The 55,782-nt window shown below is 69.6% G+C and carries 56 protein-coding genes (1 of these 56 only partly in view); 30 read left to right on the top strand and 26 right to left on the bottom strand.

The annotated features are described in order from the left end of the window. The 4 genes in view from ACWDU4_RS14945 to ACWDU4_RS14930 are tightly spaced (at most 46 nt apart) and all read left to right on the top strand, a layout consistent with a single transcriptional unit that may run on beyond the window. Positions 1-548 carry the 3' portion of an ABC transporter substrate-binding protein gene (locus ACWDU4_RS14945; RefSeq protein WP_450114681.1) on the top strand. It extends 670 nt beyond the left edge of the window, so 548 of the gene's 1,218 nt are visible here — the last part of the coding sequence; its start codon lies beyond the left edge, outside the window; the stop codon is at positions 546-548. 46 nt (positions 549-594) lie between these two features. Then, positions 595-1,452 (top strand): branched-chain amino acid ABC transporter permease, encoded by an 858-nt coding sequence (locus tag ACWDU4_RS14940; protein WP_450114680.1) that lies wholly within the window; start codon positions 595-597, stop codon positions 1,450-1,452. A gap of 2 nt (positions 1,453-1,454) precedes the next feature. Further along, positions 1,455-3,278 (top strand): branched-chain amino acid ABC transporter ATP-binding protein/permease, encoded by a 1,824-nt coding sequence (locus ACWDU4_RS14935; protein ID WP_450114679.1) that lies wholly within the window; start codon positions 1,455-1,457, stop codon positions 3,276-3,278. After that, positions 3,278-3,997, top strand: a complete 720-nt coding sequence (locus ACWDU4_RS14930; RefSeq protein ID WP_450114678.1) for an ABC transporter ATP-binding protein — start codon at positions 3,278-3,280, stop codon at positions 3,995-3,997. The genes ACWDU4_RS14935 and ACWDU4_RS14930 overlap by 1 nt, the downstream gene beginning before the upstream one ends. A 70-nt stretch (positions 3,998-4,067) precedes the next feature. Here ACWDU4_RS14930 and yczR read toward each other — a convergent pair whose 3' ends face one another. Continuing rightward, the gene (yczR, locus tag ACWDU4_RS14925; protein WP_450114677.1) at positions 4,068-5,546 is read right to left on the bottom strand and encodes a MocR-like transcription factor YczR; all 1,479 of its coding nucleotides are present in this window, start codon (positions 5,544-5,546) and stop codon (positions 4,068-4,070) included. 85 nt (positions 5,547-5,631) lie between these two features. Here yczR and ACWDU4_RS14920 point away from each other — a divergent pair, with 85 nt between their 5' ends. Together ACWDU4_RS14920 and ACWDU4_RS14915 are read left to right on the top strand one after the other, a co-directional pair. Then, a complete protein-coding gene (locus tag ACWDU4_RS14920) occupies positions 5,632-5,859 on the top strand; it encodes a hypothetical protein (protein ID WP_450114676.1) in 228 nt (75 codons plus the stop codon). Positions 5,860-5,914: 55 nt separating this feature from the next. Beyond that, positions 5,915-6,448, top strand: a complete 534-nt coding sequence (locus ACWDU4_RS14915; protein WP_450114675.1) for a methylated-DNA--[protein]-cysteine S-methyltransferase — start codon at positions 5,915-5,917, stop codon at positions 6,446-6,448. A gap of 21 nt (positions 6,449-6,469) precedes the next feature. On the opposite strand, the gene ACWDU4_RS14910 is transcribed toward ACWDU4_RS14915, so the two are convergent. Next, positions 6,470-7,111: a TetR/AcrR family transcriptional regulator gene (locus tag ACWDU4_RS14910; RefSeq protein ID WP_450114674.1), complete on the bottom strand. Its 642-nt coding sequence runs from the start codon at positions 7,109-7,111 to the stop codon at positions 6,470-6,472. A gap of 44 nt (positions 7,112-7,155) precedes the next feature. On the opposite strand from ACWDU4_RS14910, the gene ACWDU4_RS14905 reads away from it, so the two are divergent. From ACWDU4_RS14905 to ACWDU4_RS14895, 3 genes are read left to right on the top strand one after another with little or no spacing between them, the layout of a single operon-like run. Beyond that, positions 7,156-8,934 (top strand): alpha/beta fold hydrolase, encoded by a 1,779-nt coding sequence (locus tag ACWDU4_RS14905; RefSeq protein ID WP_450114673.1) that lies wholly within the window; start codon positions 7,156-7,158, stop codon positions 8,932-8,934. A gap of 20 nt (positions 8,935-8,954) precedes the next feature. Further along, on the top strand, positions 8,955-10,481 hold the full coding sequence (locus tag ACWDU4_RS14900; RefSeq protein WP_450114672.1) for an LVIVD repeat-containing protein: 1,527 nt from the start codon (positions 8,955-8,957) through the stop codon (positions 10,479-10,481). A gap of 38 nt (positions 10,482-10,519) precedes the next feature. Next, positions 10,520-11,062 (top strand): DUF305 domain-containing protein, encoded by a 543-nt coding sequence (locus ACWDU4_RS14895; RefSeq protein WP_450114671.1) that lies wholly within the window; start codon positions 10,520-10,522, stop codon positions 11,060-11,062. Positions 11,063-11,095: 33 nt separating this feature from the next. Here the strand turns inward: ACWDU4_RS14895 and ACWDU4_RS14890 are convergent, their stop codons facing one another. From ACWDU4_RS14890 to ACWDU4_RS14880, 3 genes are all read right to left on the bottom strand, one after another. After that, on the bottom strand, positions 11,096-12,385 hold the full coding sequence (locus ACWDU4_RS14890; RefSeq protein WP_450114670.1) for an adenylosuccinate synthase: 1,290 nt from the start codon (positions 12,383-12,385) through the stop codon (positions 11,096-11,098). A 120-nt stretch (positions 12,386-12,505) separates the two neighbouring features. Then, the gene (locus ACWDU4_RS14885) at positions 12,506-12,817 is read right to left on the bottom strand and encodes a hypothetical protein (protein WP_450114669.1); all 312 of its coding nucleotides are present in this window, start codon (positions 12,815-12,817) and stop codon (positions 12,506-12,508) included. Between the two features lie 94 nt (positions 12,818-12,911). Further along, positions 12,912-13,412 carry a hypothetical protein gene (locus ACWDU4_RS14880; RefSeq protein WP_450114668.1) on the bottom strand — a complete coding sequence of 167 codons (501 nt, stop codon included), beginning with the start codon at positions 13,410-13,412 and terminating at the stop codon, positions 12,912-12,914. 126 nt (positions 13,413-13,538) lie between these two features. On the opposite strand from ACWDU4_RS14880, the gene ACWDU4_RS14875 reads away from it, so the two are divergent. Both ACWDU4_RS14875 and ACWDU4_RS14870 read left to right on the top strand, forming a co-directional pair. Further along, a complete protein-coding gene (locus tag ACWDU4_RS14875; RefSeq protein WP_450114667.1) occupies positions 13,539-14,267 on the top strand; it encodes a hypothetical protein in 729 nt (242 codons plus the stop codon). A gap of 115 nt (positions 14,268-14,382) precedes the next feature. Then, positions 14,383-15,156, top strand: a complete 774-nt coding sequence (locus ACWDU4_RS14870; protein WP_450114666.1) for a site-2 protease family protein — start codon at positions 14,383-14,385, stop codon at positions 15,154-15,156. Between the two features lie 9 nt (positions 15,157-15,165). On the opposite strand, the gene ACWDU4_RS14865 is transcribed toward ACWDU4_RS14870, so the two are convergent. Both ACWDU4_RS14865 and ACWDU4_RS14860 read right to left on the bottom strand, forming a co-directional pair. Further along, entirely contained in the window at positions 15,166-16,041 is an 876-nt protein-coding gene (locus tag ACWDU4_RS14865) for an alpha/beta fold hydrolase (RefSeq protein WP_450114665.1), read from the bottom strand. A 131-nt stretch (positions 16,042-16,172) separates the two neighbouring features. After that, a complete protein-coding gene (locus tag ACWDU4_RS14860; protein ID WP_450114664.1) occupies positions 16,173-17,084 on the bottom strand; it encodes an aminotransferase class IV in 912 nt (303 codons plus the stop codon). A 98-nt stretch (positions 17,085-17,182) separates the two neighbouring features. On the opposite strand from ACWDU4_RS14860, the gene ACWDU4_RS14855 reads away from it, so the two are divergent. Beyond that, positions 17,183-18,145, top strand: a complete 963-nt coding sequence (locus ACWDU4_RS14855) for a DUF389 domain-containing protein (protein ID WP_450114663.1) — start codon at positions 17,183-17,185, stop codon at positions 18,143-18,145. A 4-nt stretch (positions 18,146-18,149) separates the two neighbouring features. On the opposite strand, the gene ACWDU4_RS14850 is transcribed toward ACWDU4_RS14855, so the two are convergent. Further along, entirely contained in the window at positions 18,150-19,106 is a 957-nt protein-coding gene (locus ACWDU4_RS14850) for a helix-turn-helix transcriptional regulator (RefSeq protein WP_450114662.1), read from the bottom strand. A gap of 63 nt (positions 19,107-19,169) precedes the next feature. On the opposite strand from ACWDU4_RS14850, the gene ACWDU4_RS14845 reads away from it, so the two are divergent. Then, on the top strand, positions 19,170-19,634 hold the full coding sequence (locus ACWDU4_RS14845) for a pyridoxamine 5'-phosphate oxidase family protein (protein ID WP_450114661.1): 465 nt from the start codon (positions 19,170-19,172) through the stop codon (positions 19,632-19,634). A 93-nt stretch (positions 19,635-19,727) separates the two neighbouring features. Here the strand turns inward: ACWDU4_RS14845 and ACWDU4_RS14840 are convergent, their stop codons facing one another. Further along, positions 19,728-19,877, bottom strand: a complete 150-nt coding sequence (locus ACWDU4_RS14840) for a hypothetical protein (protein ID WP_450114660.1) — start codon at positions 19,875-19,877, stop codon at positions 19,728-19,730. A gap of 53 nt (positions 19,878-19,930) precedes the next feature. Here ACWDU4_RS14840 and ACWDU4_RS14835 point away from each other — a divergent pair, with 53 nt between their 5' ends. From ACWDU4_RS14835 to ACWDU4_RS14800, 8 genes are all read left to right on the top strand, one after another. Beyond that, positions 19,931-20,188: an enoyl-CoA hydratase-related protein gene (locus tag ACWDU4_RS14835; RefSeq protein ID WP_450114659.1), complete on the top strand. Its 258-nt coding sequence runs from the start codon at positions 19,931-19,933 to the stop codon at positions 20,186-20,188. Then, positions 20,094-20,444 carry an enoyl-CoA hydratase-related protein gene (locus ACWDU4_RS14830; protein WP_450114658.1) on the top strand — a complete coding sequence of 117 codons (351 nt, stop codon included), beginning with the start codon at positions 20,094-20,096 and terminating at the stop codon, positions 20,442-20,444. The genes ACWDU4_RS14835 and ACWDU4_RS14830 overlap by 95 nt, the downstream gene beginning before the upstream one ends. Positions 20,445-21,130: 686 nt before the next feature. Beyond that, complete coding sequence (locus tag ACWDU4_RS14825) at positions 21,131-23,050, top strand: hydantoinase/oxoprolinase family protein (protein WP_450114657.1); 1,920 nt, start codon at positions 21,131-21,133, stop codon at positions 23,048-23,050. A 46-nt stretch (positions 23,051-23,096) separates the two neighbouring features. Next, complete coding sequence (locus ACWDU4_RS14820; protein ID WP_450114656.1) at positions 23,097-23,516, top strand: acetone carboxylase subunit gamma; 420 nt, start codon at positions 23,097-23,099, stop codon at positions 23,514-23,516. 30 nt (positions 23,517-23,546) lie between these two features. Next, the gene (locus ACWDU4_RS14815; protein WP_450114655.1) at positions 23,547-25,673 is read left to right on the top strand and encodes a hydantoinase/oxoprolinase family protein; all 2,127 of its coding nucleotides are present in this window, start codon (positions 23,547-23,549) and stop codon (positions 25,671-25,673) included. 25 nt (positions 25,674-25,698) lie between these two features. Beyond that, complete coding sequence (locus ACWDU4_RS14810) at positions 25,699-28,020, top strand: hydantoinase B/oxoprolinase family protein (RefSeq protein WP_450114654.1); 2,322 nt, start codon at positions 25,699-25,701, stop codon at positions 28,018-28,020. A 75-nt stretch (positions 28,021-28,095) separates the two neighbouring features. Further along, entirely contained in the window at positions 28,096-28,908 is an 813-nt protein-coding gene (locus ACWDU4_RS14805; protein ID WP_450114653.1) for a hypothetical protein, read from the top strand. A gap of 79 nt (positions 28,909-28,987) precedes the next feature. Continuing rightward, positions 28,988-30,805 (top strand): sigma-54-dependent Fis family transcriptional regulator, encoded by a 1,818-nt coding sequence (locus tag ACWDU4_RS14800; RefSeq protein WP_450114652.1) that lies wholly within the window; start codon positions 28,988-28,990, stop codon positions 30,803-30,805. 146 nt (positions 30,806-30,951) lie between these two features. On the opposite strand, the gene ACWDU4_RS14795 is transcribed toward ACWDU4_RS14800, so the two are convergent. The 3 genes from ACWDU4_RS14795 to ACWDU4_RS14785 all read right to left on the bottom strand — a co-directional run bounded on the left by ACWDU4_RS14795 (position 30,952) and on the right by ACWDU4_RS14785 (position 33,511). After that, positions 30,952-31,881, bottom strand: coding sequence for a cation diffusion facilitator family transporter (locus ACWDU4_RS14795; RefSeq protein ID WP_450114651.1), 930 nt, complete (start codon positions 31,879-31,881; stop codon positions 30,952-30,954). 84 nt (positions 31,882-31,965) lie between these two features. Continuing rightward, positions 31,966-33,057 carry an FUSC family protein gene (locus tag ACWDU4_RS14790; RefSeq protein WP_450114728.1) on the bottom strand — a complete coding sequence of 364 codons (1,092 nt, stop codon included), beginning with the start codon at positions 33,055-33,057 and terminating at the stop codon, positions 31,966-31,968. Positions 33,058-33,094: 37 nt separating this feature from the next. Continuing rightward, positions 33,095-33,511 (bottom strand): DUF3151 domain-containing protein, encoded by a 417-nt coding sequence (locus tag ACWDU4_RS14785; protein WP_450114650.1) that lies wholly within the window; start codon positions 33,509-33,511, stop codon positions 33,095-33,097. Positions 33,512-33,659: 148 nt separating this feature from the next. Here ACWDU4_RS14785 and ACWDU4_RS14780 point away from each other — a divergent pair, with 148 nt between their 5' ends. Beyond that, positions 33,660-34,274, top strand: a complete 615-nt coding sequence (locus tag ACWDU4_RS14780) for an Rv0361 family membrane protein (RefSeq protein ID WP_450114649.1) — start codon at positions 33,660-33,662, stop codon at positions 34,272-34,274. A gap of 12 nt (positions 34,275-34,286) precedes the next feature. Here ACWDU4_RS14780 and ACWDU4_RS14775 read toward each other — a convergent pair whose 3' ends face one another. Continuing rightward, positions 34,287-35,129, bottom strand: a complete 843-nt coding sequence (locus ACWDU4_RS14775; protein WP_450114648.1) for an NAD(P)H-binding protein — start codon at positions 35,127-35,129, stop codon at positions 34,287-34,289. 93 nt (positions 35,130-35,222) lie between these two features. Next, a complete protein-coding gene (fbaA, locus tag ACWDU4_RS14770; protein ID WP_450114647.1) occupies positions 35,223-36,260 on the bottom strand; it encodes a class II fructose-bisphosphate aldolase in 1,038 nt (345 codons plus the stop codon). A gap of 154 nt (positions 36,261-36,414) precedes the next feature. Between fbaA and ACWDU4_RS14765 the strand changes: the two genes are divergently transcribed. Then, the gene (locus ACWDU4_RS14765; protein WP_450114646.1) at positions 36,415-37,164 is read left to right on the top strand and encodes a VTT domain-containing protein; all 750 of its coding nucleotides are present in this window, start codon (positions 36,415-36,417) and stop codon (positions 37,162-37,164) included. Between the two features lie 3 nt (positions 37,165-37,167). Beyond that, positions 37,168-37,818 carry a DedA family protein gene (locus ACWDU4_RS14760; RefSeq protein WP_450114645.1) on the top strand — a complete coding sequence of 217 codons (651 nt, stop codon included), beginning with the start codon at positions 37,168-37,170 and terminating at the stop codon, positions 37,816-37,818. Here the strand turns inward: ACWDU4_RS14760 and ACWDU4_RS14755 are convergent. After that, entirely contained in the window at positions 37,803-38,546 is a 744-nt protein-coding gene (locus tag ACWDU4_RS14755) for a MerR family transcriptional regulator (protein WP_450114644.1), read from the bottom strand. The genes ACWDU4_RS14760 and ACWDU4_RS14755 overlap by 16 nt on opposite strands. Then, entirely contained in the window at positions 38,539-39,024 is a 486-nt protein-coding gene (locus tag ACWDU4_RS14750) for a DUF6194 family protein (protein ID WP_450114643.1), read from the bottom strand. Before ACWDU4_RS14750 ends, ACWDU4_RS14755 begins: the two co-directional genes overlap by 8 nt. Positions 39,025-39,183: 159 nt before the next feature. Between ACWDU4_RS14750 and ACWDU4_RS14745 the strand changes: the two genes are divergently transcribed. Then, positions 39,184-41,043, top strand: a complete 1,860-nt coding sequence (locus tag ACWDU4_RS14745; protein ID WP_450114642.1) for a glycoside hydrolase family 15 protein — start codon at positions 39,184-39,186, stop codon at positions 41,041-41,043. 15 nt (positions 41,044-41,058) lie between these two features. Here ACWDU4_RS14745 and ACWDU4_RS14740 read toward each other — a convergent pair whose 3' ends face one another. From ACWDU4_RS14740 to ACWDU4_RS14720, 5 genes are all read right to left on the bottom strand, one after another. Further along, positions 41,059-42,216 carry a glycoside hydrolase family 76 protein gene (locus ACWDU4_RS14740; RefSeq protein ID WP_450114641.1) on the bottom strand — a complete coding sequence of 386 codons (1,158 nt, stop codon included), beginning with the start codon at positions 42,214-42,216 and terminating at the stop codon, positions 41,059-41,061. A 34-nt stretch (positions 42,217-42,250) separates the two neighbouring features. Then, on the bottom strand, positions 42,251-42,955 hold the full coding sequence (locus tag ACWDU4_RS14735) for a TrmH family RNA methyltransferase (RefSeq protein ID WP_450114640.1): 705 nt from the start codon (positions 42,953-42,955) through the stop codon (positions 42,251-42,253). 126 nt (positions 42,956-43,081) lie between these two features. Then, on the bottom strand, positions 43,082-43,219 hold the full coding sequence (locus ACWDU4_RS14730) for a hypothetical protein (RefSeq protein ID WP_450114639.1): 138 nt from the start codon (positions 43,217-43,219) through the stop codon (positions 43,082-43,084). Positions 43,220-43,354: 135 nt separating this feature from the next. Further along, positions 43,355-43,936, bottom strand: a complete 582-nt coding sequence (locus ACWDU4_RS14725) for a DUF6636 domain-containing protein (RefSeq protein WP_450114638.1) — start codon at positions 43,934-43,936, stop codon at positions 43,355-43,357. A gap of 68 nt (positions 43,937-44,004) precedes the next feature. Continuing rightward, a complete protein-coding gene (locus ACWDU4_RS14720) occupies positions 44,005-44,793 on the bottom strand; it encodes an SDR family oxidoreductase (protein WP_450114637.1) in 789 nt (262 codons plus the stop codon). A 45-nt stretch (positions 44,794-44,838) separates the two neighbouring features. Here ACWDU4_RS14720 and ACWDU4_RS14715 point away from each other — a divergent pair, with 45 nt between their 5' ends. After that, positions 44,839-45,285, top strand: coding sequence for a hypothetical protein (locus ACWDU4_RS14715; RefSeq protein ID WP_450114636.1), 447 nt, complete (start codon positions 44,839-44,841; stop codon positions 45,283-45,285). Here the strand turns inward: ACWDU4_RS14715 and ACWDU4_RS14710 are convergent. After that, positions 45,282-45,962 carry a lysoplasmalogenase gene (locus ACWDU4_RS14710; RefSeq protein WP_450114727.1) on the bottom strand — a complete coding sequence of 227 codons (681 nt, stop codon included), beginning with the start codon at positions 45,960-45,962 and terminating at the stop codon, positions 45,282-45,284. The two genes, ACWDU4_RS14715 and ACWDU4_RS14710, sit on opposite strands and share 4 nt — an antisense overlap. 65 nt (positions 45,963-46,027) lie before the next feature. Here ACWDU4_RS14710 and ACWDU4_RS14705 point away from each other — a divergent pair, with 65 nt between their 5' ends. The 4 genes from ACWDU4_RS14705 to ACWDU4_RS14690 all read left to right on the top strand — a co-directional run bounded on the left by ACWDU4_RS14705 (position 46,028) and on the right by ACWDU4_RS14690 (position 49,169). Beyond that, positions 46,028-46,627, top strand: coding sequence for a phosphoribosylanthranilate isomerase (locus ACWDU4_RS14705; protein WP_450114635.1), 600 nt, complete (start codon positions 46,028-46,030; stop codon positions 46,625-46,627). Positions 46,628-46,700: 73 nt separating this feature from the next. Further along, entirely contained in the window at positions 46,701-47,174 is a 474-nt protein-coding gene (locus tag ACWDU4_RS14700; protein ID WP_450114634.1) for a MarR family winged helix-turn-helix transcriptional regulator, read from the top strand. Positions 47,175-47,202: 28 nt separating this feature from the next. After that, entirely contained in the window at positions 47,203-48,459 is a 1,257-nt protein-coding gene (locus tag ACWDU4_RS14695; RefSeq protein WP_450114633.1) for an MFS transporter, read from the top strand. A gap of 197 nt (positions 48,460-48,656) precedes the next feature. Further along, complete coding sequence (locus ACWDU4_RS14690) at positions 48,657-49,169, top strand: hypothetical protein (RefSeq protein ID WP_450114632.1); 513 nt, start codon at positions 48,657-48,659, stop codon at positions 49,167-49,169. 47 nt (positions 49,170-49,216) lie between these two features. Here ACWDU4_RS14690 and ACWDU4_RS14685 read toward each other — a convergent pair whose 3' ends face one another. Genes ACWDU4_RS14685 through galT form a run of 4 tightly spaced genes read right to left on the bottom strand, consistent with a single transcriptional unit; the run spans position 49,217 to position 55,715 of the window. Beyond that, complete coding sequence (locus ACWDU4_RS14685) at positions 49,217-52,009, bottom strand: DUF2804 family protein (RefSeq protein WP_450114631.1); 2,793 nt, start codon at positions 52,007-52,009, stop codon at positions 49,217-49,219. After that, complete coding sequence (locus tag ACWDU4_RS14680) at positions 52,006-53,319, bottom strand: MFS transporter (protein WP_450114630.1); 1,314 nt, start codon at positions 53,317-53,319, stop codon at positions 52,006-52,008. The genes ACWDU4_RS14685 and ACWDU4_RS14680 overlap by 4 nt, the downstream gene beginning before the upstream one ends. Before the next feature lie 57 nt (positions 53,320-53,376). Then, positions 53,377-54,564: a galactokinase gene (gene galK, locus ACWDU4_RS14675; RefSeq protein ID WP_450114629.1), complete on the bottom strand. Its 1,188-nt coding sequence runs from the start codon at positions 54,562-54,564 to the stop codon at positions 53,377-53,379. Beyond that, the gene (gene galT / locus ACWDU4_RS14670) at positions 54,561-55,715 is read right to left on the bottom strand and encodes a galactose-1-phosphate uridylyltransferase (protein WP_450114726.1); all 1,155 of its coding nucleotides are present in this window, start codon (positions 55,713-55,715) and stop codon (positions 54,561-54,563) included. The genes galK and galT overlap by 4 nt, the downstream gene beginning before the upstream one ends. Positions 55,716-55,782 lie beyond the last annotated feature (67 nt).

Genomic DNA, 55,782 nt, shown 5'->3' with positions numbered 1-55,782 from the left:
AGTCGCTCAAGAACGCCGGCGCCAAGGCCATCGCGCTCGACGCGTACGGCGCACCGCTGGGCTACGTCCTGCAGAGCATGCAGCGACTGGGCTGGGACGTCCCGCTGATCGGCAACACCTCGGTCTCAAGCACCAGCCTCGTCGCCAACGAGCCGCCCAACGGCGTCCTCGGCACGCCGGAGGTGAAGAACCTTGTCTCGCAGGTCTTCACGAGCACCGTCTACGACCCGGACAACGCGGCCGTGAACCAGATGGTCGACACGATGGCCTCGCTCGGCACGATCTCGTCGACCCTGATCATCGCCGACAACTACGACGCGTTCCCGCTCGTCGCCGCCGCAGCCGAGAAGGCGGGCACCACGACCGACGCCGAGAAGCTCGCCGAGGCACTCGAGACCGAAGAGGTCCAGGAGAGCGCCAAGACCGCCTTCCTGTCGCGCTACAACTTCACCGCCGACAACCACGGCCCGAACCCGGCGCAGGACGAGATGAAGTTCATCGCGCCCACCAAGGTGGTCAACGGTCAGTTCGGAAACCCGCAGGCATGAGTTCGAGGATCGTCGTTCCCCGTTCGACGCGGAAGAGGTACTCGCGGTGACGATTCTGTGGTCGGGGCTCGCCCTCGGCGCTGTCTACGTGCTCGTCGCGATCGGGTACAACATCGTGTTCGTCTCGTCGAACACGTTCAACTTCGCTCAGGCGCAGTTGATGATGGTCGGCACGTTCGTCGCATACACGGGTCTGGTGACGCTGAAACTGCCCGTCCTGGTGGTCGCCGTCATGGCCACCGTGACCGTCATGATCCTCGCGGCGATCGAGGAAGTGGTGGCGATCAGACCGGTCGCGGACCATCAGAACCAACTCGTCACGACACTGGGTGTGGCGACGCTGCTCAACGGTGCGACGCAGTTGATCTGGGGCAGTGAACCGTTGACGGTTCCGTTCTTCGGCTCCAACGACCCCATCACTCTCCTCGGTGGGCGCACCTACCCGGTCGAGATCGCCCTGCTGGTGCTGTCGATCGTGCTGGTGATCGTGCTGGGTCAGCTGAGCAAGCGGACCATGACGGGACTGGCTCTGATGGGCGTCTCGGAGGACCGCGAGGCCGCGATGCTTCGCGGTGTGAACGTGCGCCGCATCGCGATGGGCGCGTTCGCTTTCTCCGGCGCGCTCGCCGGTGTGCTGGGACTGTTCGTGGGCCCCAAGACCTTTGCGGTTGCGACGCTGGGTGCCGCGCTGGCGCTGAAGGGGTTCGTGGCACTCGCGATCGGCGGGTTCGGGTCACTGCCGGGTGCGCTGATCGGCGGCCTGACCGTGGGCCTGGTCGAGTCGTTCACGGCGCTGTGGGCGGGTAGCCAGTACAGCAACATCGCGGTGTTCCTGGTGCTGATCGTCATCCTGATGGTGAAACCGGCCGGCTTGTTCGGCACGGTGAAAGAACGGGTGGTGTAGCCATGCAGATCTGGCGGACTCTCCGCGCAATCCCCAGTTGGATCTTCGCGCTCGTCTTCGGCGCCGTGGTGTTCCTCGCGCCGATCCTCGGTTTGGACGCGACCAACACGCGTCAGCTCCAGCTCGCGTGCATCCTGGCCCTGGTGGTCAGTGGCCTCAACCTGAGCCTCGGGTACGCGGGTGAACTCGCGCTCGGTCAGGCCGCGATGTACGCGGCCGGTGCGTACACGGCCGGTCTGATGTCGCAGGCCGGGCACACCGAGATCCTGCTGCAACTGGTGGCCGCGGGTGCGGTTGCACTGGTGGTGGGCATCGTGACCGGCGTTCCCGGTCTGCGACTGGGCAGTTGGTCGCTCGCGATGACGTCGTTCTTCCTGATCCTGCTGGTGCCCGACATCCTCGCGATCTTCGGCGGCAAGACCGGCGGCCGTAACGGCCTGTCCGGCATGGAGCCTCCGACGCTGTTCGGGCAGGACGTCGACAAGGACTTCTACTACGTCGTCGTCGCGGTCACGATCCTGTGGTTCGTGGTGATGCGGAATCTCGTGGTCTCCCGCCACGGCATCGCGTTCCGCACGCTCAAGCAGTCGCCGGTCCTCGCCCAGTCGCAGGGCGTGTCGGTGTACCGGATGAAGCTGCTCGGATATGCGATCGGCGCCCTGCCCGCCGGACTCGCGGGTGCGTTGTTCGCGAACACCGACCTGTTCATCTCCCCCGAGGCGTTCGGGTTCACGTTCGCGACCGCGGTGCTGGCGGCGTCGATCCTCGGTGGGTCGGCGAGTGTCTACGGCGCGGTGATCGGCGCGGCCGTCATGCAGTTCGGCCCCAACCAGTCGACCGCGTTCCAGGAATACTCGCTGATCTTCTACGGCGGCTTCCTCATCCTCGGTGGCGTGCTGCTCTCGGGCGGCCTCACCAAGGTGTTCCGGAATCTGGCGGCCAGGCTCGACCGCAAGGCCGGCATCGGGGTGGCGGAGCGGGGGGCACCGCGGGATCCGAACGAGGTGCCCGTCGTGGCGCCGATCGCCGGATCCACGCTCGAGGTCGACGGCATCTCGAAGGCGTTCGGCGGCAACCAGGCCCTCGAGTCGGCGACGCTTCGCGCCGAAGCAGGCCAGGTCACCGCGCTGATCGGCCCCAACGGTTCCGGCAAGACGACGATGCTGAACATGATCTGCGGCTTCTACACCGCGGACGCGGGTCGCATCGTCATCGGAGACACCGAGGTCCAGACGTTCGCTCCGCACAAGGTCGCCCGTGAGGGCGTGGCGCGCACGTTCCAGACCCCGAACATCCCCGAGAACGTCACTGTCCTCGAGGCGGTCGCGTCGGGCCGGTACATGACCGACCGCGCCTCGATGCTCTCGGCCGTGCTGAGACTGCCGAGCTTCCGGAAGGTTTCGAAGGCGGACGTCGACGAGGCCGAGCGGGTCCTCGAACTCGTCGGGATGTCGCACCTGAAGGGCGAGGTCGCGACTTCACTGCCCCTCGGTATGCGGCGCATGCTCGAGGTCGCGCGTGCCGTGATCGCGGAGCCCCGGGTGCTGCTGCTCGACGAGATCGCCTCCGGCATGGACGAGGACGAGCTCGTCCGGCTCGCTGTCCTCATCCGGGCGCTGCGCGACGCCGGCGCCACCGTCCTGTTGGTGGAACACAACTTCCGCCTGGTGCTCTCGCTCGCCGACACCATCGTCGTGCTGGCGCAGGGTCAGGTCATCGCGTCCGGTCCGCCCGAGGAGATCGAGCATCACCCGCGAGTGCTCAGCGAGTACCTCGGCATCGACCCCGACGGCGGAGCCGCGGTGGAGCTGGAGAAGGTGAAGTGATGGAACCGGTTCTGAGCGTACGGAATCTGCAGTCCGGCTACGGGGACCTGCGGGTGGTGTGGGACGTCTCGTTCGACGTCTTCCCGGGCCAGGTCACCGCACTGCTCGGACGCAACGGTGCAGGCAAGACGAGCACCCTGCGCGCCATCTCCGGCCTGAACAAGATCCACTCCGGCAGCATCGAGATGGACGGCCAGGACATCTCCGGAGTGTCCGCCCACCAGCGGGTGCGTCGCGGCATGGCCTACGTGCAGGAGGGCAAGCGGGTCTTCCACAAGCAGACCATCGAGCAGAACCTGCTGCTCGGCGGCTACACCCGCAAGAAGCGTCGCAGCGCCCTCCGGGCCGACGTGGACCGTATCTACGAGATGTTCCCGATCCTCGGAGAGAAGCGGAACCTGTTGGCGGGCTCCATGTCCGGCGGCCAGCAGCAGATGCTGGCGATCGGCGCGGCCCTGATGGCCAACCCGACGCTGCTGCTTCTCGACGAACCGTCCGGAGGTCTGGCCCCGGTCATCGTCAACGAGGTCATGGAACGCGTCCAGCTGCTCAAGGAGACCGGCCTGGCCGTCCTCCTCGTCGAGCAGGCGGTCGAGGCGGCGATGAGCGTCGCCGATCACGTCACCGTCCTCGACATCGGCAAGGTCGTCATGGACGCACCGGCATCGGACATCGACGACATCGCGGTCCTCAAGGACGCGTACTTCGGTCGCGTCTGACCGACAACACCGGCGGGGAGCTCACGGGTCGTCACGCATTCGATGGCGACCCGTGAGCCCGCGCGCCCCGTCACACGACGACGGGGACCGCGGCGGCGACTCGGGCCCCGCCGCTGAGCGCGTGGTAGGCCGCGGCGACACCTCGAACCGCGACCCGCAGTTCGCCTTCGTCCAGGGCGTACGGCAACCGGAGGTACCGCTCGAAGGCGCCCTCCACACCGAACCGCGGCCCCGCGGCCAGCTGCACGCCGTGCGCGGGCGCGGTCGCGGCGACCGCCGTGGACAGCGGTTGCGGCATCTGCACCCACAGCGCCATCCCGCCCGGGCCGGGATCGCAGCGCCAGTCGGGCAGCTCGGCGGCCAGCGCGTCGAGCAGCGCCGCCCGCTGCCCGTACAGCCGGTGTCGTCGCGCCGGCAGCACCCGGTCCGGCTCGGAGAGCAGTTCCGCGGCGGCGAGCTGCTCGAGCACCGCGGTCCCCAGGTCGAGGGCGGCACGGACGGCGAGCAGCCCGTTGATCGTCGACGCGTCCGCCCGGATCCAGCCGATCCGCAGCCCGGGCCAGAACGCCTTGGACATCGATCCGATGGTGACGACGTCGGCGCGAGCCCCGATCGCGAACCGCGCCACCGGCGTCGGCGTCGGGGCGTCCAGGCCGAGATCGGTCATCGTCTCGTCGATCACGAGCGTCATCCGGGTGTCACCCGCGATCCGCACCAGCTCGGCGCGGCCCGCGTCGTCCAGGCAGAACCCGGTGGGATTGTGGAAGTCCGGGACGAGATACGCGAGTTTCGCCGCGGTCTGACGGGCCGCGGTGCGCAGACCGTCGAGGTCCCAGCCCCGAGCCTCGAGCAGCAGAGGCACCGGAACCGGTCGCGCCCCGCGCCGGACGATCGCTTCGATGGCGTTGGTGTAGGTCGGATGGTCGATCAGTACCCGCTCCCCCGGCCCGGTGAGCAGCCCCAGGAGCAGCACCAACGCCTGCTGGGCACCCGTGGTGATCATGATCTGCTCGGGATCGGTGGGGACGCCGCGGTCCCGGTAGCGCTGCGCGACCGCCTCCCGCAACGAGGGCAGCCCGTGTGGTTCGAGGCCGTGGGTGCCGAGCTGTCCGGGGAGCCGGTCGAGGGCCGCGGCGTAGGCGTCGCGGATCGCGTCTGCGGGCGCGGACATCGCGGCGCAGGTCAGGTCGAGGACCCGGCCCGGCGCCGGGCCGCCCCGCGGCGGTGCGACCCGGCCGGTGCGCGGCGAGGCCGCGCCGTCCGGCATCGCAACGGTGCTGCGCGAGCCCTGCCTGCTCGCCAGGTAGCCGTCCTCGCGCAGCACCGCGTATGCGGAGGTGATCGTGGTGCGGCTGAGGGCGAGGGCGGCGGACAGGTCCCGCTCGCTGGGCAGCGCGACCCCCAGCGGGATCCGGCCGTCGGCGACCAGCAGCCGGATCGCGTCGGCGAGGGCGCGGTAGGCGGGGCGGCGCCCGGTCCGGCCCACCGTCTCGTCGGACTGCCACCGGCCGAGGTCGCGGGCCAGGGAGCTCGCGCCGATCACCCGCATGGGAAACCTCCGTGTCGCGTCATGAGAGCCAGTATTCGCAAACTGGACCTGTCTTTCAAGACCAGTTGCGGCGCAGAGTGGACGCATGTTGCCCGCACTCACCTTCGTCGCAGTCCTGACCCTCCTCGCCTGCGGGTGCCAGATCGCGCGCCGCCGCGGCCGCAACGTCTTCCGGATCGACCAGTTCGCACCGGCCGCTCCGCTGGTGGGACGGATTCCGGAGGACCGAGACGCGGACCGCGCCGTCCGCGACCTCGACGCCGCCCGCTCGCACCGGGAGGCACCCGCCTCCCGTGTCGCTGCCCGACACTGAACCAGTCCAGTTGTCGACAACTGGACCTGTCGGACCCGAGCCGCATACTGGACCGGTGACCCGCTATGCGCTCTTCGACAGCGCCCTGGGCCGCTGCGCCGTGGTGTGGCGCGAGACCGGTGTGGTCGGGGTACAGCTGCCGGAGGGTTCCGACACGGCCACCGTCGCCCGCCTCTGCGACTGCTTCCCCGACGCGACTCCGGACGAACCCGACGCTCCCGCCCGCCGGGCCGTCACCGGCATCACCGCGCTCCTCGCCGGCGAGCCGGACCCGCTCGCAGACGTCGACGTCGACCTGGCCGCCGTCCCCGACTTCGACCGCCGGGTCTACGCCGTCACCCGCACCATCGGCCCCGGCCGCACCATGACCTACGGGGAGGTCGCGGCCGCGATCGGCAGCCCCGGCGCCGCGCAGGCCGTCGGGCAGGCGTTGGGACGCAACCCGATTCCGATCCTGGTGCCGTGCCACCGGGTGCTCGCCGCGCACGGGGCGGTGGGCGGGTTCTCCGCGGCCGGCGGCACGATCACCAAACGCGCCCTGCTCGCCGCCGAGCACACCCCCGGCTTCGACGACCCCACCCTGTTCTGATCCGCGGTCGAACCGGAGCGGTCAGGTCATCGCGCCCGTGACGAGTGGCGCAATGACCCGCCGCGCCAGATCCCGGGCGGCCGCGTCGTCGTCGAGGTCCAGGTGGGTGCTCGGTACCAGCAGATAGCCCAACGTCACCCGGATGACCGCCTCGGCACGCAGGTTGGCGTCGCCGCCGGGCAGCCGGCCTTCCTGCTGGGCCGCGACGATGCGGGCCGCGATGAATCGATGTCCGATCTCGAGCGCGGACGGGGTTCCGGTCGACAGCATCGCCAGCAACTCCCCGCCACGGTCGACCCCACGCACCACGAAGCGCCGCCGCAACCGCAGACAGGCCAGGAATGCCTCCGCGATCCGCTCCGTCGGGTCGGTGACTGACGTGAACGTGTCGGTGATCCGGTCGAGGAAGGCCCGCAACGCGTGGGCCACGGCCGCCTCGAACAGCGAATCCTTGCCACCGAATCGGCGGAACAGGGTGGCGCGGCTGATTCCGGACCGCGCGGCGACATCGTCCATCGTGGCCGCCCGCGTGCCCTGCTCGGCGAGTACTCCGAGCGCGGCGTCGTACACGGCGACGTCCTCCAACTCCGACGGTTCCGGCGATCCCGCATGCCCGATCGCACGCTCGAACAGACGGGGAAGCGAGGCACCGGGACGAGTCACGCGACCAGTATCGACCATGCGACTATTATGCTATCAATAGTCGCATGACAGCAGGATCGGCCGCCACTGACCGTGAGATCCCGAGCGACACAGCACCACTCGGCCCCGATTCGGTCGCCTGGTCGGTGTTCGGCGACCTGACCTTCGTCCTCGGTGCGACCCACCGACTGCTCGTCGACGTCGCCCACCCGACCGTCGCGACCGGTGTCCGCGAGTTCTCGGTGTTCGCGACCGACCCCTACGGACGTGCGCAGCGCACCCTCGACATGATCATGGGGGTCGTCTACGGCCGCGAGGATGCGCTGGCCGCGGCGCGGGCGCTCAGGGAACGGCACCGCGACATCAAAGGCCGCGGTCCCGACGGCAGACGATGGAGTTCGCTCGACGCCGAGGCGTTCCACTGGGTGCATGCCAGCCTGGTCCACGGCGTTCACGTCCAGCAGCGGGTGCTGGGCCGTGGCTGGCGACCGGGCGAGGCCGAGCAGTTCTACCTCGAGATGCGTCGGGTCGGCCGGATGTACGGGATCCGCGAACGGGACATGCCCGCCGACTGGCCGAGCTTCCTGGCCTGGTTCGGCGAGATGACCGCGTCCCGCCTCGAACGCTCCGACGTCACCGATCAGGTGCTCGCCGTGGCCGGCTCGCCGTCACCACCCCCGATTCCGGTGCTGCGGCTGCCGGTCCTGTGGAACCACACCGTCCGTCCGATCGCGGGGGCGGTCCTCACCCTGGTCACCGCCGGGCTGCTGACACCCGAACTCCGGGAGCTGTTCGGGCTTCGGTGGACCCGCGGACACCACCTGGCGTTCACGGCCGTCGCCGCCGTCTCCCGCACCGTGCTCCCGCGGCTGCCACGAACACTGCGCCTGGTGCCGCAGGCGCGCAAAGCCGTGACAGCGGCACGCTCGGCCGACCTTCCCCACACCGGCGCGACTCCGTACGAGGTGCTGTCGATCCGTAGCGCCGACGGAACCCGCCTGCACACCGAGATCCACGGCAACGACACCGGACCGACCGTCGTCCTGGCCCACGGCGTCCTGTGCTCGACCGAGTTCTGGCACAACCAGATTCGCGACCTGGCCGACGACTTCCGGGTGGTCGCCTACGACCACCGCGGCCACGGACGCAGCGAGGCGCCGAAGCACGGACACTACAGCCTGGACCATCTGGCCGCCGACCTGCACGCGGTGCTCGCAGCCACCGTTCCCGACGGCGAGACCGCCATCGTCGCAGGGCATTCCATGGGCGGCATCGCCGTCATGCACTGGGCGGCGCGCTATCCGGAGGACGTCTCCGCGAAGACCCACGCAGTCGCCCTGGTCAACACCACGCCCGGCGAGATCCTCGACCACGTGCGGTTCCTTCGAGGCCCGCATGTGTTGAGCGGCACCCGCCGCCGGGTCGCACACGTGGCCGCACCCCTTGCCGGCCTTCCCCTGCCCGAACGGATTCCGCTCCGCCGACAGCTGGTGGCCCGTGTCTCCGTCGCCGCGGGTGCGGACGCCACCGTCGGGCGCCGGCTCGACCGCGTCATCGGAGCTACTCCCGCCCGTGGCCGACGCGGCTACGGGACGATGCTGGTCGACCTGGTCGACAGCCTCGACCCAGCGGCAGTCACGGTGCCGACGGTCGTGATCGCCGGGCGGCACGACCGGATCGCCCCACTCCCCCGGTCCCGGTACATCGCCGAACGGCTGCCCGCCCTACTCGAACTGCACGAGGTCGACAGCGGGCACTGCGCACCGCTCGAACGGCCGGACGTGGTGACAGCCGCCCTCCGCGACCTCGCCACGCCCGCATCGGTCGCCGAGGCAGCCCGATGATCCGAACCAGGAGGCACACCATGTTCCGGGCGACCCGTATCGTGTCCGCGATGGCGTTGGCGATCGCCGTCCTGGGGGCGACGCCGGTACACGCGGCACCGCCGGAAGGATTCGACGACTTCACCGGTGTGTGGCCGACAGCGGTCGACCCCGCGACCTGCCGCCCCGGGGACCCTGTCGAGACCGGCATCCAGGGCGAGGTTCCGCTCGCCGACCGGGTATCCGGCCGCAGCCGCGAAGGCTACGGCTGCAACATCGACCTCGTCGGGCAGTACCAGGGCGTTGGCGCCGGGCCGGTCAGCCCCAGCTACCGGCACTGCTCGTACATCGCGTCGACGTTCCCGACCAATCTGCTCGGCCCCGACGCGGGCGTGCACGTCGTCGACGTGAGCGATCCGACCGCTCCACGCCGCACGGCCGTGCTCACGGAACCCGCGATGCTCGGCGGCACGTGGGAATCGCTCAAAGTGCACGAAGGACGCGGGCTGCTGGTGGGCACCGGTGTCGGGTTGATCGAAGGCGGGGGATTCATCTCCGTGTACGACATCTCCCAGGACTGCGCCCACCCGAGGCTGCTGAACACCACGACCGGGTCGCTGCCGAACATGCCGATCGCGATCACCACCCATGAGGGGGCGTTCTCGCCGGACGGCAACACCTACTGGGCGTCCGGCATCGCACCGGGGTGGGTCAGCGCCGTCGATCTGACCGACCCCGCACAGCCCATGGTCGTATGGGGCGGGCTCACCGGGGTCGCCGCGCACGGGATGGGGTTCACACCGGACGGCAACACGATGTTCCTGTCGAACCTGGCGGGCCTGTCCGTGATCGACGTCTCCGCGGTGCAGAACCGCGCACCCCGGACCGTGATCGGCCATCCGCTCCCCCATCTCGGGCAGAAGTTCTGGACCGACGGGCAGATCAGTCAGCACAGCATCCACGTCACCTACGACGGCCGGCCGCACCTGTTCGCCGTCGACGAGGGAGGATCCGGCGGGGTCAAGCTGTTCGACATCGCGGACCCGGCCACCCCGAGGTGGCGCACCAGTGCCAAACTCGCGATCAATCTTCCTGAGCATCAGGATCGTTGGGCGGCGAGCGCCGCGGGCAACGGCCTGTTCGGATACGACGCCCACTACTGTTCGGTGGACCGGGTCGACGATCCGACCACGTTGGCGTGCAGCTGGATCCAGTCGGGCATCCGAGTGTTCGACGTGCGCGACCCGGACCGTTTCCGGGAGATCGCGTACTTCAACCCACCCGCCCAGACGGGGCGGCATCGTGAGCTGCCGAACTCGCTGCACGCGACGCTCGGCGCCATCCTCGGTCCGCCGATGATCGGCACCCTGGCGACGGCCCGGGCCGTCATCCAGGGCCAGACGGGTACCGACGGGATCGTCAACGACCAGAGCCGGTTGGTGGGTGCCGACCTGTCGGCCGACTGGTGTCTGTCCCCGCCCGAGTTCCACGGCAACCTGCTCTACGTCGCCTGCATGGACAACGGGTTCATGGCGTTGGAACTGGATCGCGCGGTCTACCCGCGATGAGTGCCCGGGCGATCGTCGCAGCAGTACTGTGCTCCGCAGTGGGATTCGCCGTCGGCGTCGCCGTCGGTGGCGACGAACCGGAGCCGACACCGCTGCCCGTGCTCGGCGAGGAGGACGCCGCGTTCGCCCAACAGATGTCGGCGCACCACCAGCAGGCGATCACGATGGTGCAGATGCTCGGCCCGGAGGCCGCACCCGACGTACGAGCACTCGCCGAACAGATCCGGTCTGCGCAGTGGCGCGAGATCGGAACCCTGACAGGCTGGCTGGAGCTGGCCGGAACACCGCAGTCTCCGGAGTCCGACGGCCACCGGCACGAGGGAACGGGCGGCATGGCCACCGGCGAGGAGCTGACCCGCCTCGCCGGCTCCGCCGGAGTCGAGCGCGACGTGCTGTTCCTACAACTGATGATCCGCCACCATCAGGGCGGAATCGAGATGGCGGCGGAGACTGCGCGGACCACGGACCTCCCCGCCGTACGTACCCGGGCGGTGGCGATGATCGAGGACCAGCGTCAGGAGCTCACCCTGATGACCGTGTCGTTGAACGCGCGCGCCGCGTCGGTGTTGCCGTACCCCTGACGGCCACACCGACGCGACGACCGGGTCGGTCGATCAGGCGAGCACGTCGTGCCGGACGATCGTCTCGTCACGACCGGGGCCGACACCGATGCAGGAGATGCGCGCACCGGAGAGCTCCTCGAGCCGCAGCACGTAGTTCTGCGCGTTGACCGGCAGCTCCTCGAAGGTGCGGCAGTGCGAGATGTCCTCCCACCAGCCCGGCATCTCCTCGTAGATCGGCTTGGCGTGGTGGATCTCGGTCTGCGACATCGGCATCTCGTCGTAGCGGACCCCGTCCACGTCGTAGGCGACGCAGATCGGCACCGTGTCCAGGGTGGAGAGCACGTCGAGCTTGGTGAGGAAGTAGTCGGTGATGCCGTTGACGCGGGTCGCGTAGCGGGCGATCACCGCGTCGAACCAGCCGGTGCGGCGGGCGCGGCCGGTGGTCACGCCGACCTCGCCGCCCTGCTTGGCCAGGTACTCGCCGTGGTTGTCGAACAGCTCGGTCGGGAACGGACCGGAGCCGACGCGGGTGGTGTACGCCTTGAGGATGCCGAGCACCGTGGTGATCCGCGTCGGGCCGATGCCGGAGCCGACGGCGGCGCCACCCGAGGTCGGGTTCGAGGAGGTCACGTACGGGTAGGTGCCGTGGTCGACGTCGAGCAGGGTGCCCTGCGATCCCTCCAGCAACACCGTCTCGCCACGCTCGAGGGCACGGTTCAGCTCGAGCCGGGTGTCGGTGATCCGGTGCTTGAAGCCCTCCGCCTGCGTCAGCACCTCCTCGACGACCTGCTGTGGGTCGAGGGCCTTCCGGTTGTAGATCTTCGCCAGCACCTGGTTCTTGAATTCCAGTGCGGCCTCGACCTTCTGGGTGAGGATCTTCTCGTCGAGCACGTCGGCGGCACGGACACCGACGCGGGCGATCTTGTCCTGGTAGCAGGGGCCGATTCCGCGGCCGGTGGTGCCGATCTTCCTGGCGCCGAGGTAGCGCTCGGTGACCTTGTCGATGGCCACGTGGTACGGCATGATCAGGTGCGCGTCGGCCGAGAGCAGCAGCTTCGAGGTGTCGACGCCCCGCTCCTCCAGACCTGCGAGTTCCTCGAGCAGCACTCCCGGGTCCACGACGACACCGTTGCCGATCACGTTCGTCACGCCCGGGGTGAGGATGCCGGACGGAATCAGGTGCAGCGCGAACTTGTCGCCGTTCGGCAGGACCACGGTGTGGCCGGCGTTGTTGCCACCCTGGTACCGCACGACCCACTGCAGGCTGCCGCCCAGTAGATCGGTAGCTTTGCCCTTACCCTCGTCGCCCCACTGGGCTCCGATGAGGACGATTGCCGGCATGACGTCTCCTAGAGTCGACAGACATCTGCGCATCTCAGCGCAGAGGCCAGCCGTCCGTGGACAGTGGCCGGGACGACAGTTTAGCCCAGCGGGTTCGGGACGCGCGCATCACATCCGGGTTCAGGCCGCGGAGTGTTCGTGCAGCCACGGCGCCGGACTGACCTGGACGGCCAACCCCGCCTCGTCGGTGGCGGACCGCACGACGCAGGTCGGCGGCGCCCACACCGCCCCGTCGGGCTGCACATAGATCGGGCGGTCCGGGTCACCGCCGAGCAGATAGCTGATACAGGCGTTCATCCGGAACCTGCCCGTCCCGTGCGCGGCGATCCGCGATGGGGCGCCTGGCACGTCGTCGGCCTGAGCCGATTCCTCCGGGTCGAGGACCAGTTCCTCGTTCGTCGTGTTGACCATGGTGACGCTGACGGCTGTCATCGGATCTCACCTCGGATGGGTCGTCCGGTTGGGTCACACACTGATTCTCACGATCTGGGGGCACCGAACGTTCGACCGCCCGGCGCGGACACGGTCACTCGGCGACCAACGCGAACCCGGGTCGTCCGTCGTTGTCGCCGGGCACGATGCCTGCGATCACCACCCCGGGACCCGAGCGGACGGCACCGTCCACCCGGTACGTCCCCTCCGGACCCGGCCGCGGTTCCACGGTTGCGGTCCCGCCGACCAGGGAGAGCATGTTGAACCACACCACCCGCACCGGCCCCGGCGGCGAGTCGGCGGGCAGGTCCGCGGTGACGTGCACCACGTCCGGTTCGACGGTGGACCGCTCGACGTCGGCATGCACGACGTGGGAGCCGATCGCCGGCTGAACCTGGAACGGGTGACTGAGAGCGGTGGTGGGCGTGGACATCTGCCCGATGCCCAGTTCGAGCAGATCCTCGGCGGCACGCAGGTCCGCCGAGGATTCGGCGGTGCCGCCTCTTCGCATCTCGCTCACCACCGAGGTGAGCCCGGATCGGCAGAACCGGGTGACACGGGTGGGAGAGCGGCGGGTCGCGTCGGTGGTCAGCATCGGATGCTCCGATTGTCGGCTGTTGCAGCCGGTCTGCCGCTGTGGCAAGGGGTCCGGCCGCACCTATCAGGATAGAACCGCCAGGTCTCGAACACACCGGCAATTCGGCAACCATCGGACCACCGGATGGAGACCGTCGCGGCGGCGTTCGTATCGTCGGGGGCGACCGACGCCGCGGACCGACCGGAGCTGACCTTGACCCTTCACGTACTCGCATGTGGTGATCCGGCGGTGCCCGCGCCCCTGGCGTCGCTGCCATTCACGGCCGCACCGGCCGTCCCCGCCAAGCCCGACTTCGACGCTCTGCTACCGGTTCTCGACGACGACCCGGATGCCCGGCTCGTCGTCGTCGGGAACGACGGCGCCCTCGCCGCGACGCTGACCCGGCTGATGCGCAGCGAGCGACTGCAGGTCGAGGTTGCGTACGTCGCCGCCGAGCGAACCCCCGGCACCCGGTTGTACGGGCTGCCCACCGGCGAGCGGGCGGCGCGCCTGGCGTTGGACGGCGCGGCGGCCGCGTTGCCGTTGATCCGCGACGACTCGGGCACCGCGCTCGTCGGCGAGGCGACGATCACCGGGCCCGACGGCGGCGCGCTCGTCGGCGAGGCGTACGCCGATTCGGAACGCGTGTTCTCCGGGGAGATCCCGGTGCTGCGCGTGACCCCGACCGTCGAACTGCCCGGGGTGCGGGCGAGCGCGGGCAAACGCCTGCTGCGGCAGCACTGGCTGCCCGCCCGGGCGGTGCAGCTCGGCGCGGTCGGCGCGGTCGTGACCCGGGACGGCGTCACCACCCCGCGCGCGCTCAAGCGGTGCAGCTTCTATCGGGACACCCGGGAGTGGCTGCTGGTCCGCTGACGGCGGTGCCGTCGATTGGTCCGCTGACGGCGGTGCCGTCGATCCGCAGCTGACGGCGGTGCCGTCGATCCACGGCTGACGGCGGTGCCGTCGGCGCCGCGGCGATACTGGGGTCATGACGTTTCCCGACACCCGCCGTGCGCGGGTCCGGCCCAGCCCGGTGTTCCTGGCGGTGCTGGCCGTCGCGGTCGCGGGCGGAGTGGTGGCGTGGCGCGCGGCACCGAAGTCGACGGCCGCGAGTGTCGGGGTGTTCCTGCTCGTCGTCGCAGGCTGGGTGGTCACCGTCTGCCTGCACGAGTTCGGCCATGCGTACACGGCGTGGCGGTACGGCGACCACGAGGTCGCGGCCCGCGGCTACCTGACGCTGAACCCGCTCAAGTACAGCCATCCGCTGCTCTCGATCGGTTTGCCGGTGCTGTTCATCGCGCTCGGCGGCATCGGCCTGCCCGGTGGGGCGGTGTACCTGCGCACCGACCTGCTGCCGCCCGGGGCGGCCCGCCGGATTTCGCTGGCGGGGCCGGCGGTGAATGCGCTCGCCGCGGTGCTGCTGCTGACCGTGATCAGGTTGTTCGCCGACACCGAGAGCCACCCGGTGTTCTGGTGGGGACTCAGCTTCCTCGCGTTCCTGCAGGTGATGGCGACGGTGCTGAACCTGGTCCCGATCCCGGGGCTGGACGGCTATGCCGCACTGGAGCCGTCACTGTCGCCGAAGACCCGCCACGCCCTCGAGCAGTACAAGGGCCTTGGCATGCTGGCGTTGATCGCGCTGCTGTTCGTGCCGTCGATCAACCGGGTCTTCTTCGACGCCGTCTACGGACTGTTCGAGCTGTCCGGGGTGCCGGGTGTGTGGGCCCAGTACGGCAACTACCTGATGCGCTTCTGGTTGTGACCGCACCTGTCAGGCGGATCGGCTCCAGGCGTCGAGGACGATCCGCGCGGCCGTGACCACCGCGACGGGCTGGTCGAACACCGGGTGGTGTCCGGCTGCGGGCAGCTCCACCACCAACGCGTCCGGCCCGAACATGGGGCGCATCTGGTCGAGCAGTTCGTGGGTGATGATGCCGTTCTCGCTGCGGAAGTAGGCGACACGGCATCCGGCGGTGGTTCCGTCGAGGCTGCTGCGTCCGCCCTTGCCGATCCGGCTGCCGTCGAACTTCCAGCTCCAGCCGCCGTCGACCTCCTTCAACGAGGTCCGGGCGATGTGGTCGAAGACGTACGGCTCGGCGGTGTCCTGCGGCGGCACCAACCGGAACCGGGCCACGGCGGCGTCGACGCTGGGGTAGACCTTCGTCTTCGCGGTCAGCCGCTGGCTGCGCATCTCCTGTTCCTCGGGTGTGAGATCGCGGATCGGGGAGTCGAGGATCATGACCCCGTCGAGTCGATCGCCGTAGCGGGTCGACGCGTGGTACGAGACGATCCCGCCCATGCTGTGGCCGATGAGTGTGGGGCGCCCGGTGATCCCGCCCGCGACTGCCACCGCGAGCACCTCTTCCGCCCAGAGGTCGAGGGTGTAGTCCTGCCGGTGGTCGCTGTCGCCGTGGCCGGACAGGTCCAGTGCGACGACGCGACGACCGACCGCGAGTTGCGGCGCGACGTGATCCCACCAGCGCGAATGTGCCATGCCGCCGTGCACCAGCACGATGCCGGGCCGGTTCTCCTCACCCCAGGCGCGGTAGGCGATCGACGCGCCTGCAACGGTGACGTGGCCGGTCTCGACCGGGGCGGCGAGGGCGTCGACGAACCATTTCGGGGCCGACTCGTTGACGATGCTCATCATCCGAAGTTACTTCGTCCACCCCGATCCGTCGCAGGCGGCTGCGCCACCTGTGCGCACTTCTGGTGGCTCCCACCACCAAAAGTGCGCACGGGCTGGGTGCACCTCCCGCTTGCGGGGGACGGAGCTGCCTACAGCTCGGTGACCCAGCCGTGCAGGGTGTCGGTGCGCAGGGCGGCGGCGTGCCGCTTGCGCAGCGCCTCGCCGATCGCGCCCGGCCGGCCGGTGCCGACGACGCGACCGTCGACCTCGAGGACGGGGGCGACGCCGGCGGAGGTGCCGGTGACGAACACCTCGTCGGCGATGTACAGCTCGGTGAGGTCGACGGTGCGCTCGACGACCGGGATGCCGTCCTCGGCGGCGAGGGTGAGCAGGGTACGCCGGTTGATGCCGTCGAGGATGTCGCAGGACGGGTCCGGGGTGATCAGGGTGCCGCCGCGGACCAGGAAGATGTTGGCGGCGCTGACCTCGCACACGTGCCCGTTGCCGTCGAGGAAGACCGCGTCGTCGTAGCCGGCGTCGATGGCGTCCTGCTTGGCGAGTACGGAGTTCACGTACGCGCCGTTGACCTTCGCGCGGGACGGGATCGCCGAATCCGGGATGCGGCGCCACTGACTGGTCTTCAGGCGCATGCCGTTCTGCGGCACGATCGGGACGGCGTCGTAGACGAACATGCTGACGGTGGTGTGGCAGCCCCGGACCCGCGTGCCGGGGATGGGCTCGTCGACGTGCACGCTCGCCCGCACGAACACGTCCCCGGTGGGTGCGTTCTCCGCGACGAGTTCGGTTGCCGCCGACACGAACCGGTCGTAGTCCCAGTCGGCGGCGAACCCGTCCATCCCGATGATCTTGCAGGACTCGACCATGCGCCGGAAGTGGTCGGGCAGCCGGAACGCGGTGCGCCGGTCCCCGTCCACGTGCACCGGGAAGACGGTGTACACGCTCAGGCCGTAGAGCAGCGCCGACGTCGCCACGCCCAGGGCCGCCTCCGAGGCGTCGACGATCCGGTCACCGAAGTACACGCGAGGATGTGGGGTAGCCATGGCGGGGAATGCTAGCGAGCGCACCCCCGCGCGGGAAGCGAATTCCGGCGCGGCGCCGCATCCCGCACCCGGGCCGCCCCGAGCGGCACACTGACCGCATGCTGCATCTGCGGATCCTGACTCCGTCCGATCTGACGGACGAGGCGGTACGGATACTCGAGGACGAACCCGGGGTCAGTGGACTCGCGGTGCTGCGCGGTGTGGCGGTGCGCCCGGTCGGCGACATCGTGCACGCGGATATCGCCCGCGAGGTCGCCAACGAGGTGATCGAGGCGCTGCGAGGCACCGGCCTGCACCACCGCGGCAGCATCGAGATCGAGCCGGTGCACGCGTGGCTGTCCCGCGACGGACTCGACGCCGAACTGCGCAGCCCGGGCAGCAGCGCCGACACCGTGGTGTGGGCGGAGGTGGCGCAACGTTCCTACGAGGACGTCGAGCTCAACTGGACGTACCTCAGCTTCATGACCCTCGCCACGCTGCTGGCCGGGATCGCGATCATCACCGACTCGCAGATCCTGGTGATCGGCGCGATGGTGCTCGGTCCGGAATTCGGTGCGATCGCGGCGCTCGGGGTCGCCCTGGTCAGGCGCCGGTACGTGCTGCTGGCGACGGCGGTGCGCACCCTGGCCGTCGGGTTCGTGGTCGCGATCGTGGCGACCGCGCTGGCGGCGCTGGCCGGTCGGGCGCTGGGCTGGGTCACGCTCGAGGACGTGACCGGCCCGCGCCCGGACACGGCGTTCATCTACACCCCGGACAAGTGGTCGTTCATCGTCGCGGTGATCGCCGCGGCGGCCGGTGTGCTGTCGCTCACGTCGTCGAAGCTGGGCGGGCTGTCCGGGGTGTTCATCTCGGTGACCACGGTGCCCGCGGCGGGCAACGTCGGTCTCGGGATCGCGTTCGGCGCCGGCCACGAGATCTGGGGCAGCACCCAGCAGTTGCTGCTGAACCTGACCGGGATGGCCCTGGCGGGGTGGGCGACCCTGGCGATCCAGCAGGCCGTGTGGTCTCGGGTGGCGGTGCGCCGCGCCTCCGCGCTGGACCGGCGACGCCGGATGTTGTGACGGCTCAGCGGTTGCGCCGGGCCAGCGCCTCGCCGATCGCGCGGAGTCCGGCGCGCAGCGCCGCGGGCGTCAGCACCTCGACACCGTCTCCGAGCGCGGTGAGCTGCTGCACGGCAACGTCTTCCGCCTCCAGTCGCAGGTCCACCTCCACCCAGCCGTCCGCGTCCGCGGGACCGGGTGTCACCCGGGCGGCCTCGGCCCCGACCACCGCGGGCAACGATCGCCACGCGGCCGGGGACAACCGCACCCGGCACGGGTAGCGCAGCAGGGAGCGGTCGAACTCGGCGGCCGACGACGCCCACCAGGCTGCCAGGTCGAAGCCGTCGGGGCGGTGCGCACGGCCGTCGAGAATCGTTGCGTCGGTGATCCGCTCGACCCGGAACGACAGGACCCTGCCTCGGTGGGCCGCGACCAGGTACCAGACGCCGGCCTTGGCGACCAGGCCGAGCGGGTCGAGGGTACGGGTGGTGGTGCGGGTTCCCTTGCGGTAGCCGATCCGCAGGCGCGTCCCGTCCAGCACGGCCCGGGCCACCACCGCGAGATTCGCTGTCCGATCGGGGGTCCCGAACCAGCCGGGTGCGTCGACGTGCAACCGGGACCGCCACAGCTGCGCCCCGGCGCGCAGCGGGAGCGGCATGGCCCCGAGCAACTTCGCCTCCGCGGACGCGGTCTGCTCCCCCAGCCCGAGGTCCGCGGCGAGCGCCGGGATGCCGAGCAGCATCAGCGCGGACGTCTCGGCTGCGGTCATCCCGCTGAGCTTGGACTGCCAGCCGTCGAGCAGTCTGATGCCCCCGCCGGGCCCGGTCTCGGTGTAGAGCGGCACCCCGGCGGCCTGCAGCGCGGCGACGTCGCGGTAGACGGTGCGCACCGAGACACCCAGTTGCTCGGCCAGCCGGTTGGCGGTGCTGCCGGGCCCACCCTGGAGGCGCAGCATCAGGTCGAGCAGTCTGCTGGATCGCACGGGCGGAGTCTACGAACAATTCATGACAGAAGATGTCAGGAATTGTCCCGCAGACTGGACGCCATGACGACCTGGCAGCAGTTCTCCGACGAGGCGCCCGACCTGGCCGACGCGATCCGGGCCCGCCTGACCGCACACAAACACCACGTACTGGCGACCCTGCGGGCCGACGGGTCGCCGCGGGTCAGCGGCACCGAGGTGGAGACATTCCTCGGGCTGCTCGTGCTCGGCTCGATGCCGAACGCCCGCAAGGTCTTGGACCTGCGGCGCGACCCGCGCTACGCGTTGCACTCGAACCCTGGCCACCACACGATGGAGGGCGGAGACGCCAAGATCTCGGGGCGTGCCCGCGAACTCGTCGGGGAGGAGAAGCAGGCGATCCGTGACTGCTACCCGGACGATCCGGGCGGCGATGCCCATTTCTTCGAACTCGACATCGACTCGGTGGTGTTGACCACCGTGTCGGACGACAAGTTGCACGTCGACCTGTGGCTGCCCGGCGCCGGCGTCACCAGGCGCAGCCGGTGAGCGCACCAGCCACCTCACGCTCCCCCTGCTGATCAGCAGGCCGGGCGGGCTGGTAGTCGAGATGACCGACGGCACCGCGGACTCCAACGTCGTCTACCGGCACCAGGTCGGCTTCTGGTACGACCTGGTCAAGGCCGCGGTGCAGCGGATGACCACGGCGCAGGAGTACGAACTGGCGCCGCGCGGGGGCTCGGCGGTCGCGGTGACGCCGGGTTGGCTGCGGTCGGAGACGATGCTGGACATCTTCCCGGTCCTTCGCAACCGGCGAAGACGGGCTGGCATACGAGGATCAATTCGTGCCGGTCCTCGAAACACTGGAGAGGGTACGAGTACCGACACTCGCGGTGATCGACGGCGCCTGCGCAGGATCGGGGCTATTGTTGGCGGCCGCGTGCGACGTCCGGATCCCGACGCCAGCCTCATCCTTCGGGCTGCCGACCGCACGAACTGGGCAATGCAATGTCCACATATCCTCTTGCCCTGCTCGCCGACCGAATCGGATCCTCGCGGCTCACGTCCATGGTGGCGCGAGCACGGATGCTCGGTGCCACTGAGGCGGCTGACATCGGCTTCGTCACAGAGGTGGCGGAGCGCGACAACGTCAACATCCTGGAAGAGCAGGCGGTGAGAGATCTCCTCGCAGCCGCACCCTTGACGATATCCGCTACCCGTGAAGTGCTCCGGCGGATCCGTAACACCGAGTTGCCTGAATCAGCCGACACCGTCCGTCACGTGTACGGCAGCAACGACTTCCGGGCCGGGGTATCTGCGTTCCCGAGAAAGGAGAGGGCACAGTGGTCAGGAAACTGAACTCGCCTCGAGGCGAAGGTTGGCTCGATGTCGGGTTCGAGCTTGTCGACAGCCGGACCGATCCCATGCTGGTTGATCAGGTCATGTACGAGTTCACCGGACTGGCGCTTGATTCGCAGGCTACTTGAGCACCCCTGCGGGCGGAAGGGTGGCCCGCCGGTCCACAGGAGTGCGGCTGCCGAGCCTTCGCCTTTCGCGAAGGGGCGAGAACGATGCAAGCGGGCGGGGTATTCAGGCATCCCCGCTGATTTGGAGCGTTGAGGGTCGAAGAGCATCGACGCCTCCACGTGCGGTGGCGGCGATCTAGCCGATGCGCTTCCCATGGTCGTCGGCAGCTACCAACCAAGCGCGGTGCTCGGCCGGCCAGTGTGACTCTCTTTGGCAGTTTGCAGCGGCGGGTTACGACCGCGCCCGCAGTGTCCCGAATCCGGACACATTCTCTCCGGCGGGGCGTCACCACCGCGTTGCCCGGGGCTCTTCCCTGCGGAAATGTCGTTCGCGCGGGCGGCGGCCGACACACCGCCGGCACAGGTCGCGCTCGCCCCTCGCGAGGTATCCGACATACCAAAACACCTGGTTGAGTCATCCATCACACCGGGTGTGCGCAAGTGACACACTTCACATCTCGCCGTTGGTCTCAGGATCTTCTTATCCGCATCGCTACACCGCATTGGACCGAGGACACCATGGACAGACTGATCAACATAGACAACGGCGGTACCCTCACCGACATCTGCGCGTGGGACGGCCACGATTTCAGCTTCACCAAGACGCTCACCACCCCGTTCGACCTGTCTCAGTGCCTGTTCGACGGCCTGACCAAGGTGTCGAGGGAGATCTACGGTACCGAGAAGCTGCCCGAGCTGCTGCACTCGACCGCGCACATCCGATACTCGACCACGCAGGGCACGAATGCACTCGTCGAGCGCAAGGGTCCCCGTGTCGGCATCATCACCGACTCACCCGACACTGCCGACGAGCTGCGCCGTAGCCCCGAGCAGCGCGCCCTCTTCGACGACCTCGTCGGCGCCAGGGTCGCGGTGATCGACACCGCCGCGGACGACCTCGACGGTGAGCTCGTGGTGAAGGTCAATCGGCTCATCACCGACGGCGCGGCCCGCATCGTCGTCGCGATCGGTGACACCAACGACGGCCGCGAACGGGAGGTCCGCAGGGTCCTGTTGCGCAGGTTTCCGCGGCACCTGCTCGGGTCGGTGCCGTTCCTGTACTCGTGGGACTTCACAACCGACCGCACCCGGGCCCGGCGCATCTGGTCGGCGGTGATCAACACGTTCCTGCATCCGACGATGGAGAGATTCCTGTACAACGCCGAGCACCGGCTGCGCGACTATCGCGTCCGCAATCCGCTGCTGATCTATCGCAACGACGGTGCCTCCTCACGAGTCGCGAAATCCGTTGCCCTCAAAACCTACTCGTCGGGACCGCGCGGCGGTCTCGAAGGCACCCGGGCGCTCGCCGAGATCTACGGACTCAAGCACGTCCTCATGATCGATGTCGGTGGCACCACCACCGACATCGGTACTGTCACCGGAGGGGAAATCCTCACCGATCGACGCGGATCCATCGCAGGGATCCCCATCTCGTTCCCGATGTCGAACGTCGAATCCGCCGGCATCGGAGGAAGTTCCGTCATCGCGGTCACCGACGGCGTCATCACTGTCGGCCCGGAGAGCGTCGGCGCGGCACCGGGTCCCGCCTGCTTCGGCTTCGGTGGCACCTCCGCCACGATCACCGACGTCAACCTGCTGCTCGGTGTCCTCGATCCGGCCACCTACCTCGACGGCGGCTTCTCCCTCGACGCGGACCGGGCCCGCGCGGTCGTCACTGCTACCGTCGCGGAACCGCTCGGTCTCACCCTCGACGAGGCGTTGCTGGCGATGGAACAGGCCTACTTCACGGCCATGGGTACCGCCGTCGCGCCCGCGGTCGGGGACAGCGACCAGACCACGATCGCGGCCTTCGGCGGCGCCGGTCCCATGAGCGCCTGCGGCGCGGCCCGCGTTGCAGGGGTGCGCAGCGTGCTGATCCCCAAGCTGGCCGCGGTGTTCTCGGCGTTCGGCATCGGCTTCTCGGACATCGGGCAGAGCTACGAAGCCGATCTCACGGACACCACCGACGCAACCCTCGGCGCCGCCGCGGCGGATTTGCTCGCCAAGGCGGAACGCGACATGTTCCAGGAGGGCCACGCCCTCGGCGAATGCGCGCTGTCGTGGACCGTCACCACAGAGGACGAGCGCGGGATCACCGTCGACGAGGCTGCTTACCGGCCCGGCGAGCCCGTGACAGTCGTCGCCGGCGCCTCCACCGCGCTGACCCTCGTCGTCACCCGCAGGATGAACCGGATCGCGCTGCCCAACGGCTCGTTCGCCGAAGCCCGCGAACCGGAGCAGACCGGCGCTCGCACCGTGCTCGGCGCCGCCGGACGCGCCGCGGTTCCGGTGTACACGCTCACCGATCAGCGGCCGGGTGCCACGGCCGCAGGCCCCGCCATCGTCGAAGGCCCCTTCTTCACCGCCCGGGTGCAGGACGGCTGGACCTTCCACGTCACCGCCGGCGGTGACCTGCTGCTCACCGACACCCACTGATCGGCAGGCGCGACGCCTGCTCCGACCGCTTCGAAGGATGCACGACATGCGAATTCCCATGACCGAATACCTGGTCATCGACCTCGAGACCGAACTGTGGGTGTGCCGGGTGTGCCGCCACGAACTCGGCAGCGCCCGCGGCAATTACAAGGAAGGAACCCTGGTTTACGACCGCGACCCGCGCGAGATCCATCAGCCGATCATCGACCCGGACCGGTACGAGTTCACCTTCTCCCCGGACCCGGACTACTGCCGGATTCTCGAGTACTACTGCCCGGGGTGCGGCACGCAGATGGAGACCGAGTACATCCCGCCGGGTCATCCGCCGACCGTCGACATGGAATGGGACATCGACGCCCTGCGCGCCCAGTGGCTCGAACGCGGCACCGACCCGGAACAGGTCATCACCTACGGCCCCGGGCAGGACGCAGAGGGCGAGTTCGAAGGCCGTCGCAACCACCACTGAATCACCTCGACCGCAAGGATTCCCGTCACCATGAAACGCATATCCGTCGACATCGGCGGCACCTTCACCGACTGCTTCTTCGCCTGGGACGACAAGTACGTCGAGGCCAAGGCCCTCACCACCCACCACAACCTTGCGCAGGGCTTCAACGAGGCACTCGACCTCGCCTGCCGGCGCGCCGATCTCGACCGTGATGATGTTCTTTCCCAAGTGGATTCGGTGCGCTACGCCACGACCCTCGGCACCAACGCGCTCATCGAACGCAAGGGACCGCGGGTCGGCGCCATCGTCACCCACGGCTTCGAGGACACCATCCCGCTCTCCCGCGGTCGCGGCTACGGAGAGGGCCTGGACCCGTCGATGCAGCAGAACCTGCCCGCCGCCGAACGACCCGAGCCGCTGGTGCACCGCAGCCTGATCCGTTCTGTGCAGGAGCGAGTCAACTCGGCCGGCACCATCGTCGTACCGCTCGTCGAACAGAACGTTCGCGAGATGGTGCGCGAACTCGTCGACGCCGGCGCTCAGGCGCTTGTGGTGTCGCTGGTCAACTCGACCGAGAACCCGGCGCACGAGCTGCGGATCATGGAGATCATCCAGGAGGAGTACCCCGAGCATCAGCTCGGCGCGATCCCGGTGTTGCTCGGCCACCAGGTGTCCGGCCGCAAAGGCGAGTACGTGCGGGCCACCTCCACCATCGTCGACGGTTTCCTGCACGACATCATGTTCCACGCGATGAGTCAGCTGGCGAACAACCTGCGCGATTCCGGCTACGACAAGCCGATGCTCATCATTCACAACTCCGGCGGCATGGCGCAGATGAACTCGACCGATGCGTTGCAGACCATCCATTCGGGTCCGGTCGCGGGGGTCAGTGCCGCCGAACACCTGTCGGAGTCGTCGGGCATCGGCAACATCATCACCACCGACATGGGCGGTACCTCCTTCGACATCGGTCTGGTGCCTGCCGGCGGTGTAAGGCATTACGACTTCCAACCCACCATCGACCGGTGGCTGGTGTCCGTGCCGATGATTCACCTCGAAACCCTCGGCGCCGGAGGAGGTTCCATTGCCAGCTACGACCGGATCCACCAGTCCGTGCGGCTCGGCCCCGAGTCTGCGGGATCGGACCCGGGCCCGGCGTGCTATGACCGCGGCGGTCTGCGCCCGACGGTGACCGACGCCGACCTGCTGCTCGGTTACCTCGACCCCGACAACTACGCGAACGGCTTCATCAAGCTAAACCGCAAGCGCGCGGCGTTTGCCGTCGAGGAGAACCTGTGTGACGAACTGGACCTCGACGTCATCGACGTCGCCAAGGTCATCAAGAGTTCCGTCGACGAGCAGATGGCGATCGGTATCGCCAAGGAACTGCGGGTGCGCGGCTACCTGCCCGAGGACTTCACGATGCTCGCCTACGGCGGCAACGGCCCGCTGCACGCGTGCGGTATCGCCGACCACGCGGGCATCCGCCGGATCCTCGCGCCGCCGTTCTCGTCGGTGTTCTCCGCGTGCGGCGCCGGCAACATGAAGCAGCTGCACATCCACGAACGCGGCGTGCACGTGGTTCTCTACAACGCCACCACGCGCGGACTCTACGACCGCTACGAGGAGTTCAACGACATCGTCACCGCGCTGGAGGTACGCGGCGCGGAGGATCTGCGTCGGCAGGGCATCGCCGACGACGTGATCGAGCATCGCCTCGAGATGGACCTGCGGTACGGCAATCAGCTGGTGACGACCGCGGTGTCCTTCGACATCAACCGGATCCACGGGGTCGGGGACGTTCTACACCTGATCCGCACCTTCTCCGACATCTACTCGCAGCGGTACGGGCAGGGGTCGGCCGCACCCGAGGCGGGGATCCGCGTGCAGACCATCCGCGTCGCGTCGTACGTCAACGGCGACACGGTGGAGTTCGACTCCCTGCACCACGACGGGGAGCGGACGCTGCCCGTCCCGATCGAGCATCGGGAAGTGCACTTCGTCGGGCACCAGCGGGAGATCAGCACCGCGGTCTACGACGCCGAGGCCCTCGACGCCCGGCATGTCATCCCTGGCCCGGCGATCGTCACCACCGAGAACACGACCTATCTCGTCGAGCCGGGCTGGCGCCTCGAACCCTCCCCGCAGGGTGCCGTCTGGTTCCTGAAGGACTAGCGCAGAAACACCAGGAGACAATGTCATGACCACAGTGCACGACGACCTCGCCCACGCCGCCGCCGAACGCCTCGCGTCGCTCGACGAGCAGGAACAGCGGTGGGTCGACGAATTCATGGACGAGACCACGCTGTTCCTCGGCCCCGACCGGGAGATCATGCGTTCGCACCACATCACCTCCCGAAGCGAGCTGGAGGAGGAGTGCATCGCCAAGGGCGTCGACCCGCTCCAGGTGGATCGCATCCGCAAGCGCCTTTCCGGCGCCCTCGACGAGGGCTTCGAGATGTGTGAGGCGATGGGGGCGGCACCGGGCGCCAAATGGGGGGACCTCACCACCGCCATCTACACCGCCGCCGGCGACGTGACCTATTTGTCCTGCCACGGCGTGATCGCGTTCTCGGCGATCCTGCACCACCCGATCCGCTACATCATGAAGTACTGGAAGGACGAACCGACCGTCGGCATCCACCCGGGCGACGGCTTCATCCACAACGACGCCCGATTCGGCAACGTCCACAACACCGACCAGTCGATGATCATGCCGATCATCCGCGAGGACCGGATCATCGCGTGGGTGGCCGCCACCATCCACGAGGGCGAGAACGGCGCTTGCGAGCCCGGCGGCATGCCCTCCGGCTCGGAGACTCCATTCGACGACGGCCTGCGAATGAGCCCGTTCAAGATCGTCGAGCGGGGCGAGCTACGCCGCGACCTGCTCACCTTCCTGCAGCACTCGGTGCGCGATCCGAAGCTCCAGCTCGCCGACCTGAAGGTGAAGATCGGTGCGGTACAACGCATCCAGGAACGCATCGACGCGATCATCGACGAGGTCGGGGTGGACACCTTCGTCGCCGCACTGCGCACCACCGTCGAGGACGTCGAGGCCGAGGTGCGTCGCCGCATCCGCGAGCTGCCCGACGGCACCGTCCGGTTCAACCAGTTCATGGACTCGACGCTCAAGGAGAACATCCTCATCAAGCTCTCCTGTGCGATCACCGTCCAGGGCGACAAGATGACGATCGATCTGCGCGGAAGCGGACCCGAAATCCTCAACCGGGCCATCAATTCGCCTCTGTGTTCGGTCAAGTCGATGATGATGCAGGCCATCCTCGCGTTCTGGTGGCCGGATCTGCCGCGCTGCACGTCTGCGATGAGTCCGATCGACATCATCTCCGACGAGCACACCTGGTCCGATGCCGGCTACGACGCTCCGATGGGTCAGTCCCTGCAGGCTTCGTTCCGCGGATTCTCGGCCCTGCAGAACCCGTGGGCGAAGCTGCAGTTCTCCAACCCGGAGAAGTTCTCCAACGTCATCGCCCCGTGGTTCAACCAGATCAACACCTTCCTGTGGGGCGGGGTCACCCAGCACGGTGACCAGGTCGGCAACCTGTGCGCCGACCTCAACGGCATGGGTGGCGGCGCCAAGGCGTTCCGGGACGGTGAGGACGCCGTATCGCCCCTGTTCTGCGCGATGGCCGACACCGCCGAGCAGGAGGTCATGGAGGAGGAGGTGCCCTTCATGCAGCTGGTGAGCAAGCGGATCGTCCGCGACAACCAGGGCTTCGGCAAGCACCGCGGCGGCATGGGCTACGAGATGATCGTGGCGGCGGAAGGCACCCCGTTGTGGGGCTTCATGACCGTCACCTCGGGGGCGAAGTTCTCGTCCGTCTCCGGACAGTTCGGTGGTTACGGCTGCAACACCTACCCGCTGGCGATGGTCAAGGGCGTCAACGTCTACGACGAGCTGCGGCGCAATCCTGAACGATTCGACCTGTCCATCGAGAAGGTGATGAACGAGCAACCGTTCGAGGGGGCCGAGTACATCACGAGCCACATGGGTCTGCAGTTCGACGTGGCCAAGGACGGTGAGCTGTACATGATGTCGCAGGGCACCGGCGGCGGATACGGAGACCCGCTCGAACGAGCCCCGGAGGATGTGGTGGCCGATCTCGAGATCGACCGCATCTCGGGGAAGGTGGCCCACGACATCTACGGCGTCGTGTACGAGCCGCAGACTTTCGTCGTCGACGTCGCGGCCACTGAGGAGTTGCGAGCCTCGATGCGCCGTGCGCGGATCGCCCGCGGCGTTCCCTATGCGCAGTTCGTCGAGCAGTTCGTCACCCCGGAACCTCCGAAGGAACTGCTCTACTACGGCGCCTGGGGTGACACCGAGGAACTGACCGCTACCCACTTCACCGTCCACGGTGCGCAGCGGGTCACCACCACGATCGACAAGATGCCGATCATCATGATGCCCGATCGTCGCGAACTGAAGATTGCCGAGCTGACCGCGCGGGTGAAGGAACTCGAGGCCAAGCACGGCGAGGTGGTCCACCGCAAGTCCTGATCACCCCTCTGACCCGTCCGCCCGGGTGCCCGCACTCTGTGAGTGCGGGCACCCCTTCAACCCGGAGACGACACGATGACCACTTCGAAGCCCGAGTTTCTCGATGCACCGGCCTCGGGGCGCAGGACCCCCTTGATCGTCGATCATCTCGACTACAGTCGGCAGGTCCTGTTGCGAGGCAACCCGATTCCCTGGGACGACCCCACTGCATTGTCGAACCTGCTCAACCAGGCACACGGGTTGCTGCGCCCGGACGTCACTCTGCTCGACCTCGGCGCCTACTACCGGATCCTCGCTCGGGAGCTGCGTCTGCATGAGGCGATGACCGCACGGTCGCGTCCCGGATACGCGCTGCGCGTACTGCTCGGTGACGCGGACGCCGGCCGGGCGGCGGTGACGCTGGTTGCCACCGTGGCAGGTACGACACGGCTGCCGCTCGTCCTGCAGATCCCGTCTCCGCGGGCATGGCTGGAGCAGACGCACCCGGGAACGACGGACGATCTCGACGCCGACCGGGTGGAGAACGCGGCGATCTACGTCGCGGACTGGCTTCGCGGGTTCGCCGACGTGCCCGTCGCGGCGCTGCTGCTCGACGAGCGTATGGCCGGAGGTGTGCCCGACGTGCCCGCCGACGCCTATGCGCCGATCGCCAACGTCGCCATGCACTACCGGTGGGAGCTCGGGTTGCGCGATGACCCGAGCGTGACGTTCGGTGAACACGGCGGGGACGTGCTCGGCGCAGGCTTTTGGCTCGCCGACAACGCCGCCGTGCCCGCAGCGTCCGGGACGTTCCGGCTCGCCCGGCTCCCCGCGGAAGCGGTGCCCGAAACGGTGCTGGCCAGGCTGTCCGACCTCGACCGGGTCGGTGACGGGACCGCGACGGTGTGACCACGGCCCGGTATCCCGCGGACCCCGCGGGATACCCTCGTGTGAGTCGGGCCACAACGGTACGGGCGAGGGGAACGCGATGAAGAATGCAGACCGACGGCTGCAGGTGGCCGTCGCCCGTGCCGGGTTCCTCGAATCCGGGGAGTCGGACGACTCTCTGGTGTCTTCGGTCGTGTCCGCGTCGTGGCAGCGGTCGCAGGCGGCCGGGGTGCAGCCTTCCGGCGGGGACGTCGGCTTCGTCGGTGATGTGAATCGCGAATCCCGGCTGGTGCAATGTGCGATGTCCGTTTTCGACAAACTCGCGGCGGACATCGTCGACGTTCCCGTCAGCATCGCACTGACCGACGCCAAGGCGCAGGTGCTGATGAGGATCGACGGTGCCCGAAGTATCGGGCGTCTCCTCGATCGGGTTTCACTCGCCCCCGGTTTCGACTATCGCGAGGGCGAGATCGGCACCAACGGCGTGGGCACCGTGCTCGAATCCGGACAGGCCGTCCAGATCGAGGGCGCCGAGCACTTCCACGACCGATTCCAACCGTTCGCGTGTTCCGGTGCCCCGATCCGTGACCCCTTCAGCGGTCGTATCGCGGGTGTCGTCGACCTGAGCTGTCTCGCCGAGCATTCCTCGCCGCTGCTCGCGAGCGTCGTGCGCAGCGCCGCATCCGAGATCGAACTCAACCTGTTCCGTGACCGCAGTGCCCGCCAGCACGCGCTGTTCGATGCGTTCGTGCGCGCCGACGCGCGGGGTGAGACGGCGCTGCTCGCCACGGGCAGCGCGATGTCGCTGGCGAATCCCCTCGCCCACGCAATCCTGGGGCCGGCGAACCAGCGCCGCGTGGGCGAGCACGTCGACTACATGATCGGGCATCGCGACCGTATCGACGAGAATGTCGAACTGCCCGACGGCGTCTTCGTCCGGGTGCGGGCCACCCGGATCCGAGCCGGAGAGGACACCGCCGGATACCTGATCGACGTGTCCGAATCGACCGCCGCGGCGGCCACGATCCCGGCTGCGGTCCGCCCCGTCGCTTCGCCCCGGATGCGCCCGTATCTTGCCGGCCTGGCCGCCGCAGGAACCGACACGCTGCGGGCCGGCGGCGGCTCGGCCCTCTGGACCCGGGCCTGTAGCGAGATCGAGGACGCGGTGCGCGCGGGGGAACGGATTCTGGTCACCGGGGAGCCGGGCACGGGCAAGGCGTCGCTGGCATCGGAGATCTTCCATTCGGTGGTGCCGGGCGGGCGCAGCATCCTCGTGGACGGCAGCGGCGCCGACCTCTCCGGGCTCGCCGTCGACTCCGCGACGCCAACTCTGTACGTGCTGCGCAACCTTCGATCCATGCCCGAGCCGGTTGTGGCGACCCTGGCGGCGGTGTTGGCTCAGCCCGGTCCCGACCACGTGTTCGTTGTTGCCACCATGCAGGATTCGGATGATCCAGCGCCGGAGTTCCTCGTGCCGTTGCTCGACGCGCTTGAACGGACCGTGCACGTGCCCGCGCTGCGGCACCGCACCGACGACATCCCCGTGGTGGCCGAGCAGGTGCTTCGGGTGATCACCGGATCGTCGAGCCGCGAGCTCACGCCCGACGCGATGCGCCTGCTCGTGAGCTACCCGTGGCCGCGCAACATCCACGAGCTCGAGGCTGCGCTACGCAGTGCCGTCGCGCTACGACCGGCTGGACGCATCACGCGGGACGATCTGCCCGAATGGTGTCACCACGGGCCGCGACGCCAACTGAGCGCCGTCGAAGCGGCCGAGCGTGACGTGGTGACCAAAGCACTGCGAGGAACCGGCGGGAACAGGGCGAAAACTGCTCGTGCGCTCGGAATTTCACGATCGTCTTTGTATCGGAAGCTGACGAAGTTCGGGCTCGCGGACGGGGCCGACCCCATCGGGTGAAGACGTTTCCGGGAGCGGGCAGTGCCCGGTTCCGGGTGTGTGTCGGCGATCTGTCGGGACGATCGGTGTCCGGTTTGATGTTGTCCACGGCGACGTCGAGGTGGCCGAATTTTGACCCACTTCGGCTCGGTCGTCCGCCGCCCGTGTCACCAGGTGAGGTTCTCCGCGCAGCGGCTGCCGTCGGCGGCGGACTCCACCTGCACGGTGGCGTGCCCGAGCCCGTGACCGTCGAGGACCGTCTTCGCTGCCCGCAGCACGGACTGGGTGTCGGTGTCGGTGGTCAGGTGCACGGTCGCCACGTCCATGCCGGTGGTGAGCGTCCACACGTGCAGGTCGTGCAGGTCGGTGACCCCGGGTAGGGCGAGGAGGTCGGCGCGCACGGCGTCGACATCGACGTTCGCGGGTGACGCCTGGGTGAGGATGCGGAGGGCGGCGGCGGCCAGTTTGACGGCCCGCGGCACCACCCACAGCGAGATCAGCACGCCGACGACGATGTCGGCGTAGGTCCAGTTGAAGGCGAACACCAGGGCGCCTGCGATCAGGACGCCGACGCTGCCGACGGCGTCGGCGAGCACCTCGAGGTAGGCGCCGCGGACGGCGAGGGAGTCCTCCGCGTCGCCGCGCAGCAGCCACATCACCACGAGGTTCGCGGCCAGCCCGGCGGCGGCGGTGAGCATCAGCGGTAGCCCGGGGATCTCGGGGGCGTCGCCGATCCGCCCGATCGCCTCGTACATCACCCACGCCGCGACGGCGAGCAGGAGGACCGCGTTGGCCATCGCGGTGAGGACCTCGGCGCGGTGCCAGCCGAAGGTGCGGGCGGCGGCCTTGGACCCCTGCCGCGCGAGCAGCAGTGCGACCAGACCCATGGACATGCCGACCACGTCGGTGAGCATGTGGCCCGCGTCGGCGAGCAGCGCCAGCGATCCGATGGCGAGACCGACGACGACCTCGAGCACCAGGAATCCGACGAGGATGCCGAGAGCGAGGACCATCCGGCGGATTCGCGCCGCGGGCGGTCCCGCGATGCCGGGTTCGACGGCGCCGTGGCCGTGCGCGTGTCCGTGTCCGACGCCCATCACCCGGCTCCTCGCTCGTTCGGTCGGCCCGTGTTCTCCGGACCCGGAGCCATCATATGCACATATTCGCATATATCGAAAGGGCTACTCCGGCGGGTAGGCGGGGTTGGGCACGGTCGGCGGCAGGGTCGCGATCGCGGAGATCCGGCTCAACCCCGCCACCTGAAGCAGGTCCACGATCAGGGACCGGATCTGCGCGAACACCACGGTCGCCGAGATGCCCGCGTTCTCCACCAGTTCCGCCTTCGCGCCGACCGCGACCGAGCGCAGCACCCGCGCCGCCTCCGCCCGGTCCGGCTGCTGCCCCGGGTCGGCGAGCACCACCCGCCGCAGCACGTCGACCGCGTGCGAGAGCTTCTCCACCTCGTCCACCAGCCGCGGGTCGAGGATCTCGTCGTCCCGCACCAGGGTCAGCGACCGGCGGGCGAGGACGCGGATGTTGCGCATCGCGTTGTCGATCGGGTCCGCCGCCGCGGCGAGCCGGTCGAACCGGGACCGCGAGTTCCAGTACAGCGGCGAGAGCCGGCTGATCTCCCGCCCACCGCTCAGACTCGACCGCAGCCCTTCGATGGAGGACTGGGTGGCACGGGCCTTCTTCAAGCCCTCCTTGATCGGTTTCGGATCGTTGGCGACGAGTCCGTCCGCGACCAGCTGCAGCACCTCGGACGCGGTGCCGAGGATGTCCGCGGCGTTCTTGCGGGCTCGCAGCACCGGATGCGACGGCACGAGGGTGACGACCAGGAAACCGACGAGGCCGCCGATCAGGGCGTCGATCATCCGGTCCGCCCCGCCGCCCTGCTGTGGCGGGATCAACGTCGCCACCAGCACCGCGGAGGTCCCGGCCTGCATGGAGATGATCGGGCCGCCGTCGAGGAAGATCGCGGTCGACATCGCCAGGGCGACGACGAGGGTGATCTGCCAGGCTCCGGTGCCGATGATCGAGATCAGGGTGTCACCGACACCGATACCGACGGTGACGCCTGCGATCAGCTCGGCCGACCGCCGCACCCGGGCCCCGAGCGAGAGCCCGAGGGACACCACCGCGGCGATCGGCGCGAAGAACGGATTGTGGTGGTGGAAAAGGTCGTTGGCGACGAACCAGGCCAGGCCCGCCGCCAACGCGCACTGCAGCACCGGGAACGCGGAGGCGCGGACACGAGCAGCGGAGGCCCGCAGCCGTTTCCGCGCCCGGTCACGGCTGTAGACGGGAAATCTATTCGACGCCAAGTGCTTCGGCAGCCCGCGGGTCGCAGTCCTCCAGCAGGTCCAGGCACCGGGCGTGCTCGTCGGACTCGCCGATCACCTGCGCGGCCCTGGCCAGGGCGGCGACGCAGCGCAGGAACCCGCGGTTCGGTTCGTGGCTGTACGGAACCGGACCGAAGCCCTTCCAGCCGTTGCGCCGCAACTGGTCGAGCCCGCGGTGGTAGCCGGTGCGCGCGTAGGCGTAGGCCGTGATCGTCTCGCCGTCCGCCAGCGCCGCCTCCGCCAGGTACGCCCAGGCGATCGACGCGGTCGGGTGGTCGGCGGCCACCTGCTTGGGGTCGGCCTTGTTCAGGAGTTCGGACTCGGCGTCCTCGTCGCCGGGCAACAGAGTGGGCTGGGGGCCGAGCAGATCACCGAAAGAGGTCATGCCGACCATTGTGCGCGCAGCCCAACTTCGGCTGCGCCCCGACACCCCGCGTACGACGCCTCGGACCGGGTCGCTCACGTCGTAGGCTGCTGACCGTGCGCGAGGTCCGCGCCACCCGAGACCGTCACAGAACCAGGGGGCGAAGGCCGTGCCGAACCACGAACCCGAGTCCGGGCAGGACCCGGCGGACACCCCCGACGAGGCTGCCCCGGATCCGTCCGACGCCGCGACCACCGTCATCCCGCACGCGACCCGCGCCACGCCGACCCGGGTCGGCCCCGGAACGGCCGCGGGCGGGGCGCCTGCGGCGGCCCGGATCCCCGAACCGCCATCGGCACCGTCCCGGCGGCGCCGGTGGCCGCTGGTTCTCGGGGCCCTCGTGCTGCTCGGCGCGCTCGCGGCCGGCGCGGCACTGCTCTACGACCGCGTCTCCGGTGACGGCACCGAGACCGCGGTCCGAGCGGCGATCACCGATTTCGTCGACGCCCTCGACCGCGGCGACCTCGCGGCGCTGCGGGCGGGCAGCTGCGGCGAACTCGCCGCCTACTACGGACAGGTCACCGACGCCGACTTCGCGGACGTGTACCGGTCGGCGAACTCCGATCGTGCGGTCCCCGTCGTGACGAGCATCGACGCGGTGTCCGTCACCGACGACACCGCCCTCGCCCAGGTGACCGTCCACACCGCGAACGATCCGGGCTCGAGTTCGGTGCGCTCGTTCGCGCTCGAGCGGCAGGACGGCGTGTGGAAGGTGTGCAGCTGAGAACGTGGGCCGTCACAGGTCCGACAGCGGAGGGAAGACGGCAGCGACACCTGCCGGGTCGCGATGGAGCACCCGCCGCACGTCACCACTGACCCGGGACAGGTCACCGTTCGCGATCGCGGTGTAGGAACTGACCCAGCCGTCGACCTCCCACTGCTGCGCCCCGTAACGGGCACGCGAGGCGTACGCCTCGTCGAGCGTCTCGCGGTGGTAGCGGATCGGCCGGCCCAGCGCCGCCGTCAGCGCTTCCGCCACGTCGGCCAGTGACAGCGCCGCCGGGCCCGTCAGGTTCAGCGTGTGCCCGTCGTGGCGGTCGCCGGCGAGCACGGCGGCGGCCACCTCGATCACGTCGGCGCGCGCGACCATCGCGGCGCGTCCGTGTCCGGCCGGACCGCGGATGAGGTCGTCGTGACCGACCAGCGCGGGCATCAGGTCCAGATACAGGTTGTCGCGCAGGAACGTGAACACCAGGCCGCTGTCACGGATGGCCTGCTCGGTGCGCCAGTGGTCGCGCCCGAAGGTGAACGTGCAGTCCGGTGCGGCGCCGACGAACGAGACGTAGACGATGCGTCGCACCCCGGCGGCGACCGCCGCGTCGACGGCCCGCCGCTGCAGGTCGGCGCGGTCGGGGCTCTCGGTCGCCGAGACCATGAAGAAGGTGTCCGCGCCGCGCAGCGCGTCGACGAGCGCCGGGTCGCCGAAGCTCGCCCGGATCGCGGTCGCGCCCTGCCTGCCGTGGAGGCGGGACGGGTCGCGGGTGATCAGCGTGGCCTGCGTCCCGGCCTCGGCGAGCAGATCCGCAACTCCCCCACCGATGTGCCCGCCGGCCCCGGAGACGGCGATCCGCTCGCTCATGTCCCCACCCTACGGCCGCGAAAAGACGAAAGTGCAGTTCCCGTCGCATCGGCCGGGTGGCCGCGACGGGAACTGCACTTTCGGGGGGAAGAACTATCCGGCGGAGACCGAGCGTCCCGCGGACTTGAGGTCGTTGCAGGCCTCGATGACGCGAGCGGTCATGCCGGCTTCGGCCTTCTTCAGGTAGCTGCGCGGGTCGTAGACCTTCTTGTTGCCGACCTCGCCGTCGACCTTCAGGACACCGTCGTAGTTGGTGAAGAAGTGGCCGGCGATCGGGCGGGAGAACGCGTACTGGGTGTCGGTGTCGACGTTCATCTTCACGACGCCGTAGCGCAGCGAGTCCTCGATCTCCGACTTCAGCGAGCCCGAGCCGCCGTGGAAGACGAAGTCGAACGGCTGGGAGCCGGCGGCCAGGCCGAGCTTGGCGGTCGCGGCCTCCTGGCCCTCCTTGAGCACCTCCGGCTTGAGGACGACGTTGCCCGGCTTGTAGACGCCGTGCACGTTGCCGAACGTGGCGGCCAGCAGGTACTTGCCGTTCTCGCCGACGCCGAGCGCGTCGACGGTCTTCTCGAAGTCCTCACGGGAGGTGTAGAGCTTGTCGTTGATCTCGGCCTCGACGCCGTCCTCTTCGCCGCCGACGACGCCGATCTCGACCTCGAGGATGATGTTCGCGGCCTTCGACAGCTTCAGCAGGTCCTGCGCGATCTGCAGGTTCTCGTCGATCGGCACGGCCGAGCCGTCCCACATGTGCGACTGGAACAGCGGGTTCCGGCCGGCGTTGACGCGCTCCTGCGAGATGGCCAGCAGCGGGCGGACGAAGGTGTCCAGCTTGTCCTTGGGGCAGTGGTCGGTGTGCAGCGCGATGGTGACGTCGTACTTGGCGGCGATCACGTGCGCGAACTCGGCGAGTGCGACCGCGCCGGTCACCATGTCCTTGACGCCGAGGCCCGAGCCGAACTCCGCGCCGCCGGTCGAGAACTGGATGATGCCGTCACTGCCGGCGTCCGCGAAGCCCTTGATGGCCGCGTTGATCGTCTCGGACGAGGTGCAGTTGATGGCGGGGAAGGCGAAGGAGTGCTCCTTGGCCCGTCCGAGCATCTCGGCGTAAACCTCGGGAGTTGCGATGGGCACGGCAGCTGACCTCCATGTCGGCGTGTCGGATGGGCGCAGTCGGTCGTGTCGGTGCGCACCTGGTCCTAGCAGTATGGCAACTGCGACCCACGACGTCTCGTGCGAGTCCGCAGATCGGGCACTAAGCCCCCTCTCAGACACCGCCGGTACGCTGATGCGCGTGATTGTGCAGGCAGCCGCTGACCTCGTGACCGATGGCCGGGACTCCGTGACGAACCTGGCACTGCTGCCGGGCTTCCTGGATCCGGTGAACCTTCTGAACTCGTTCGGCACCTGGGTGCTGGTCGGCCTGCTGCTGGTGGTGTTCATCGAGTCCGGCCTGCTGTTCCCGCTGCTGCCGGGTGACTCGTTGCTGTTCACCGCGGGCCTGATCGCCGCGTCGAAGTCCACCGAGGTGGAACCGTTCGCGCCGCTGTGGGTGCTGCTGGTGACGATCCCGATCGCCGCGATCCTCGGCGACCAGGTCGGCTACTGGATCGGCGCGAAGGGCGGCGCCGCCCTGTTCAAGTCGGACGACGCGAAGTTCTTCAAGAAGAGCTACATCGACGAGTCGCACGCGTTCTTCGAGAAGCACGGCCCGATCACCATTCTCCTCGCCCGCTTCGTGCCGATCGTGCGCACCTTCGCTCCGCTGGTGGCGGGCGCGTCGAAGATGAAGTACTCGGTGTTCCTCACCTACAACATCGTCGGCGGCATCGCCTGGGGCGCGGGCGTCACCCTGCTCGGCTACCTGCTCGGCCAGATCGGCTTCATCCGCGACAACGTGGACCTGATCTTCATCGTCATCGTGCTCGTCTCCGTCATCCCGATCGCGGTCGAGGTCGGCAAGCGCTACCTCGCGTCGCGTCGCGCCCCCGCCGCCGACGCCCCGGCGACCACCGTCGCCGACGAACGCACGCCGTAGTCGATGCCGCTGGCCGTCGCCGACCTCGGACCGTTCGACAGTGTCGGGCCGGTCGTGGTGTGGCTGCTCGTCGTGACCTTCGTTTTCCTCGAGTGCGCCTTCATCGTCGGACTGTTCCTGCCCGGTGACTCGATGCTGCTGACGGCCGGGATCGTGCTCGCCGGGCACTCGGCGGGGACGGCGCACGTGTGGTCGCTGTCGGCCGGCGCGGCCGCGGCCGCGATCGCCGGCAATCAGGTCGGCTACGTGATCGGGCACCGCAGCGGACACCACCTGGCGGCCCGCCGTGACGGCAAGTACCTCAACACCACGAACCTGCACAAGGTCAACGCGCTGCTCGATCGGCACGGGTTCTGGTCGGTACTCGTCGCCCGGTGGATCCCGTGGGTGCGGACCCTGTGCCCGCTCGTGGCCGGCGCCGCCCGAATGAATCACCGCGCCTATACCGTCGCGAGCACGCTCGGGGCGCTCGCGTGGGCGCCGGTGCTGTTGCTGCTCGGGTTCTACGCGGGCGAGTTCCTCGAACAGGTGCCGTGGCTGATGCCCGCGGTGCTGGCGGTGCTGGTCACCGCGCTCGTCGTCGGGACGGTCGTCGGGGTGCGGCAGTACCGCCAGGAACTCGAGAAGCCGCCGGAGGACTACGCGGTCGAGTGAGCCCGCCGGGTGTTCGCGAGGATCGCGTCGTGGACGTACCACGCGAATCCGGGTGCGATCCCGTCCCACTGATCGACGACGGCGGGGTCGGCGACGTACTCCCGCGCCACTTCGACGTGACGGTCGGCGCCGCAGTCGTGGAACCAGCGTTCCAGGTGCCGACGATGCTGCTCGGCGGCGTCCATCGCCTGCTCGCCGTCGGCGGGCACGCCGGCCGCCATCGCCTCGGCGAACGCGGCGATGGCACTCTCCGCCTCGGCCTTGATCTCGTGCCAGTCCTCGGCGGTGTACGCCGATGTGGCCCGCCACTCGCCGCCGGTGCCGCGGGCGGCGGCGAACAGATCCGCGAACCGGTCGGTGCCGAAGATCTCGAGTTGTTGTGCCGGTGAGAGTGCAATGCCCAGGCGCCGGGCCTCGATCTCCCGTTCCAGTTCGGTGAGCAGGTGCGCGGTCCGGGCCTGCCGCTGTCGCAGCAGGCGGTGCTGGCGGCGCAGGTGGGTGTCCGGGTCCGGGTAGTCGATCAGCGCGGCGATCGCGTCGAGGGGAAAGTCGAGCGCCCTGTAGTAGAGGATGCGCCGCAACCGGTCCAGGTCGGTGTCGGTGTAGCGGCGGTGGCCCGCCGAGGTGCGCGCGTGCGGAGTCAGCAGCCCGATCTCGTCGTAGTGGTGCAGGGTGCGCACCGACGTCCCGGACAGCTTCGCGACCTGCCCGACCGGGTACTCACCCACGGCGACGGGCTCGCTCGAGTGCCTCGGCGAGCAGGTCCACCGCGAGCTGCCCGCACCGCGGACCCGGGTTCAGGATCGAGATCCACGACTGCGCGGCGTACACCGGATGCGGCAGCAGCCGGTCCGCCTCCCGGTAGTCGTACTCGCGGCGATGGTCGGCGTGCTCCTCCGGTCCGTGGCCGAGCAGGTCCCGGAACCGGTCTCGGCCGACGTGGACGTTGAGCCGGTACACGCCGGGGCGGTCCAGGTCGGACGCGGTGTCGAACCCGGGGTAGTCACCGGTGACGATCGTCGCGAACGGGGACCGGTCGTCGGGGGCTCCGTCGGCCGGTCCGCGATCGGCGTAGACGAACACGTCCCCCCACGCGACCTCCGGTGCGCCGTTCTCCGCTCCCGCGACCAGGATCCGGACCCCGTCCATCGCGGCCGCCCGGGCCACGGCCTCGTCGAGTGTCCAGGTGTTCTGCGATGTGCTCATGCCGGCCACGGTAGAACCTCACGCTGCGTGGGGTGCAAGCGTTTCCCGGGACGGGTCCCGGGCTCCCTCGATAAACTGGCTGCGCAGCAAGGGTTTCCCCGGCAACGGTTCCCGGTCGCCGTCTCCTCGCGACGACGAGACCACGAAGGGACGTCACCGATGTCCGAATTCCCGCCGATCGCGGAGTACGCCTTTCTGTCCGACTGCCGGACCGTCGCACTACTCGCCCCGGACGGAAGCGTCGAGTGGCTGTGCCTGCCCCGCCCCGACTCGGCCAGTGTGTTCGGCTCGCTGCTGGATCGATCCGCGGGGTTCTTCAGGCTGTCGCCGGCGAACATGACTGTGCCGTCGCAGCGCCGGTACCTGCCCGGGACGCTCGTGGTCGAGACGACGTGGTGCACGCCGACGGGGTGCCTGGTGGTCCGCGACGCCCTCGCCATCGGGACGTGGTCCGGTGCGCGCCGGATCCCCGGGCACCGGCGGCCGCCCGGCAACTTCGTCGCCCTCGGCATGATGGTGCGCACCGCGGAGTGCGTGGAGGGCACGGTCGAGACCACGGCGAACTGCCTGCCCCTGTTCGACTACGGTCGCGACGCCGGATCGTGGGCGTACGTCGACGAGGGCTACGGCCACCTGCGGTGCCGTGCCGTGGGCGCCGCGCCCGACCCGACGCTCACGCTGACGAGCAACCTGCGGTTCGCGATCGGCGGCGCCAGGGCGGGCGGGCGCACCGACCTGATGGCGGGAGAGCACGCGTTCGTCGCGCTGTCATGGGGCGACCTGGCGCCGCCGCGGACGTTCGAGGAGGCGGAAGAGCGGATCGAGACCACCGGGCGACTCCACCGGGCGTGGTTGCGGCACGCCGCGCTGCCCGATCACCCGTGGCGGCCGCACCTCGAGCGCAGCGTCATGACTCTCAAGGGGCTGACGTACGCGCCGTCCGGCGCGATCATGGCCGCGGCGACCACGTCCCTGCCGGAAGCTCCGGGTGGAGAACGCAACTGGGACTACCGATTCTGCTGGATCCGCGACTCGTCGTTCCTCCTGCGGGCACTGTTCGATCTCGGACACGACTGGGAGGCGGTCGAGTACTTCGAGTTCCTGATGGACGCGATCACCGGCGGCTCGCCCGGCGACGGTTCATCCGGGGCCGCACTGCAGATCATGTACGGCATCGACACCGAACGGGACCTGACCGAACGCACCCTCGACCACCTCGGGGGCTACGACGGAGCCCGCCCCGTCCGCGTCGGCAACGGCGCCTACGCGCAGCGCCAGCACGACATGTGGGGTCTGACGCTCGACTCGATCGCCACCCACGTCCGGCACGCCAGCCGACTCGGTCCGCCCGCCTGGACCCTGGTGACGAGTCTGGTGGAGGGTGCGGTCGCGGCCTGGCGGGAACGCGACCGCGGGATCTGGGAGATGCGGGGCGAGCCACACCACTTCACCGCGTCGAAGGTGATGTGCTGGGTGGCCCTGGACCGGGGCGCCCGGCTCGCCGCCGACCGCGGCGACGCCACCGATGCGGCGCGGTGGCGCGCGATCGCCGACGAGATCCACGCCGACGTGTGCGCGCACGGCGTCGACGACCGCGGCGTGTTCGTCCAGTACTACGGGGCCACCGCGCTGGATGCGTCCGCGCTGCTCGTGCCGCTGATGGGGTTTCTGCCGCCCGAGGACGAGCGGGTCCGGGCGACGGTGACGGCGATCGAACGGGAGCTGACGTCGGACGGGCTCGTGCTGCGCTACCGGGCGGGGACCGACGACGGGTTCACGGACCCGGAGGGAGCCTTCACGATGTGTTCGTTCTGGCTGGTGTCGACGCTGACGATGATCGGCGAGACCGAGCGAGCGCACCGGCTGTGTGCGCGACTGCTGTCCCTGGCCAGCCCGCTCGGGCTGTACGCCGAGGAAATCGACCCGCTCACCGGCGCACAGCTCGGCAACTTCCCCCAGGCGTTCACCCACCTCGCGCTGATCGAGGCCGTGACCCGGCTGATCCGGGCCGAGGCGTGACCGGGTCCGAGCTGCTCAGACCCGGAACCGGCGGGTCGGCCGCGGCTCGAGCGTGCCGGCCGCGACGTACGCGGCCTCCATCAGCATCCACCCGCCCAACTGGACGGACAGGTCCCGCTCGGCGATGTCGGAGGCGTGCACGGTTCCGCCGGAGAACGTCGCGATCCCGGCGCCGAGGCCGGGCAGCCGCGCCGTTCGGGTCCAGTCGCAGCCGAACAGGGGCTGGCCCTCGATCTGCAGCCGGTTGTCCCACGCGGCTTCCGCGGAGTCGAGGACGATCTGGGCGGCGATGCGCCGTGCCCGCTGGTCGGGCTCGCTGTCGCCGGGCAGCCGCGCGGCGACGTGTGCGAGGTACCGGGCGAGGATGCCGTCGAAGAGGCCGCCGTCGCCGCCCCCACCGCCGGCGATCACCCCGTCCACGGTCAGGTGCTTGTCGATCGCGTCCACGAGATCGTGTACCCGTCGCCGGTGCCGTGGCTCGTCCAGACGCAACGCCAGCTCGGTTTCCATGCCGAGCGCGACCCCCTGGCAGTACGTGTAGACGGCGCGGTCGAGGACGCCGGCGGGCACCGGTCTGCCGGAGGGGAACCGGATCCCGTCGAGGATCAGGCCCGTCGCGGGATCCTTGAGCGTGTCGTCGATCCAGTCGGCCATGGCCTGCGCCCGCAGCAGGCGACCGGTGCGGGCGAGCAGGATCGCGGCGGGACCGTTGGCCGGCGCGTTGTAGAAGTCCGAGCGGGTGCGCCACGGGATGCCGCCCCCGGACTCCGGCGCCCACGCGCTGAACACCTGCGTTTCGAGGTCGCCGATCGCGACCCGGAAGTCGAGATGGTGCAGCCGCTGCGCCCGTTCCAGCGCGATACCGAGCCACGCCATGTCGTCGTAGTACTGGTTCGTCCACCCGGTGATGTTCCGGATCCGGTGGGCACGACCGATTTTCGTGATCCTGCGACGACGGCGCGAGGTCGGGTTCCGGTCGGCGGCGTCGATGACGCAGTCCAGCAGATGGGCCTGCCACCAGTAGTGCCAGGTGAAGAACAACCGCTCCCGGCGAACCGGCGGCCACGCGACCACCGCCAGACTCGTGCCGGGCAGCGCCCACAGTCGCCGGAGATGCCGGGTGACCACCGCCTCCTCGGCGGCGTCCGCCCGCGCCGACCACTCGTGCTGCATGACAACCGATCTTGCCTATTCGAGGGACGATTCGCTACCACGACCGGCCGAGATCGGCGTGTTGCCGAATCCAGGCGTGCATCGCGATCCCCGCGGCCACCCCGGCGTTGATGCTTCGGGTGGAACCGAACTGCGCAATCGAGACAGTCATCGCGGCGGACCGCTTCGCATGATCACTGACGCCCGGGCCTTCCTGCCCGAACAGCAGGATGCACTCGCGCGGCAGGTTCGCCGTCTCCAGCGGGACCGAACCGGGCACGTTGTCGACGGCCACGACGGCGAGGTCCGAACTGGCGGCGTACTCGAACAGTTCCTCGGCGGTCGGGTGGTGGACGATGTGTTGATAGCGGTCGGTGACCATGGCGCCGCGCCGATTCCACCGTCGCCGACCGACGATGTGCACGGCGGCCGCGGCGAAGGCGTTGGCGGTGCGGACCACCGTGCCGATGTTGGCGTCGTGCCCGAAGTTCTCGATCGCGACGTGGAACGGGTGCCGCCGGGTGTCGATGTCCGCCATGATCGCGTCCCGGCTCCAGTACCGGTAGGCGTCGACCACGTTTCGCCGGTCCCCCGAGATCAGCAGTTCGGGGTCGTACCGAGGGTCGTCCGGCAGCGGCTCGCCGCGTTCGACCAGCCACGGTCCGACACCGTGCGGGTGCTCGCCCCATTCGGTGGGTCCGGGCTCGTCGCCGTGTTCGGGCCGATTGCCGTCGACGCCGTCGGAACCGCTCGTGCTCATGGGTTCATTGTCCCGCCCGCCTCGCACCCTCCGAAGTCCGGGCACCCGGAGACACGACTGTGGGCGGGTGCCGCGCAGTCGCGACACCCGCCCACAGTCGAGAGGGGGGCGTTACCCGGCCTGGTCTCAGGCGGCGTCGGCGGACAGGCTCGCGACCGAGCCGCCCAGCTCGACGAGGCCGGAGGCGGCGTCACCGAAACCGGTGAGCAGGTTGCCGAAATCGCCGAGAGCGGAGAGCAGGCCGATGATCTGATCGATGTCCATGAGCGTCCTTCGCGTCAGCACGGCTGGGCCGTGGAGGTTTCGCATCACCGGATGGCGACGACGACGCGTTGAACAGTAAGGGCAAGGATAGGCTTACCTCAACACGCTCGAATGTGAGTTGACCCACACGGTCGGTCAGAAGGTCTCGTTGGAGTTCGACGAGATCCGGAAGCCGTGCCCGGTGTCGTCCTTGCGGCAGGTGATCCCGTCCGCCGCGGACACGCAGGTGAATCCGAACGACGCCACGGTCTGCCCGACCGGCAGCACCGGGTCGGTACCGCCGGAGGTGTACACGAGCCCGCCGGAGCACAGGAACTCGGCCGGGCCGGTGCCGGTCACCCGGATGCCGCTGCCCCAGTTCACCATGCAGTTCTCCGGTCGCGGCGGGACCGGAGTGGTGGTCCCCTGGCAGCCCGCCTCCGTGCGGGTGGCCAATTCGATTATGCCGCACTGAAATCCACCGGCCGGGGCGGTGAAGTAGACCGCCTCGTTGCGCCGGTAGGTGGTGGTCGGCGGCGCGGTGGTGGTGGTCGGCGGCGCGGTGGTGACGGTGGTCGTCGTGGTCGGTACCTCGGTCGTTGTCGGTGCGGCCGTGGTCACCGGCGCGGTGGTCGTGGTCGTCGGCGCTGCCTCGTCGGCATCGGAGGCGCCGCAGGCCGTCACCACCATTGCCGCGGCCGCCGTTCCCAGTACCGCCAGCACTCGACGCGAACCCACCAGCACTCCCCTTCCGTACGGATCGCGAACGACCCTACGGCCTGCCGTCGGTCGGGCGAAACCCACTGTCAGGTGTGCGTGATCCGGCGGTTGAGGGCCCGGCTCGCCCATGCCGGCGCGAACCGGGACGCGAGCAGCATCAGGAGGGCCTGAGCCCCGACGGGATAGTGAACCTTCGGCAACACCCGGGGCCGTCGGCGCACGGCGGACGCGATCTCGTCCGCGACGTCGTCAGCGGTCAGGTGGATGCCGAGCGAGGCCACCGCCCGCGTGTCCATGTCGTCGGTCATCGCGGTGCGCACGAACAGCGGCCAGATCGCGAGCACCCGAATTCCCGATGCCCGCCACTCCAATTCGAGGGCCTCGGTCAACCCGCGGATGGCGAACTTGGTCGCGCTGTACGTGGCGAGTTCGGGTTGCCCGTAGATCGCCGAAGCCGAGCACAGGTTGACCACGACCGCGCCCGGCGTTGCCGCGAGATACTCGTGGGCGGCCGCGCATCCCGCGACCACCCCTCCCACGTTGACGTCGACCATCGCCCGGTGCGCGGCCGGGTCGGTCTCCGCGAACGGGCCCGAGGACAGCACGCCCGCGTTGTTGACGAGGACGTCGAGCCGGCCTCCGGAGTCCGCGGTGAACTCGGCGAGCCGCTGCCGCCACTGCGCGGCATCGGTGACGTCGAGGGTGCCGGTGTGCACCGCACCACCGTGCGCGCGGATCTCGTCGGCGAGCACCGCCAACCCCGGTCGGTCGACGTCGAACGCCCCGACGAGGTACCCGTCGCGGGCGAATCGTCGAGCCGTCGCACGTCCGATACCGGCTGCCGCACCGGTGATGACCACCGCTCGCTTCGTCATGTCGCGAGGGTAGTTCGCGCGCCTACCCTGGAGGTGGAGGATTCGATGTTCCACGAACGGATCGCGCGCGTGGTGCTGGCCGTCACCGCCGGGTATCTCGTGATCCTCGGGTTCTGGCTCGGCTGGCTGCTGCCGCACACCCCGCCGGCGACGATCCCGTTCCAGCTCTGCGGACTGCTCGCCGCATACGGTTCGGCGCTCGGTCTCGGCATGATCTGGGCGGATCGGCCACCGCGCGCCGATCGCCGGATCGAGCGTCGCGGTCTGGAGGGCTGGGCGACCATCGACCGCTCCCGGTTCCTCGCCGTTACGCCGCGCCACGGGCACCTCACCTCTCTGCACCTGCAGCTGACGGTGCCCGGCGAGCAGTCGTACTCGGGAAGCATCGTCTACGAGGTACCCGAGGGCATGGACAAGCGGTTCGCCCCCGGCAAGGTCGTGTCGATCCGCGTCGACCCCCGCGACCGCGATCGCATCGTCCTGTTCCCCTAGGACGTCATCCCCTCGACGAGCAGTGCCTGTGCTGCGGCATAGCTGGCTAGGATGACGCCCTCGGCGGCGCGCCGGCCCGCGGTCCCGCGCACGAAGAGGCGCCGCACCACGATCAGCGCGTCGGATCCGGTGAACAGCAGCCCGCCGAGACCGAGCCGGCTGCGCGGGTCCGCGTTCGGGACCACGTTGCCCGCGACGACTCGCGCGCCCGGAGCCAGCGACGGATCCGCGGACAGCGTCGACGTGGTGCCGAGCACCGCGCCGTACGCGGTCAGCGTCGGCGCGACCCGACGCGCCCGCGCTCGCAGCAACCCGGCGGCGCCGAGCCACCCGAGCAGCCGCGGCACCAGCGCCGGGGCGGTCGGGCGGGCGCCCCGCCGAGCGAGCACGGTCGAGTACCCGACCTGCATGACCGCGAACGAGCGCGCACCGTTCATCAGCCGGGTGTCGTCGTCGGGGTCGATCATGAACACGTCACCGACGGTGGCCGCGGCCAGGGAGCCGAGCAGGACGGCGGTGTCGACGCGGTCGATGTTGCCGCGCCGGCGCAGCACCCGCGCGGCCAGCGCCGGCGCGATCAACGGCTTCGCGACCAGTTGCAGCTTCTCGTTCTCGACGACCGCACCGACGACCGTCGCCGCGGTCGCACCGAGAAACACCGCATGTTCGAGCTTCATCCCCACCTCCGGATCCGGGTACTGCGGTGAGGGTAGCTGCCGGGCGATGGCCATATCCTCGGATCATGACGTTCATCAAGATGTGCGGACTCCGGGACGAGGCCACCGTGGATCTGGCGGTCGGGCTCGGGGTCGACGCCGTCGGGTTCGTCTTCGCCGACAGCCCCCGCAAGGTGACGCCGGAGCAGGCGGCGCAGCTGCGGATCCGGGTTCCCGAGGCGGTTCTCCCGGTCGGGGTGTTCGTCCGGATGGGCCTGGACGAGATCGTCGCCGCCGCCACGGCCGCGGATCTGGACCACGTGCAGGTGCACGACCTGCGCTCGGCCGCGGATGTGTCGGCGCTGCACGACGCCGGGCTGACGGTGATCCGCGCGGTCAACACCGGCGGCGCGGAGGATCTGGCCGACGATCTCGGAGCGGACCTGCTGCTGGTGGACGGCGCCGTCGCGGGTGCCGGGGTGACGTGGGACTGGCAGGACCGCAGTGCCCTGCCGTCCGGCCGGTGGATCCTGGCCGGTGGACTCACCCCGGAGAACGTCGCGCGGGCGGTGACAACGTCCGGGGCCTGGGGGGTCGACGTGTCCAGTGGCATCGAATCGAGCCGTGGCGTCAAGGATCCCGCGCTGATGTCGGCCTTCGCGGCGGCGGTCCGCTCCGGCACCTGACCCATTTCCGACCCTGCTCTGGGTCTCACACACGGTTTACATACATAGTTTACCTATGCAATAATCTTGACTCATGGCGACGACAGGCGACCCGGAGGCAGTCAGCGACACCGAGGCCCACCTGCGCCGAGTGCTCGCGGAACTGGTGACCAACTCGTCCCGCTTCACCCGACTCGCCTCGTCCATGTCCGCCGACACGTGGTCCCGGCCGTGGATGCGCGCGCTGTCCCTCCTCGAGGAGTACGGCGCGCTGCGCGTCAGCGAGGTCGCCCGACTGGACAGTTCCTCGCAGCCGACGGCGACCGCCCTGCTCAAGCAACTCGGCGCGGCGGGACTGGTTCGGCGGCAACGTGATCCCGAGGATTCCCGGGCCGTGATGATCGAGATGACCGATGCCGGACGCGCATGGCTGGCCGAGGCACGCGACAACATCGGCGCCACCCTCGCCGAGCATCTGCCGGGCATCGACGCCGGGCAGATCGAACGACTCTCCCTCAGCCTTCGCGATCTCCGCGAGGTCGTGAAGGAGTCGAGAAAACAGCAATAGCACACGATTTCACACAAAGGAGGTGTCCGTGACCACCACCGCCACGGCCCCCGCATCCGAAGCGGAGGACACCAGCATCCTGCATCAATCGAAGGCGGTGTGGGCGGTCGCCTTCGCCAGCGTCATCGCCTTCATGGGCATCGGTCTGGTCGACCCGATCCTCAAGCCGATCGGCGAGGACCTGCACGCCACACCGTCCCAGGTTTCACTGCTCTTCACCTCGTACATGCTCGTCACCGGCGTCGCCATGCTGGTCACCGGCGCCATCTCCAGTCGCATCGGCTCGAAGAGGACGCTGCTGTCCGGTCTGGCGATCATCGTCGTCTTCGCCGCACTGGCGGGCACCTCGGACACCGTCGGCGGCATCATCGGCTTCCGCGCCGGCTGGGGCCTGGGCAACGCCCTGTTCATCGCCACCTCCCTCGCGACGATCGTCGGCGCCGCGTCCGGCGGTGTCGGGAAGGCGATCATCCTGTACGAGGCGGCACTCGGCGTCGGCATCGCGGTGGGCCCTCTGGTCGGCGGCGTGCTCGGCGACATCAGTTGGCGTGCACCGTTCTTCGGCGTCGCCGCGTTGATGGCGGTGGCGTTCATCCTGATCGTGGCGATGCTCCCGGCGACCCCGGTCCCCAAGTCCGGGCACACCTCGCTCGCGGCGCCGTTCCTCGCACTGCGCCACCGAGGACTGCTGACCGTCGCCATCACCTCACTGCTGTACAACTACGGCTTCTTCACCCTGCTCGCGTACACGCCGTTCCCGCTCGACATGGGTGCGTACCCGATCGGTTTCATCTTCTTCGGATGGGGCCTGGCACTGGCGATCTCGTCCGTCTTCCTGGCGCCGCGACTGCAGCGCCGGTTCGGCACGCTCCCGATGATGATGGTGGCGCTGGGACTGTTCGCCGCCGACCTCGCGGTGATGGCGATGTTCACCGAGACGAAGGCCGTGTTGATCGTGTGCGTCGTCCTCGCCGGCCTGTTCCTCGGCGTGAACAACACGCTGATCACCGAGACCGTGATGATCTCCGCGCCGGTCGAGAGGTCCACCGCCTCCGCGGCCTACAGTTTCGTCCGCTTCGTCGGCGGCGCCGCCGCCCCGTGGGTGGCGGGCAGGCTCGGTGAGCACCACGCGAACCTGCCGTTCTGGGTCGGTGCGGCATGCACGGTGGCCGCGATCCTCGTGTTGTCCACCGGTCGAAAGATCCTCGCGCACGTCGACGACCGCGACCCCGCGCCACACAGCGTCGAGGAGGCGACCGCGGTCGCCGTCGGCGCCGCCGACTGACCGCCTGTGGAGGGGAGGTCCGCGGCCCGGTTTCGCGTGAAACCCGGCCACGGACCTCCCCTTCCGCATTCTTCCCGGTGCACCGCCCGGTTGGGCTTGCGATCGAACGTGTGGCAGCATGAGCCGGCGCCGACGGCGGACCGACTCGTCCACTCGCTCGGCCGGGGGAATCGACAGACGAATACAGGGGGAAATCCATGAACATCCGTCGCTGTGCCGTGCGCGCGTTCGGGGCCACTGCCATCGCCGCCACTGCTTTCACGGGCGCCGGCGCCACCGCGACCGCCGCGCCGACGCCCGCGCCGGTCGTGTACTCGACGCTGGCCGGCCCGACATTGGCGGCGATCGGCCAGAACTCGTTCTGCCACGGGCTGATCGACACGTCGATCGAAACCGACCCCGCCCGCCCGGGTGTCGCAACCGTCGTGTTCACCTCGCGCGGCATGCACGGCCTGACCCCGGACTGGGCGGCCGATCCGTACTGCCGTTTGGATGCCGAAATCGTCTACGGAACCGCCTTCGGCGTCGCCCAGGTCGCATCGGTCCCCCTGCGTTTCGGTGAGAGGCCGGGAGAAACGGTGCGCAGCGAGGTCGTTCCCGGTTCCGGACTCGCCGTGATCTCCGTTCAGGCGACCTTCACCAACGCGAGCTGGACCCAGCTGCGACCCCAATTCGGTGTCACGGTCAAGGGCAACCTGATGATCCCCTGATTCCCCTGTCTCCGGCCGAGACGCCGGAGCCGGCTACCGAACGCGACTCACCAGCGGTTGTGGACGTCCTCTGCCCAGCCGACGACGTCCTCGACGCGCACCCAGGCGCCCGAGTCGTCCCGCACCTTCCCGGACCAGTGGCCGAAGCACTGGTGTGTCTTGGACGCGAAGACCTTGAGGTCGGTGACGGACTCCTTGAGGTGAAACGGGGTGAACGTGAGATCGACTGTCTCCCCGGCGATTCGCCACGGGGCCATCCAGTCGCCCCGGTCGTAGGTCCAGACCAGTTCCTCGCTGATCTTCGACAGGTGTCCGTCGACGAGCAGTGAGTTCTCCACCGATCCGGTGCCGTCGGTCCACTGGCCGCCCACCTGGATGCCGATCACCCGGCCGTCGGTGCGGCCCGATCCGGCACCCCAGTTCCAGCGCACCGAATACGGCCAGCGGCCCCGACCGTGGTCGAGGGTCGCCCAGGACTCGCCCTCGGGCACATCGTGGGCGACACCGTCGACGCGAATGCTTCCCGTCGCGGGCCGGGCGACGTCCTTGACGGTGTACTGGAAGAGCCGCTCGGTCCAGGGGACGACCACGCCGAGGCATTCGTGTCCGTCGGGCCGGTGGGCGATCACGTCGATCTCCACCCGCTCGCCTCGGGCCCGCAGCCGGGTCCCGCCGTCGACCTCGTCGATGTCGATCCGCACCTTCTTGGTGCGGGAGCGGGCCGGGCCGGCGCCGAGGGTCCCGGGCAGGGTGGCGCTGCGTCCGCCCACGCCGATCGCGTCGTAGGAGATCGCCTGTCCGGTGGTCCGATCGAGCAGCCAGATGCCGTGCACGGCCGCGTAGTCGATGTCGGAGAGCACGAGCGCGACGACGTGGGTCGGCGTGGTCACCGCCCAGTACTCCCACCGTTTGTTGCGACCCTTCCCCACGCGGCCGCGGCCGATCCCGTCCGTGGTGATCAGGGGTGTCCGCGTCCACCCGACCGCGTCGGGGTTCAGGCGCCCGTCGGGCAGGGTCAGCGGGACCGGCTCGGTGATCTCGCGTTCGGACACGGCGAGCGGGAGCGCCGGCCCGCCGGACGCGTGGTCGTGCCGCTGGCGCAGACGCCGGTTCGAGGCGCGGACCGCCTCCGCGTCGACCTTCAGCACCCGGCGGTCGTAGGTCATCAGACCGTTGGTCTCGTCCTCCACGTCGGCGAGCTGGGTGTAGACGAAGGCCGTCAGGCCCTCTTCGACGGCACGCCCGACCTGCGCGTGCTGCAGCCGGAGGAACGCGCGCTCGAAGGCCCCGCGGTCGGCGTACTTGCGGTAGCCGAACTCCTTGTCGTTCCACACGTGTCCCGGCACCCGGTGGGAGTAGCCGCCGTACTCCGACAGCACGGCGGCGCGCTCGTCCTCGGCGTCGGCGCGCGAGAGCCGGTAGGGCCGGAAGTAGACGTGCCGGCTGGCCATGTCGCCGCCGCGCTGGTCGTGCCAGCCGCTGACGTGGTCGACGGGCCGGGTCGCGTCGAGCGCCTTGACCCGCTCGGTGGTGGCGTTGGCGTCGAACTGCCCCCAGCCCTCGTTGAACGGCACCCATGCCGCGATGCTGGGAACCGAGCGCAGCAGTGTAACCGTCGCGTCGACTTCCTCGAGGAACTCGGCCCGGCCCGCGGCGTCCTGCCGTCCGAACAGCGCGTACCGCGAGTCGTCCAGTTTCACCGGCAGGAGCACGGGCGCGGTCACGACGGCGGTCCGGTAGCTGCGGCCGCCGTTGACCATGTCCTGCCAGACGAGCATTCCGAGCCGGTCGCAGTGGTGGTACCAGCGCATCGGCTCGATCTTGATGTGCTTGCGCAGCATCGTGAAACCGAGTTCCTTGGCCGTCCGGATGTCGTGCACGAACGCTTCGTCCGACGGCGCGGTGTACAGGCCGTCGGGCCAGTAGCCCTGATCGAGCAGGCCCGCGTGCAGGTAGGGCGCACCGTTGAGCAGCAGCCGCGTGCGACCGGACGCGTCGGGCCCGAGCCCGAACGAACGCATCCCGACATAGCTCGAGACGCGGTCGGCGGCGAGCGTCACCTCCACGTCGTACAGGAAGGGGTCGTCCGGCGACCACCGGCGCACGTCCTCCCCGAGCCGCAGCCGGGTCCGGGCACCGACCGCGACGGTCTCGCGGACCACCTCGCGCCCGCCGGCGCCGACCGCGACCTCGGCCACGGATGCGCCTGTCCCGCCGGCCACCACGCAGACCTCGACCTCACCGGTCTCCAGGTGCGGGACGAGTTCGAGCCGGTCGATCCACCGCTCCGGGACCGACTCGAGCCAGACGGTCTGCCAGATCCCCGACTGCGGCGTGTACCAGATGCCCCCACGATCGAGCTTCTGCTTTCCCCGGCTGCGCCAGGACGTGTCGGTGACGTCGCGGACCCTGACGACCAGCTCGTGGGTGTCGCCGCTGTCGAGGGCGTCGGTGATGTCGAGCGCGAAGGGCAGGTAGCCGCCCTGGTGCCCGCCGACCGACGTGCCGTCGACCCAGATCTCGCAGTCCTGGTCGACCGCGCCGAAGTGCAGCAGCACCCGGTCGCGGACGAAACCGTCGGGCAGGATGACGGTGCGGCGGTACCAGAGCGCCTCGTCCGGCTGCAGGGTGCGGTTCACGCCGGACAGCGGCGCCTCGGGTGAGAACGGCACCACGATCTCGCCGTCCCACCGGCCGGGCGGCGCGGTGACCCCGACCGAAGTGAAGGCGTGCTCCCACCGGCCGTTGAGGTTGAGGTACGAGTCGCGCACCAGCTGCGGGCGCGGGTACTCGGGCAGGACGTTGTCGGGGTCGAGGGCGTCGCCCCACACGGTCTTCACGAGGTGGCCTCCAGTGACTTCGGCTCGGGGGTCGGGTCCGTACCCATCGTCCGCAGCAGCAGGACGGGGATGACGATCAGCGCCACCACGACGGCAGCGGCCGGGAAGATCCACGGGGTCGGCACCTGCTTCACGACGCCGAGGTCGACGTAGGTCTCGTCGGCGCCGGCGATCACGGCGGCGCCGAGGAACGGGCCGATCACCATCGGGATGAGGACGGCGAAGATCATCCGCAGACCCTGCACCTGCCCGGCCCGGTCGGGCGGCGTGAGGTTGCGGACGGTCGCCGAGATGGCGGCCACCCCGAGCATGAACCCCGACATCATCACGATCCCCACCACGATGACGGTGAGCATGCCGCGCGCGGGAAACATCAGGAGGAGCCCGACGGCGTACATCACCGCCACCGGCAGGATCGCCCGCGAGGGACCGACCCTGTCGAGCACCCGCCCGCCGACGACGCTGATCACGGCCGCGCCGAGCAGGACCGAGGCGAGCACGATCGCGTACCCGTCGATGTCGAGGTACCGCTGGACGTAGATGATCAGGTACGGCAGGAACACCTGGGTGCTGGTGCCGAGGACGGCCCAGGCGAGCAGGGCCACGTACAGGCGCGGGTTGTCGCGCACGGTGCTCGGCCGCAGTCCGTGCACGACCGAGGACAGGTAGCTGCCACCGGGTTTCGGGTGCCGCGGCTCGCGCAGTCCGAACCACGCGATGACGCCGACGAGGGCGGTGACGCCGCCGATGATCGCGAAGAACAGGCTCCACTGGCCGTCCTGGGTCATCGGGTCGAGCGCCCCGAAGACCACCAGCATCGCGAGCAGCGGCATCGTGGCGAGGACGCCGTCGACCTTGCCCCGGTTGCCGGGGTGGGTGGAGTCGGTGACCCACGCGTTGAAGGCGGCGTCGTTCGCGGTCGACCCGAGGACGCTCATCACGCAGTCGAGCAGCACGATGGCGACGACCGCGACAACGACGGCGTCGAGCATCGGCAGCATCGACGCGGCGGAGTCGACACTGACCAGTCCGAATCCCGCGGTGCAGGCGCCCCACAGCACGTAGCCGGCCGCGATGAACTCGCGGCGCCGGCCGGTGCGGTCCGACGCGGCTCCGGCGAGCAACGTCGCGATCGTCGCGGCGACGGCACTGGTCGCGACGAGGGTCGCCAGCGCCGTCGGCGAGTCGGTGATCGTGTCGTAGACGAACACGTTGAGGTACATGTTCTCGACCGTCCAGGCCAGCTGGCCGGTCAGGCCGAGGAGGACCACCCAGGTCCAGAGGCGGCGGTCCGCCGGGCGTTCGTGCATCACGCGACAATAGGTGGCGCGTGCCACGGCGGTGGCCCGAACTCCCACTTCCCGGAATCAGCCGATGCGACGGGCGGGACCACCGCCGGCGTCGACACGCAGGAAGGCGGGGTCGCCGAGCCCGCGCGAGCGGGCTTCCGAAAGCACCTCTGCGGCAACCCGGTCCACCTCGGGCGCCTCGACCAGGGCGATCGCGGAGCCGCCGAAGCCACCACCGGTCATCCGGGCGCCGTGTGCTCCCGCGGCCAGCGCGGCGTCGACGGCACTGTCCAGTTCCGGGCAGCTCACCTCGAAGTCGTCGCGCAGCGACCGGTGCGAGGCCGTCAACAGCGGACCGATCTCGCGGAGCCGTCCGGATTCCAGGAGCGGCAGCACTTCTCGCACCCGGCCGATCTCGGTGACGACGTGCCGGGCCCGGCGCACCAGCTCCTGGTCGCCGCGGCCGCCGATCTCGAGACCCTCGTCGGCGGCCACCCGCAGGGACGGAACGCGCAGCGACGCCGCCGCCGCCTCGACCGACTTCCGGCGCTGCGCGTACTGCCCGTCCACCAGTTGGTGCGGGGCGCGGGTGTCGATCACCAGCAGCGCGAGCCCGGAGCCGGCGAGGTCGAACGGAATCGGCGCCGCCGTGCCGTCGGCCGAGTCGACGAGCAGTGCGTGACCGGCCGTGGCGCGCAGGGAGATCGCCTGGTCCATCCCACCGGTCGGGGCGAGCGCGATGTCGTTTTCCGCGGCCACGCAGCAGGACGCCAGCCGGGCCCGGCCGCGATCGTCGGTGGGCAGGCCTGCGAGGTCCGCGACCGCGATCGCCAGAGCGCACTCGAGCGCCGCGGAACTCGACAGCCCGGCCCCGATCGGGACCGACGACTCGACGGCCACGTCGACCCCGAACTCGCCGCCGATCAGCCCGTCGCGGCGCATGGCCCACACCACCCCGGCGAGGTAGGCCGCCCAGCCGGACGGCACGCCGGGCGCCACGTCCGCGGCCGCGCCGTCCCACGGATCCAGCCCCGACCGCAACCGCAGCCTGCCGTCACCGCGACCGCGGACGGCGACGGCGGTGCGGTGCGGCAACGCGATCGGAAGCGACAGCCCGTCCGCGTAGTCGACGTGCTCGCCGATCAGGTTCACCCGTCCGGGCGCCGTCCACACCCCGTCCGGCAGGCCGCCGAACTCGGCATCGAACCGTGCGGTGACCGCCGCCGCCAGCTCGGCGTCGGAAGCCGGTGTCAGCCAGTCGATCACGATTCCCCCGCTTCCCGTGCGCCGGCTCCGGACGCGGCCGCCCCGGGCGCGATCGCGCGGAACCGGGCGGCGACCGCCTCGGGCGTGGCGTCGGAGATCCACGCCCCCATCCCGGATTCGGAGCCGGCAAGGAACTTCATCCGGTGCGGCCCGCGCATCAGAGAGAACACCTGCAGGTGCAGCCGTCCCAGCTCCCTGCCCTCCCCCACCGGGGCCTGGTGCCAGCCCGCGATGTAGGGCAGCTTGTCGACCCCCTCGAAGAACCGGTCCAGCCGGGCCAGGATGTCGCGGTACACCACGGCGAGTTCGTCGAGTTCGTCCTCGGTCAGTTCGGTGAGGTCGGCGACGTCGCGGTGCGGGGCCAGGTGCAGTTCCACCGGCCATCGGGCGGCTGCCGGGACGTACGCGCTCCAGTGGCGCGCCTCGATCACCATCCGGGTGCCGGCCTTGCGTTCGGCGTCGAGGACGTCGCGCAGCAGCACCCGGCCGGTGCGCGCGTGATGGGCGCGCGACTGTCGCAGCAGTGCCTCGGTCCGCGCGGGCAGCTCGGGGTAGGCGTAGATCTGGCCGTGCGGATGGCCGAGGGTCACCCCGATCTCCTCGCCGCGGTTCTCGAAGCAGTACACCTGCGCGATGCCCGGCAGCGCGGAGAGTGCGCGGGTCCGGTCCACCTGTGCCGCGAGCACGGTGCGCACCCGGGACAGGGGCAGGTCCGCGAAGCCGAGGTCGTGGCGGCTGGTGAAGCACACCACCTCGCACCGGCCCGCCGCGCGGCGTTGCGGCCACAGGTCCATCCCGTCGACGTGGTCGGTCACCGGCTCGGCGGTACGCGCGAACGACGGGAAGCGGTTCTCGAACACCGCGACGTCGTAGTCGTCGGCGGGGATCTCGGTCGCCGGCCCGCCGGGCCGGGTCGGGCACAGCGGGCACTCGGCCTCGGAGGGAAGGAAGGTGCGGCTGTTGCGGTGCGAGGCGAGCGTCACCCACTCGCCGGTGAGCACGTCGTAGCGCATCGTGGACGTCGCCGCGACCGGGGCGAGGTCGCGTCCGTCACGCAGTTCGCGGGTGGCGACACCACCGGCATACGGCTCGGTGTCGTCGAAGTAGATCAGCTCGCGCCCGTCGGCGAGGGTGGTCGTGGTCTTCCGGATCGGCACCGGCCCACGATAGGCGCCTCCGGCGCTCGTGCGTGGTTTGCGGGTCCCGGGACCCGCAAAC

The sequence above is a fragment of the Rhodococcus sp. NPDC003348 genome, assembly GCF_053589375.1.
Note: the sequence above shows the minus strand (reverse complement) of the source record. Positions and strands in the feature narration are given on the sequence as shown.

What these genes read in the sequence shown, in the direction of transcription:
- ACWDU4_RS14700 (WP_450114634.1), top strand. Translation starts at nt 46,701, where the DNA reads ATGGCGACGACAGGCGACCCGGAGGCAGTCAGCGACACCGAGGCCCAC.
- ACWDU4_RS14905 (WP_450114673.1), top strand. Translation starts at nt 7,156, where the DNA reads ATGACAGCAGGATCGGCCGCCACTGACCGTGAGATCCCGAGCGACACA.
- ACWDU4_RS14690 (WP_450114632.1), top strand. Translation starts at nt 48,657, where the DNA reads ATGAACATCCGTCGCTGTGCCGTGCGCGCGTTCGGGGCCACTGCCATC.
- ACWDU4_RS14710 (WP_450114727.1), bottom strand. Translation starts at nt 45,962, where the DNA reads ATGAAGCTCGAACATGCGGTGTTTCTCGGTGCGACCGCGGCGACGGTC.
- ACWDU4_RS14800 (WP_450114652.1), top strand. Translation starts at nt 28,988, where the DNA reads ATGAAGAATGCAGACCGACGGCTGCAGGTGGCCGTCGCCCGTGCCGGG.
- ACWDU4_RS14740 (WP_450114641.1), bottom strand. Translation starts at nt 42,216, where the DNA reads ATGCAGCACGAGTGGTCGGCGCGGGCGGACGCCGCCGAGGAGGCGGTG.
- ACWDU4_RS14840 (WP_450114660.1), bottom strand. Translation starts at nt 19,877, where the DNA reads ATGTCCAGCATCGTCTCCGACCGCAGCCAACCCGGCGTCACCGCGACC.
- ACWDU4_RS14865 (WP_450114665.1), bottom strand. Translation starts at nt 16,041, where the DNA reads ATGAGCATCGTCAACGAGTCGGCCCCGAAATGGTTCGTCGACGCCCTC.
- ACWDU4_RS14830 (WP_450114658.1), top strand. Translation starts at nt 20,094, where the DNA reads ATGTCCACATATCCTCTTGCCCTGCTCGCCGACCGAATCGGATCCTCG.
- ACWDU4_RS14775 (WP_450114648.1), bottom strand. Translation starts at nt 35,129, where the DNA reads ATGAGCGAGCGGATCGCCGTCTCCGGGGCCGGCGGGCACATCGGTGGG.
- ACWDU4_RS14715 (WP_450114636.1), top strand. Translation starts at nt 44,839, where the DNA reads ATGTTCCACGAACGGATCGCGCGCGTGGTGCTGGCCGTCACCGCCGGG.
- ACWDU4_RS14935 (WP_450114679.1), top strand. Translation starts at nt 1,455, where the DNA reads ATGCAGATCTGGCGGACTCTCCGCGCAATCCCCAGTTGGATCTTCGCG.
- ACWDU4_RS14785 (WP_450114650.1), bottom strand. Translation starts at nt 33,511, where the DNA reads ATGACCTCTTTCGGTGATCTGCTCGGCCCCCAGCCCACTCTGTTGCCC.
- ACWDU4_RS14870 (WP_450114666.1), top strand. Translation starts at nt 14,383, where the DNA reads ATGACGTTTCCCGACACCCGCCGTGCGCGGGTCCGGCCCAGCCCGGTG.
- ACWDU4_RS14750 (WP_450114643.1), bottom strand. Translation starts at nt 39,024, where the DNA reads ATGAGCACATCGCAGAACACCTGGACACTCGACGAGGCCGTGGCCCGG.
- ACWDU4_RS14875 (WP_450114667.1), top strand. Translation starts at nt 13,539, where the DNA reads ATGGAGACCGTCGCGGCGGCGTTCGTATCGTCGGGGGCGACCGACGCC.
- ACWDU4_RS14810 (WP_450114654.1), top strand. Translation starts at nt 25,699, where the DNA reads ATGACCACAGTGCACGACGACCTCGCCCACGCCGCCGCCGAACGCCTC.
- ACWDU4_RS14860 (WP_450114664.1), bottom strand. Translation starts at nt 17,084, where the DNA reads ATGGCTACCCCACATCCTCGCGTGTACTTCGGTGACCGGATCGTCGAC.
- ACWDU4_RS14765 (WP_450114646.1), top strand. Translation starts at nt 36,415, where the DNA reads ATGCGCGTGATTGTGCAGGCAGCCGCTGACCTCGTGACCGATGGCCGG.
- ACWDU4_RS14890 (WP_450114670.1), bottom strand. Translation starts at nt 12,385, where the DNA reads ATGCCGGCAATCGTCCTCATCGGAGCCCAGTGGGGCGACGAGGGTAAG.
- ACWDU4_RS14795 (WP_450114651.1), bottom strand. Translation starts at nt 31,881, where the DNA reads ATGGGCGTCGGACACGGACACGCGCACGGCCACGGCGCCGTCGAACCC.
- ACWDU4_RS14845 (WP_450114661.1), top strand. Translation starts at nt 19,170, where the DNA reads ATGACGACCTGGCAGCAGTTCTCCGACGAGGCGCCCGACCTGGCCGAC.
- ACWDU4_RS14720 (WP_450114637.1), bottom strand. Translation starts at nt 44,793, where the DNA reads ATGACGAAGCGAGCGGTGGTCATCACCGGTGCGGCAGCCGGTATCGGA.
- ACWDU4_RS14930 (WP_450114678.1), top strand. Translation starts at nt 3,278, where the DNA reads ATGGAACCGGTTCTGAGCGTACGGAATCTGCAGTCCGGCTACGGGGAC.
- ACWDU4_RS14730 (WP_450114639.1), bottom strand. Translation starts at nt 43,219, where the DNA reads ATGGACATCGATCAGATCATCGGCCTGCTCTCCGCTCTCGGCGATTTC.
- ACWDU4_RS14900 (WP_450114672.1), top strand. Translation starts at nt 8,955, where the DNA reads ATGTTCCGGGCGACCCGTATCGTGTCCGCGATGGCGTTGGCGATCGCC.
- ACWDU4_RS14805 (WP_450114653.1), top strand. Translation starts at nt 28,096, where the DNA reads ATGACCACTTCGAAGCCCGAGTTTCTCGATGCACCGGCCTCGGGGCGC.
- ACWDU4_RS14760 (WP_450114645.1), top strand. Translation starts at nt 37,168, where the DNA reads ATGCCGCTGGCCGTCGCCGACCTCGGACCGTTCGACAGTGTCGGGCCG.
- ACWDU4_RS14885 (WP_450114669.1), bottom strand. Translation starts at nt 12,817, where the DNA reads ATGACAGCCGTCAGCGTCACCATGGTCAACACGACGAACGAGGAACTG.
- yczR (WP_450114677.1), bottom strand. Translation starts at nt 5,546, where the DNA reads ATGCGGGTGATCGGCGCGAGCTCCCTGGCCCGCGACCTCGGCCGGTGG.
- ACWDU4_RS14820 (WP_450114656.1), top strand. Translation starts at nt 23,097, where the DNA reads ATGCGAATTCCCATGACCGAATACCTGGTCATCGACCTCGAGACCGAA.
- ACWDU4_RS14855 (WP_450114663.1), top strand. Translation starts at nt 17,183, where the DNA reads ATGCTGCATCTGCGGATCCTGACTCCGTCCGATCTGACGGACGAGGCG.
- ACWDU4_RS14880 (WP_450114668.1), bottom strand. Translation starts at nt 13,412, where the DNA reads ATGCTGACCACCGACGCGACCCGCCGCTCTCCCACCCGTGTCACCCGG.
- ACWDU4_RS14815 (WP_450114655.1), top strand. Translation starts at nt 23,547, where the DNA reads ATGAAACGCATATCCGTCGACATCGGCGGCACCTTCACCGACTGCTTC.
- ACWDU4_RS14680 (WP_450114630.1), bottom strand. Translation starts at nt 53,319, where the DNA reads ATGCACGAACGCCCGGCGGACCGCCGCCTCTGGACCTGGGTGGTCCTC.
- ACWDU4_RS14920 (WP_450114676.1), top strand. Translation starts at nt 5,632, where the DNA reads ATGTTGCCCGCACTCACCTTCGTCGCAGTCCTGACCCTCCTCGCCTGC.
- ACWDU4_RS14735 (WP_450114640.1), bottom strand. Translation starts at nt 42,955, where the DNA reads ATGAGCACGAGCGGTTCCGACGGCGTCGACGGCAATCGGCCCGAACAC.
- ACWDU4_RS14745 (WP_450114642.1), top strand. Translation starts at nt 39,184, where the DNA reads ATGTCCGAATTCCCGCCGATCGCGGAGTACGCCTTTCTGTCCGACTGC.
- ACWDU4_RS14825 (WP_450114657.1), top strand. Translation starts at nt 21,131, where the DNA reads ATGGACAGACTGATCAACATAGACAACGGCGGTACCCTCACCGACATC.
- ACWDU4_RS14705 (WP_450114635.1), top strand. Translation starts at nt 46,028, where the DNA reads ATGACGTTCATCAAGATGTGCGGACTCCGGGACGAGGCCACCGTGGAT.